This window comes from Spectribacter hydrogenoxidans (genome assembly GCF_031846275.1).
In the GTDB taxonomy this organism is placed as follows: Bacteria; Pseudomonadota; Gammaproteobacteria; order Nevskiales; family Salinisphaeraceae; genus Spectribacter; species Spectribacter hydrogenoxidans.
In genome coordinates, this window is record NZ_JAVRIB010000006.1 from 165,066 (window position 1) to 212,875 (window position 47,810).

Annotated in this window: 48 protein-coding genes (1 of these 48 only partly in view); 33 read left to right on the plus strand and 15 right to left on the minus strand. The window is 63.1% G+C overall.

Translation table 11 applies throughout. The features are described 5' to 3' along the window. The 5 genes from RM532_RS07620 to RM532_RS07640 all read left to right on the plus strand — a co-directional run. Window positions 1-666 carry the end of a protein adenylyltransferase SelO gene (locus RM532_RS07620; RefSeq protein ID WP_311652642.1) on the plus strand. It extends 813 nt beyond the left edge of the window, so only the last 666 of its 1,479 coding nucleotides appear in the window; its start codon lies beyond the left edge, outside the window; the stop codon is at window positions 664-666. 78 nt (window positions 667-744) lie between these two features. Continuing rightward, on the plus strand, window positions 745-1,248 hold the full coding sequence (locus tag RM532_RS07625; RefSeq protein ID WP_311652643.1) for a sigma-70 family RNA polymerase sigma factor: 504 nt from the start codon (window positions 745-747) through the stop codon (window positions 1,246-1,248). Continuing rightward, window positions 1,245-1,934 (plus strand): DUF3379 family protein, encoded by a 690-nt coding sequence (locus RM532_RS07630; RefSeq protein WP_311652644.1) that lies wholly within the window; start codon window positions 1,245-1,247, stop codon window positions 1,932-1,934. Before RM532_RS07625 ends, RM532_RS07630 begins: the two co-directional genes overlap by 4 nt. A gap of 380 nt (window positions 1,935-2,314) precedes the next feature. Next, entirely contained in the window at window positions 2,315-3,697 is a 1,383-nt protein-coding gene (locus tag RM532_RS07635; RefSeq protein WP_311652645.1) for a GntP family permease, read from the plus strand. Between the two features lie 112 nt (window positions 3,698-3,809). After that, window positions 3,810-4,079: an Lpp/OprI family alanine-zipper lipoprotein gene (locus tag RM532_RS07640; RefSeq protein WP_311652646.1), complete on the plus strand. Its 270-nt coding sequence runs from the start codon at window positions 3,810-3,812 to the stop codon at window positions 4,077-4,079. Between the two features lie 76 nt (window positions 4,080-4,155). Here the strand turns inward: RM532_RS07640 and RM532_RS07645 are convergent, their stop codons facing one another. From RM532_RS07645 to RM532_RS07655, 3 genes are all read right to left on the minus strand, one after another. Beyond that, a complete protein-coding gene (locus tag RM532_RS07645; protein WP_311652647.1) occupies window positions 4,156-5,085 on the minus strand; it encodes a L,D-transpeptidase family protein in 930 nt (309 codons plus the stop codon). A gap of 110 nt (window positions 5,086-5,195) precedes the next feature. After that, entirely contained in the window at window positions 5,196-5,846 is a 651-nt protein-coding gene (pdxH, locus tag RM532_RS07650; RefSeq protein ID WP_311652648.1) for a pyridoxamine 5'-phosphate oxidase, read from the minus strand. Continuing rightward, on the minus strand, window positions 5,843-6,058 hold the full coding sequence (locus tag RM532_RS07655) for a dodecin (protein ID WP_311652649.1): 216 nt from the start codon (window positions 6,056-6,058) through the stop codon (window positions 5,843-5,845). The genes pdxH and RM532_RS07655 overlap by 4 nt, the downstream gene beginning before the upstream one ends. Window positions 6,059-6,215: 157 nt before the next feature. On the opposite strand from RM532_RS07655, the gene RM532_RS07660 reads away from it, so the two are divergent. The 3 genes from RM532_RS07660 to RM532_RS07670 all read left to right on the plus strand — a co-directional run bounded on the left by RM532_RS07660 (window position 6,216) and on the right by RM532_RS07670 (window position 8,123). Beyond that, window positions 6,216-7,202: a YhdH/YhfP family quinone oxidoreductase gene (locus tag RM532_RS07660; RefSeq protein ID WP_311652650.1), complete on the plus strand. Its 987-nt coding sequence runs from the start codon at window positions 6,216-6,218 to the stop codon at window positions 7,200-7,202. Then, window positions 7,195-7,614, plus strand: a complete 420-nt coding sequence (locus RM532_RS07665; RefSeq protein WP_311652652.1) for an HIT domain-containing protein — start codon at window positions 7,195-7,197, stop codon at window positions 7,612-7,614. Before RM532_RS07660 ends, RM532_RS07665 begins: the two co-directional genes overlap by 8 nt. Window positions 7,615-7,679: 65 nt before the next feature. After that, window positions 7,680-8,123 (plus strand): hypothetical protein, encoded by a 444-nt coding sequence (locus RM532_RS07670; protein WP_311652653.1) that lies wholly within the window; start codon window positions 7,680-7,682, stop codon window positions 8,121-8,123. 88 nt (window positions 8,124-8,211) lie between these two features. Here RM532_RS07670 and RM532_RS07675 read toward each other — a convergent pair whose 3' ends face one another. The 7 genes from RM532_RS07675 to RM532_RS07705 form a co-directional block, all read right to left on the minus strand. Beyond that, a complete protein-coding gene (locus tag RM532_RS07675; protein ID WP_311652655.1) occupies window positions 8,212-10,488 on the minus strand; it encodes a N,N-dimethylformamidase beta subunit family domain-containing protein in 2,277 nt (758 codons plus the stop codon). A 22-nt stretch (window positions 10,489-10,510) separates the two neighbouring features. Next, window positions 10,511-10,861 carry a N,N-dimethylformamidase alpha subunit family protein gene (locus RM532_RS07680; protein ID WP_311652656.1) on the minus strand — a complete coding sequence of 117 codons (351 nt, stop codon included), beginning with the start codon at window positions 10,859-10,861 and terminating at the stop codon, window positions 10,511-10,513. Between the two features lie 458 nt (window positions 10,862-11,319). Next, window positions 11,320-12,186: a carotenoid biosynthesis protein gene (locus tag RM532_RS07685; RefSeq protein ID WP_311652657.1), complete on the minus strand. Its 867-nt coding sequence runs from the start codon at window positions 12,184-12,186 to the stop codon at window positions 11,320-11,322. Window positions 12,187-12,195: 9 nt separating this feature from the next. Next, a complete protein-coding gene (locus RM532_RS07690; protein ID WP_311652658.1) occupies window positions 12,196-12,366 on the minus strand; it encodes a hypothetical protein in 171 nt (56 codons plus the stop codon). A gap of 151 nt (window positions 12,367-12,517) precedes the next feature. Next, window positions 12,518-13,045 carry a hypothetical protein gene (locus RM532_RS07695; RefSeq protein WP_311652659.1) on the minus strand — a complete coding sequence of 176 codons (528 nt, stop codon included), beginning with the start codon at window positions 13,043-13,045 and terminating at the stop codon, window positions 12,518-12,520. 81 nt (window positions 13,046-13,126) lie between these two features. Continuing rightward, entirely contained in the window at window positions 13,127-13,996 is an 870-nt protein-coding gene (locus RM532_RS07700; RefSeq protein WP_311652660.1) for an ImmA/IrrE family metallo-endopeptidase, read from the minus strand. Continuing rightward, on the minus strand, window positions 13,983-14,369 hold the full coding sequence (locus RM532_RS07705; RefSeq protein ID WP_311652661.1) for a helix-turn-helix domain-containing protein: 387 nt from the start codon (window positions 14,367-14,369) through the stop codon (window positions 13,983-13,985). Before RM532_RS07705 ends, RM532_RS07700 begins: the two co-directional genes overlap by 14 nt. 166 nt (window positions 14,370-14,535) lie before the next feature. Between RM532_RS07705 and RM532_RS07710 the strand changes: the two genes are divergently transcribed. Genes RM532_RS07710 through RM532_RS07720 form a run of 3 tightly spaced genes read left to right on the plus strand, consistent with a single transcriptional unit; the run spans window position 14,536 to window position 17,298 of the window. Then, window positions 14,536-15,786 carry a nucleotidyltransferase domain-containing protein gene (locus RM532_RS07710; RefSeq protein ID WP_311652662.1) on the plus strand — a complete coding sequence of 417 codons (1,251 nt, stop codon included), beginning with the start codon at window positions 14,536-14,538 and terminating at the stop codon, window positions 15,784-15,786. Then, window positions 15,774-16,265: a type II CBASS E2 protein gene (locus RM532_RS07715; RefSeq protein WP_311652663.1), complete on the plus strand. Its 492-nt coding sequence runs from the start codon at window positions 15,774-15,776 to the stop codon at window positions 16,263-16,265. The genes RM532_RS07710 and RM532_RS07715 overlap by 13 nt, the downstream gene beginning before the upstream one ends. Further along, a complete protein-coding gene (locus RM532_RS07720) occupies window positions 16,258-17,298 on the plus strand; it encodes a CBASS cGAMP-activated phospholipase (protein WP_311652664.1) in 1,041 nt (346 codons plus the stop codon). Before RM532_RS07715 ends, RM532_RS07720 begins: the two co-directional genes overlap by 8 nt. Before the next feature lie 112 nt (window positions 17,299-17,410). On the opposite strand, the gene RM532_RS07725 is transcribed toward RM532_RS07720, so the two are convergent. Further along, window positions 17,411-18,964: an MmgE/PrpD family protein gene (locus tag RM532_RS07725; protein WP_311652665.1), complete on the minus strand. Its 1,554-nt coding sequence runs from the start codon at window positions 18,962-18,964 to the stop codon at window positions 17,411-17,413. Window positions 18,965-19,228: 264 nt separating this feature from the next. On the opposite strand from RM532_RS07725, the gene RM532_RS07730 reads away from it, so the two are divergent. The 22 genes from RM532_RS07730 (at window position 19,229) to glmS (ending at window position 41,645) form a co-directional block, all read left to right on the plus strand. Continuing rightward, a complete protein-coding gene (locus RM532_RS07730) occupies window positions 19,229-21,961 on the plus strand; it encodes a DNA methyltransferase (RefSeq protein ID WP_311652666.1) in 2,733 nt (910 codons plus the stop codon). A gap of 2 nt (window positions 21,962-21,963) precedes the next feature. Then, window positions 21,964-22,257, plus strand: a complete 294-nt coding sequence (locus RM532_RS07735) for a hypothetical protein (RefSeq protein WP_311652667.1) — start codon at window positions 21,964-21,966, stop codon at window positions 22,255-22,257. Between the two features lie 166 nt (window positions 22,258-22,423). After that, complete coding sequence (locus RM532_RS07740) at window positions 22,424-22,909, plus strand: mobile mystery protein A (protein WP_311652668.1); 486 nt, start codon at window positions 22,424-22,426, stop codon at window positions 22,907-22,909. Then, window positions 22,902-23,489: a mobile mystery protein B gene (locus RM532_RS07745; RefSeq protein ID WP_311652669.1), complete on the plus strand. Its 588-nt coding sequence runs from the start codon at window positions 22,902-22,904 to the stop codon at window positions 23,487-23,489. The genes RM532_RS07740 and RM532_RS07745 overlap by 8 nt, the downstream gene beginning before the upstream one ends. A gap of 94 nt (window positions 23,490-23,583) precedes the next feature. Next, entirely contained in the window at window positions 23,584-23,796 is a 213-nt protein-coding gene (locus RM532_RS07750; RefSeq protein ID WP_311652670.1) for a hypothetical protein, read from the plus strand. 129 nt (window positions 23,797-23,925) lie between these two features. Then, complete coding sequence (locus RM532_RS07755) at window positions 23,926-25,416, plus strand: flavin-containing monooxygenase (protein WP_311652671.1); 1,491 nt, start codon at window positions 23,926-23,928, stop codon at window positions 25,414-25,416. 137 nt (window positions 25,417-25,553) lie between these two features. Then, a complete protein-coding gene (locus tag RM532_RS07760; protein WP_349255284.1) occupies window positions 25,554-27,245 on the plus strand; it encodes a glutamine--tRNA ligase/YqeY domain fusion protein in 1,692 nt (563 codons plus the stop codon). 31 nt (window positions 27,246-27,276) lie between these two features. Further along, complete coding sequence (locus RM532_RS07765) at window positions 27,277-28,518, plus strand: YncE family protein (RefSeq protein WP_311652673.1); 1,242 nt, start codon at window positions 27,277-27,279, stop codon at window positions 28,516-28,518. A gap of 13 nt (window positions 28,519-28,531) precedes the next feature. Further along, window positions 28,532-29,200 (plus strand): 16S rRNA (guanine(527)-N(7))-methyltransferase RsmG, encoded by a 669-nt coding sequence (gene rsmG / locus RM532_RS07770; RefSeq protein ID WP_311652674.1) that lies wholly within the window; start codon window positions 28,532-28,534, stop codon window positions 29,198-29,200. 72 nt (window positions 29,201-29,272) lie between these two features. Further along, on the plus strand, window positions 29,273-30,043 hold the full coding sequence (locus RM532_RS07775; protein WP_311652675.1) for a ParA family protein: 771 nt from the start codon (window positions 29,273-29,275) through the stop codon (window positions 30,041-30,043). 74 nt (window positions 30,044-30,117) lie between these two features. Then, complete coding sequence (locus RM532_RS07780) at window positions 30,118-30,975, plus strand: ParB/RepB/Spo0J family partition protein (RefSeq protein ID WP_311652676.1); 858 nt, start codon at window positions 30,118-30,120, stop codon at window positions 30,973-30,975. 150 nt (window positions 30,976-31,125) lie between these two features. After that, window positions 31,126-31,491: an ATP synthase subunit I gene (locus RM532_RS07785; protein ID WP_311652677.1), complete on the plus strand. Its 366-nt coding sequence runs from the start codon at window positions 31,126-31,128 to the stop codon at window positions 31,489-31,491. 57 nt (window positions 31,492-31,548) lie between these two features. Then, window positions 31,549-32,394 (plus strand): F0F1 ATP synthase subunit A, encoded by an 846-nt coding sequence (gene atpB / locus RM532_RS07790; RefSeq protein WP_311652678.1) that lies wholly within the window; start codon window positions 31,549-31,551, stop codon window positions 32,392-32,394. 77 nt (window positions 32,395-32,471) lie between these two features. Then, complete coding sequence (atpE, locus tag RM532_RS07795) at window positions 32,472-32,726, plus strand: F0F1 ATP synthase subunit C (RefSeq protein ID WP_311652679.1); 255 nt, start codon at window positions 32,472-32,474, stop codon at window positions 32,724-32,726. A 67-nt stretch (window positions 32,727-32,793) separates the two neighbouring features. Then, window positions 32,794-33,267 (plus strand): F0F1 ATP synthase subunit B, encoded by a 474-nt coding sequence (locus tag RM532_RS07800; RefSeq protein WP_311652680.1) that lies wholly within the window; start codon window positions 32,794-32,796, stop codon window positions 33,265-33,267. After that, a complete protein-coding gene (locus RM532_RS07805; RefSeq protein ID WP_311652681.1) occupies window positions 33,267-33,803 on the plus strand; it encodes a F0F1 ATP synthase subunit delta in 537 nt (178 codons plus the stop codon). Before RM532_RS07800 ends, RM532_RS07805 begins: the two co-directional genes overlap by 1 nt. A 64-nt stretch (window positions 33,804-33,867) precedes the next feature. Continuing rightward, on the plus strand, window positions 33,868-35,409 hold the full coding sequence (gene atpA, locus RM532_RS07810; protein WP_311652682.1) for a F0F1 ATP synthase subunit alpha: 1,542 nt from the start codon (window positions 33,868-33,870) through the stop codon (window positions 35,407-35,409). Between the two features lie 29 nt (window positions 35,410-35,438). Further along, window positions 35,439-36,299, plus strand: a complete 861-nt coding sequence (atpG, locus tag RM532_RS07815) for a F0F1 ATP synthase subunit gamma (protein WP_311652683.1) — start codon at window positions 35,439-35,441, stop codon at window positions 36,297-36,299. A gap of 62 nt (window positions 36,300-36,361) precedes the next feature. Continuing rightward, a complete protein-coding gene (atpD, locus tag RM532_RS07820; RefSeq protein ID WP_311652684.1) occupies window positions 36,362-37,765 on the plus strand; it encodes a F0F1 ATP synthase subunit beta in 1,404 nt (467 codons plus the stop codon). A 140-nt stretch (window positions 37,766-37,905) separates the two neighbouring features. Continuing rightward, the gene (locus RM532_RS07825; RefSeq protein WP_423246886.1) at window positions 37,906-38,265 is read left to right on the plus strand and encodes a F0F1 ATP synthase subunit epsilon; all 360 of its coding nucleotides are present in this window, start codon (window positions 37,906-37,908) and stop codon (window positions 38,263-38,265) included. A 101-nt stretch (window positions 38,266-38,366) separates the two neighbouring features. After that, window positions 38,367-39,728 carry a bifunctional UDP-N-acetylglucosamine diphosphorylase/glucosamine-1-phosphate N-acetyltransferase GlmU gene (gene glmU / locus RM532_RS07830; RefSeq protein WP_311652686.1) on the plus strand — a complete coding sequence of 454 codons (1,362 nt, stop codon included), beginning with the start codon at window positions 38,367-38,369 and terminating at the stop codon, window positions 39,726-39,728. Window positions 39,729-39,809: 81 nt separating this feature from the next. Next, window positions 39,810-41,645: a glutamine--fructose-6-phosphate transaminase (isomerizing) gene (glmS, locus tag RM532_RS07835; RefSeq protein WP_311652688.1), complete on the plus strand. Its 1,836-nt coding sequence runs from the start codon at window positions 39,810-39,812 to the stop codon at window positions 41,643-41,645. 346 nt (window positions 41,646-41,991) lie between these two features. Here glmS and RM532_RS07840 read toward each other — a convergent pair whose 3' ends face one another. The 4 genes from RM532_RS07840 to RM532_RS16030 form a co-directional block, all read right to left on the minus strand. Further along, window positions 41,992-43,314, minus strand: coding sequence for an AAA family ATPase (locus RM532_RS07840; RefSeq protein ID WP_311652689.1), 1,323 nt, complete (start codon window positions 43,312-43,314; stop codon window positions 41,992-41,994). Beyond that, window positions 43,311-44,804 (minus strand): hypothetical protein, encoded by a 1,494-nt coding sequence (locus tag RM532_RS07845; protein WP_311652690.1) that lies wholly within the window; start codon window positions 44,802-44,804, stop codon window positions 43,311-43,313. Before RM532_RS07845 ends, RM532_RS07840 begins: the two co-directional genes overlap by 4 nt. Before the next feature lie 491 nt (window positions 44,805-45,295). Next, window positions 45,296-46,069, minus strand: a complete 774-nt coding sequence (locus tag RM532_RS07850; RefSeq protein WP_311652691.1) for a hypothetical protein — start codon at window positions 46,067-46,069, stop codon at window positions 45,296-45,298. A 694-nt stretch (window positions 46,070-46,763) separates the two neighbouring features. Then, entirely contained in the window at window positions 46,764-47,702 is a 939-nt protein-coding gene (locus RM532_RS16030) for a TniQ family protein (RefSeq protein ID WP_423246884.1), read from the minus strand. Window positions 47,703-47,810 lie beyond the last annotated feature (108 nt).

Here is a 47,810-nt window from a genome sequence, read left to right on the forward strand (position 1 = left end):
GGCTTCATGGACGATTATCAACCGGACGCCGTGTTCAATCATACGGACGAGACCAGGCGCTATGCCTTCGACCGCCAGCCCGACGTCGCGCTGTGGAACCTGGGCTGTTTTGTGCAGGCCATCCTGCCGCTGCTGTCGGACGATCCGGATATCGCCATCGGCCTCGGGCAGGATCTGCTCAAGGCCTATCGGCCTGCTTTCGACGCTGCTTACAGTCGCCGGATGGCGGCAAAGCTGGGCCTGCCGGATACCCCGGCCACCGCCGATCTGCGCGATCGGCTGCTGGCACTGATGGCTGGGGATCATGCCGACTTTACCCGCAGCTTCCGGGGGCTCTGCTCGGCGGCGGCCGGGGACGAGGCCGCGTGGCTGGCAGCCTTCACCCGGCCGGACGAAGCCGCGGCCTGGCTGCGGGACTGGCGTGCGGCCTGGCCGGTGTCCGCGACAACGATGGCCGAGCGCCTGGCGGAGGCCAATCCCCGTTACGTCCTGCGCAACTATCTGGCCGAGCAGGCGATTCTCGCGGCGCAGGCGGGTGACCATGCCGAGATCGAACGGCTGCAGCGTTTGCTGACCCGCCCCTTCGATGAGCAGCCGGCCATGGCCGACTACGCACAGCGGCCACCGGCCTGGGCCGCCGATCTGGCGCTGAGCTGTACTGCCTGAATCGCCCCGTCGCAATGGAACCCGCCGGGTCACGGTCTAATGCATCGAATCGATGACACGGGTGGCCGCCGGGCGGACATGAGCAGCAAGCAACATCAGTTCGACGCGATGACGGCGGCGGTGGCTGACGATCTGTTCCGCTACGCCGTGTGGCTGTGCCGGGACCGCGATCTGGCCCAGGACCTGGTGCAGGAAACCCTGCTGCGGGCCTGGCGCTTCATGGACAAGCTGCGGGACTCCGGCGCCGTCAAGGCCTGGCTACTCACCACCCTGCGGCGGGAACATGCCCGGTTGTACGAGCGCAAACGCCTGGACCGGGTCGACATGGACCTGTCCTTCATCGAGGACGAATCCGGGCGTGACCCGTTTGCGGACGCTGAACGGCGGGAGCTGCAGCGGCGTATTGCCGCGCTGCCGGAGGACTATCGCGAGCCGCTGGCCATGCAGGTGATCCTGGGCTGCAAGGTGGCCGAGATCGCCGAGGCCATGGCCTTGAGCGAAAGCGCCGTGATGACCCGGCTGTTCCGCGCGCGCAAGCAACTTATGGACGGCACCGACCGGGCCGTGGAGAGTGTGCAATGAATTGCCTGGATTTCCGCCGGGCCTGTCAGGCAGACCCGCAGCATCTGACCGCCGAGCAGCAGGCGCATCGTCTGCAGTGCGCCGCCTGCAACCGTTTCGCGGCCGAGCAGCTGGATTTCGATCGGCGTCTGGCCTCGGCCCTGCGGGTACCCGCGCCCGAGGGCCTGACCCAGCGGGTGATCTTCGAACGCAGCCTGCGTGGCCGCCGCCGGCGCACCGGCTGGCTGGCGGTGGCGGCGTCGGTGCTGGTCGTGGTCGGTGCGACGGCGGCACTTCTGGTACCGCCGTCGGATTCGGATATCAGGAACTTCACCGCGCACATGACGGCCCATCCCGTGGATCAGGTGCCGCTGGCGGAACCCGATGGCATGGCGCTGCAGCGGGTGGCGGCTGATCTGGCGCTGCCGGCGGTATCGGATTTGTCCGCCATTGTCCGGGCCCAGCTGTGCGTGGTGGACGGGCATCGCGGTGCCCATCTGATCGTGGACTCGGGCGAAGCCCCGGTCACCGCGTTCGTCATGCCCGGCATGACCGCCGAGCAGCTGTCCGGCCTGGCAGCGGTGCCCGGTCTGTCCAGCCAGGTGGTGAGCACCCGTGACGGGCTGATCCTGCTGTTCTGCCCGGATCAGCGCCGGTTGGCCGAACTGGGCGAGCGCATGCGCCGGCAGCTGGGCTGGCGGGTCTAAGGACTCTTTGATTCATTCCCCGCAACCTGTGTTTGCGTCCCAGACCGCGTCACAACAAGGCGCCCGGCAGGTCCCACGGCCAAGTCGGGTAACGCGGGTGTGACGTGGTCTGGACCAAACCCTTCGGGCCGGGCCTTTGCGCGCGTCTGGACGGCGTCATTCGTCGCTTATTTGCAATCAGCAAACCGCACTCCTCATTCCTTGCCAGCCACGCGCAAAGACTCCGGCACAGGTCTCGGCGAATAAATCAGAGAGTCCCGCTTCTCCGCAACGCCCTAATTCCCATGGGTGCGTCCCGCGCCCGCCCCGGTTAACCTTGGGCGCTTCGGCCGGCCGCGTGGCGGTCCGGACCGCTTCGTGGTTACTGTCGGGGAGAATGCATGCTGGGGGTCGTGGGAATCCTGATCTCGCTGGGACTGCTGATGTTCCTGGCGTACCGCGGTGTATCGGTGATTCTGCTGGCACCGGTGCTGGCGCTGGTGGCCTGCCTGTTCCAGGCTGACGGGGTGCCGCTGCTGGCCACCTACACCCAGGTGTTCATGCCGGCCATGGGCGACTTCGCCGCCCGCTACTTCCCGATCTTTCTGCTCGGCGCCATCTTCGGCAAGCTGATGCAGGACTCCGGCTGTGCGCGGTCGATTGCCCTGCAGTTCCGCGACTGGTTGGGCGAGCGCCACGCGGTGCTGTCGATCGTGCTGGCCTGCGGGCTGCTGGAATACGGCGGCGTATCGGCCTTCGTGGTGGCATTCTCGGTCTATCCGCTGGCCGCGGCCCTGTTCCGGGAGCTGGACATTCCCAAGCGGCTGCTTGGCGGCACACTGGCGCTGGGGGCCTTCACCTTCGCCATGACGGCGTTGCCGGGCACGGCACAGATCCATAACGTGATTCCCATGTCGTATTTCGGCACCACCGCGTTTGCCGCGCCGGTGCTGGGTCTGACAGCGGCCACGATGATGGTGGGCGGGGGCGTGCTGTGGCTGAACCTGCGGCTGCGGGCGGCACGCCGGGCCGGCGAGGGTTACGGCACCGGCCATACCCGTGAGCCGGAAGCCATCGACGGCGAGGTGCCGGGCTTCTGGACTGCCCTGCTGCCCATTATCGCCGTGATCGGCATCAATCTGATCATGGTCCGCTACGTGATGCCCGGCTGGGATACCAGCTATCTGGGCACGGATGCCTACGGCAACACCGATTTCGAATCCGTGCGCGGCCTTTGGGGCATCATCCCGGCGCTGCTGGTGGCCGGCCTGCTGGTGGCGGCGGTGCATTTCCGCTCGCGGGCGCGGCTCAACCGGACGCTGACCGACGGGGCAATGGGCTCCCTGCTGCCGATGTTCAATACCGCCAGTGAGGTGGGTTACGGCACGACCATCGCCACGCTCGCCGCGTTTGCCGTGGTCAAGGAGTCGGTGCTCAACATCTCCCCGGGCAACCCGCTGATTTCCGAGATGGTGGCGGTAAACGTACTGGCGGGTATTACCGGGTCGGCGTCGGGCGGCCTCGGGATTGCCCTGTCCGCGTTGGGCGAGACCTACAACGAACTGGCGGCGACCCTGGGCGTGAATCCCGAGTACATGCATCGTATCGCCTCGATGTCCTCGGGCGGATTCGATTCGCTGCCGCACAACGGCGCGGTCATCACCCTGCTGACCATCTGTGGCCTGACCCATCGGCAGGCCTATCCGGACATCGCGATTGTGTCGCTGCTGATTCCGTTTCTGGTGACCGCTACCTGTGTCGCCGCGCTGAGTCTGATTTTGTAATACCGAGGTCTTGTTTCTCGTTGCGGCCCGGATATGCTAATTTGTCAGCGCTTTGTGTCGGGATACGAGGGCCCGGTAGACCCAAGGCAATTCCCAATCAGGAGAAACGATTATGACGGGTAAGTGGATCAAGGTTGCAGCTCTGGCGGCGCTGGTCGCCGGTGCAGCAGGTTGCTCGAACAGCGAGCTCGAGGCCCAGGTCGAAGAAGCGATGCGCACGGCAGAAGCTGCGCAGAGCACGGCTAACGCCGCTCAGAGTTCGGCTGATTCGGCCCAGCAGACTGCTGATCGTGCGATGAGCGCGGCGCAGGAAAGCAAGTCCTGCTGCCAGGCTAACTCGAAGCGCATCGAGCGCATGTTCGAGGCCTCTCAGCGCAAGTAATCGGAACGGCTGATCCGATTCGTCAAAGCCCCGCTCCGGCGGGGCTTTTTCGTTGATATCGGGAATGGCGGCGTCGTCAGTCCCTGGCGGTCAGCTGGGTGCCCCCGATGGCAGCGGGGATGCCGTGCTGCCGTGTCCCCATCGACTCGGCCAGTTCCCAATCGATTGGCGTGTCCGGCCGGTTCCGGGTGGCGTTGATGACGGACTGGACCAGCGGTGTGTAGCTGTCCACCCGGTTCTTGCCGTCGGCATCGGGCGGATGTGCCTCGAGATAGAGTTCGCCCGCGTGCCAGCCCGTCTTGTAGGGCTGGTTGACGATGGTTACCGGGGTGCCGGGGTCAACCATGGAATAAAGCGCGGCGATGTCTTCCGGGTACAGGCGGATACAGCCGTGGGAGACGCGCAGCCCGATGCCCGCCGGCTTGTTGGTGCCGTGCAGCAGGTAGGCGGGAAAGCCCAGATAAAGCGCATGCCGGCCCAGCGGGTTGTCCGGCCCGGGCGGCACCACGCGGGGCAGGGGGTCACCGGCCTCGGCGTGTTCCTCGCGGATGGATTCGGGCGGCGTCCAGGTCGGGTCTGCCGCGGTCCGGGTGATGGTGGTGCGGCCCAGCGGCGTGTCCCAGCCCTCGCGGCCGATACCCAGCGGGTAGGTGATGACCTTGCCTTCGTACTGGCTGCCCGCCGGCGGAAAGTAGTAGAGCCGCATCTCGGCGATGTTGAGCACCAGCCCGCGGCGGTCAGCGTCGGGCAGGATGTATCGCGTGGGCAGGGTCACCGGCGTGCCGGCGCCGGGCAGCCAAGGGTCGACGTCCGGATTGGCCAGGCGTAATTCGCGATAGCCGATGTTGTGACGGCGGGCCAGCGCCACGAACGTATCCGCTTCCCGGGCCTCGACGGTGATGGTCTTGCCGATGAGGTCGCTGTTGTCCGACGGCGCCGGGTAGACGGCGGCCTGGGCGGCGGTGGATGCCAGCAGGGTGGTGATCAGCAACCAGAATCGACGCATCGACAACATTCCCGCGTACAGCCCGGTTCTAGCGATGGGCATGGAAAGGTGGACACAAAAAAAGGCCGGCATTTCAGCCGACCCCCTCGTGATCGCCATAATACCAGTAATCAGGGGGCCAGGCGCTGCAACCGCCAGCGCTGGTCGCTGCGCCGATAGACCAGTCGATCGTGCAACCGATTGCGCCGGCCCTGCCAGAACTCGATGGCCCGGGGGCTCAGATTGTAGCCGCCCCAGTGTGCGGGCCGCGGCACCGGGCCGTTGTCGCCGAACCGCTCCGCCGTCTGTTCATAGGCGCGCTCCAGGGTCTGCCGGTCGGCAATGACGCGGCTCTGGGGTGAGGCATGGGCACCGATGCGGCTGCCGCGGGGGCGCGAAGCGAAGTAGCTGTCGGAATCGGCGGGCGGGATGGGGACGATCTCGCCCTCGATGCGCACCTGGCGTTCCAGCCGGTCCCACCAGAACACCAGCGCTGCGTGCGGGTTGGCGTTGATTTCCCGCCCCTTGCGGCTGTCGTAGTTGGTGTAGAAGCGAAAACCCTGGTCGTCGAACCCCTTAAGCAGCACCGTCCGGGCGGAGGGCTTGCCCAGTGGATCGGCGGTGGCCAACGTCATGGCGGTGGGATCGAACAGATCGGCCGCACGGGCCTGCTCGAACCAGGCGGCAAACAGTGCCATGGGGTCCGCGGGGACCCGGTCTTCGGTGAGATCGTCCTGATCGAGTTCGGCATGCCAGCCGCTTTCACCGGGGTTGTCGCTCACTCGACGGTTTCCATGGTGAAGCCGAGCCTGACGGTTACCTGCCAGTGGGCGACGACACCGTCCTCAACATGCCCGCGGGTGTCGGTGACCTCGAACCAGCGGATGTGGCGCAGGCTCTGGGCGGCCTCGTGCACGGCGTTCTCGATTGCTTCCTGAATGCTGTTCGGCGAGGAACCGACGAGTTCGGTGATCTTGTAGACGTGTCCAGTCATGGCAGCCACTCCGTGGTTGTCGGCATGGGGTTTTCAGCCTAGGGCTTGAGCGGTTGCTTGCGCAACGCCTTGCCGGCTGGCGTTATGGACCCGGATGGGCGGGTCGAACCGGCCGGTGGCCATGCTAGCCTAGCCCGCTTTCCAGCGGGAGACAGTCATGCGTGCACTCAGAATCGACCGGACCGACGACGGCACTCGCGCGGCGCTGCAGGATGTCAGCGTTGACGAGCTTACCGAGGGTAACGTTGTCATTCGTTCCCATTACTCGAGCATCAACTACAAGGATGCGCTGGCGGTGACCGGCAAGGGCAAGATCCTGCACCGTTATCCGCTCAACGGCGGCATTGACGTCGCCGGAGTGGTGGAGCAGTCCGGGGACGACCGTTTCAAGCCCGGCGACGAAGTGGTCGTCACCGGCTATTTCCTGAGCGAAAAGCGCGATGGCGGTTTCGCCGAGCAGGTGCGGGTGCCGGGCGACTGCGTGGTGCCGCGCCCGGACGGCCTCACGCTGTTCGAGACCATGGCGCTGGGCACCGCCGGCTTCACCGCGGGCTACGCTGTGCGCCGGTTGCTGGAAAACCACCAGACGCCGGACATGGGCCCGATCGCCGTGACCGGCGCCACCGGCGGCGTCGGGTCATTCGCGATCAGCCTGCTGGCGGCCCGGGGGTTCGAGGTCAAGGCGGTCACCCGCAAGACCGGCTCGGCCGGCGATTATCTGCGCGGGCTGGGCGCGGCCGAGGTGATTTCGCCCGACGACATCCCCGAAGATGGCAAGCCCATGTCGAAACCCGGCTGGGGCGGGGGCGTGGACAGTGTCGGTGGTGAACTGCTTGCGCGGCTGATCAAGCAGGTGGTGCCCTACGGCAATGTGGCCGCCATCGGCCTGGCTGGCGGGGTCAAGCTGGAAACCACCGTGCTGCCGTTCATCCTGCGCGGCGTGGGGCTCCAGGGCATTCACTCGGTGGAATGCCCGATGGACCGGCGGCTGGCGATCTGGGCCGACCTGGCCGGCGAGCACAAGCCCGTAAAGCTGGACGAGATCGTCAGCCAGATCGTCACCCTCAATCAGGTGGCCGACGCCTGCGAGGCGATCATCGCCGGCGAGATCACCGGCCGCACCGTCGTCGACCTGCGTGGCTGATACCGACGGCTTCGCACTGCACCCGCGGCTGGCGTCGGATACCACGCCAGTCGTGGAGCTGGCGCTGTCGCGGGTGTTGCTGATGGACGATGCCCGGTTTCCCTGGCTGATCCTGGTGCCGATGCGCCCCGATCTGCGTGAAATCTACGATCTGTCCGCCGGGGATCAGGCGACTCTGTGGCAGGAAGTCAGCCGGGTAGGGGAGATGCTGATGCGGGAAACCGGGGGCGACAAGCTGAATGTTGCCGCCCTCGGCAATCAGGTGCCGCAACTGCATGTGCACGTCATCGCGCGGCGCACCGATGACCCAGCCTGGCCCGGGCCGGTTTGGGGTGCAGGGCAGGCCGAGGCTCGTGACCAGCGGGTGCGTGATGCGATTGTTCGGTCATTGCGGGAGGCGATTGAATCCTGATGCCGAGTCCGGGCCATGTTTCCGACAGCGATCAGCAATAATCAGAATCACAAATGGAGGCGTCGATGACCGCCGAACAACTCGCCATCCTCTCTGCCGGCGTGTTCTTCACCACCGGGCTGCTAACCGGTATCTGGAAGTGGCGGGCCATCATGGCCAGCCCGAATGCCGAAGCGCCGTATTACGTCAACGTCGCCCATCGCGCGGCGTTGCTGTACAGCTTTGCTGCGCTGCTGCTGGCGTTCTTCGCGGCGCGCAGCGTGTGGCCGGAGCTCTGGAATCTGGCCGGAGTGATCGGCAACGTGGTGTTCTATGCCGCAGCCATCCTGATGTACTGCATTCACGGGTTCCTGCGGGATACGGACAACCAGCTGGCTCGGCCACATCGCCTTGGCAAGAGGGAAATGCCGGCCTGGCAAATGACCCTGTTCATGACGTTGCTGGCAGTAGGCGAGGTCGGGGGCTTTCTGATCCTTTTCACCGGCGTGCTCGCGGCCTGGTGGGGTTGAATTGCAGCCCGCCGGGCGAGCGGAAACCCGGCAGCTGGGTCATCGTGCCGATTGCCCGCTCGGTCCCGGCGCGCGCCGCCGTGGTGGTTCAACCGTCGCCCGGTAGCGGATCGTCCGCGGCGAAGGCGTCGACCACGTTCTGCATGATGCGGGCGCAGTCGTTGTCACCCATGTTCCAGGGCAACGCCTGGCCGAAGGCGATGGAGCCGGTCGCGAACACCGCGCCCTCGTTGCGGGTTTTGAACAGCACCATGTCCGCCCGCACCTGGAAGTCCTGCGTGCCACCCAGGCCGGGAAAGTTGAACATGACCTCTTCGGAGACGTGCGGATAGTTGTCCGAATGTCCTTCGGAGGCGGCGAGCAGCCACGCGCCGGGCGGGGTACCCAGACCAAGGTCGTAGCGGTCGAGCTCCAGACCGGCTGCGCCGCCCAGCGCCAGGCCGTTGTCACCGAAGACCTCGCCGTCCACGCCGTCAAGAACCCAGGACACCGCGGGATCCTCCGCATCCGGCAGCTTGCGGTAGGCACTGGACTCGTCCATGCCCTCGCTGGCGAAGCCTACGCCCACGGTCTTTTGGGGGCTGCGGCCGCGGTTGCGCCAGATACCGCTTTTTTCCCCGGTGGTGGCCAGGTAATGCTCGCCGGCGGCCGCCTGCCAGGCACGCGACCCGGAATCGAGCTTGCGCACCTCCATGCACCATGGTTCGTCGTCGCGAAAGCCCACCACCCAGTAGTAACCGTTGGCGCCGGTGTAGATGACGCGACCCCCGTGGGCGAGATACTCCTCATGGGCGTCGAGCATGCGCTCCGAGTAGTACTCCGAGTGGGTGCCGTTGATGACGACGTTGTAGGGCTCGATGGCGGCGAGGCCGTCGCGGTGCAGGTCCTCGTCCGTGATGACGTCGTAGTCGTGGCCGCTTTGCTCGAGCCACCAGACGATCGACAGATCGGCCGGGAACTGCCACGGCACGCCGGTGGCGGCCATCCGGTGCTTGGGCCGCAACCCCATGATCGGGCGGCGATAGGAGGTGTAGCACACGCCCTGGCCGTCGTTGTGGTGGTCGTAGGTGGAGCGCCCCCACTCCGGGTGGGTGCCCAGCAGGTAATCGTAGTCCGTCAGCATGAGGGTGTGGCCGGTGATGGCCTGGACCTCCGGCGCGTCCAGCACGAAGTGCTCGTTGGCGTAGGCCAGGTAGCTGGCCGTGGGCATGAGCATGGCGACCTTGGCGCTCGGCTCGGCCGGTCGCACGAAGAACACGATGTGGTCCTCGGTGCCCCCGCCGCGCAGCCGCGCGGCGTAAACCCCGCTGGCCAGGCCCTTCGGCACCGTCCAGCTGAATGCGGGCCGCCAGCGGCAGTCGACGATGGCGTCGTCGTTGAAATAGATCCCGCCGTACTGCTCGGGCGCCAGTCGGAAGCAGTCGTCCTTGCCGCGCCAGTTGTAGCCGGTCATGGCGCGCACGGGGCGGTTGACCCCGATGCCGTGCAGCGCGTGCGGCCCGACGTCGTGCACAATGTCGCCGATGCCGTCCGCGGTGTAACCAGCGGCGGTGTCCCAGCGGGCCAGCACGCCAGAGCGCGGCGGCTCGCGCCCACCCGAGAGATCGTCCAGCACAGCACCCTCCATGGCCCCCGCCTGCACGCCGCAACGATCTATCTTGCCGTTGTACAAGCCGGTCACGCGGCGCCCGAGGTTATCATCGGCGGTCTCGTAGCCGGCGAGCAGCAAGTCGCCGTCGTGGGCGGCCGGGTGTACGCTCAACTCGCCGGCCGCGCGATCGTCGTCGTCGAGGCGCAGCGCCGGGCCGAGCAAGCTGTTGTAGGCGTTGACCACGGGGGTCTGGTAAAGGGTGACCCGGCGGGAATCGGCTTCGTAGGTTGCCGCCACGAAGTACCAGAGGCGCGCGCGCAGGGGCTTGGTGGTGGCGACTGCGGCCTCGCGGCGGCCGTCGCCGGCCCAGAAGGTCAGCCGCCCCGCGTCGTCCAGGCCGAGGGCGTAGCCGCGGGTGGTGGCGTCGTCGTACTTGGCGATGATGGCTTGGCGGCCCTTGTTCGGCGTGGTCGGCCACACAAAGGCGTGCAGGGTGAAATCGCCCGTGGGGTTGAGCCGGCCGTCGGAGTCCGCCACGCGCACGAAACTGCCCGCCTGGACGGCCTGGTACGACAAGGCCACGCGGCCGTTGCAGTCGGCATCCACCTCGCGCTCCTGGAAGCCAGGGCCCTCCGGATGCTCGTCGCCGTGGAGTAGGCGAACGATTTGCACCTTCGCTTGCTCCACCCCCTCGGCGCTGGCCATGAAGCGTAGGCTCTCGCCCGGCCGCACCGTTATGCGGTCGCAATATCCGGTGATGTAAGGCTTGATCATGATCGCTTCCCGTCCGCGGGTGTCACTGGGCCCGCAAGGTTTCGACGTGCTTGAGGAACACGGCGTGGTAGGCCTCGTTCTCGTCCGTATACACGGTGTCATCGATGGGCTGCGGCGGCTCGCCCGGCGTCACCGGCAGCGCGATGACCTGGAACTCGCGGCACGGCTTGCGTACGTACAACCCAAAACGCGGTGGTCGCCGGAAGTAGTTAAGCACCCGCTCGAGCGCGTCGCTGTGCTGGCCCAGTGGCTGGCGCCGGTGCTCCTCGATCAGGTCGTCGTCGATCAGGTCTTTCACCTGCTCACGCAGGCGCGCGTCAAAGCGATGCAGTACCAGCAGCTGGCGATCGGCAGGCAGTTTGGTCGCGGCCATAGGCCCTCCTCTGCGTGAGAACGCGCCATGTAGCTTGCGATACCTCGGGGCGGGACGCCACAGGTCCAAATGCATGACCCGCACGCTGCAGCTGGCGCTTCGTCGAGTATAGGAAGAACAAACGCCCGTTCCTGAGTAGTAGATCGTGGTCTGTCGCGGGGGCTGTTTCATTCACGGGGTTTGTCCGCTTGTTTTGTGGCGTCGAGGTGCTCTGGCTGCTGCGTGGCGGTTACGAATTGACGGTCTGGCGGGCAGAATATGGGCTGGCGCCGGCGCTGGTAGGAGCCGGCGTGTAGCGAGTTAGCAGCCGTGAGTCGAGTTCAGCCAAGTTTTGGGTGAAACGCGAGAACCCCGGGGACCGTAACCATAACCCTGACTACCATGCCAGGAGGAGTCGCCAGGCTTGGCCTGCGGCTGCGCGCACCGGCGGGGTCGGGAGCCCAATTTTTCGGCAGCCCCTAGGGGTCTCGGCGCGCGGCCACGAAAAGGCTTGTGACCGCGATGAAGATCAGCGTGAACAGGCTCACCACCGTGGTGCCCTCGAAGATGTCGCCGGTGCGCCACGTGGTGCCGGAGGGGTCGGTGACCTCGGCGTCCGGCAGCAGTACGAGGTTGAGCGGATACTGCAGACCCATCACCCCGAGCTGGATCGCGGGCAGGGCCCACCACAGCCGGTCCTGCCCGGTGCGCACCATCCCCGGCCGCCGTGCCGGCAGCAGGGCGAAGAGTTGGAAGGCGATGTAGGTGGTGATCATCCAGCCGATGAAGTTGGACAGGGGCACGCCGAAGTAGCCGCCGCCATCCTTCCATATCCAGTTGCGCGCCACCGTGCCGCCGATGGGGTCGATGCAGGCGTCCCAGGCGGTGGTGATGAACATCGCTACTACCGGCGTGGCGAACAGCGCCAGCGCGCCCCGGTCGCGGTCCGGTTCCCCCAGCAGCAGGTTGGCCAGCGCCCAGCCCAGGTAGCCCGCGCTGAAGTAGGCGAAGCCGACGATCACCGGCACGTAGAACAGCTTCGGCCCCATGGCCGGGGTGTGCTCGAAATTGCCGAAGGGCAGGCCCGTGGCGATGCTCAGGTTCTCCGTCAGGTTCACGACCACGAACATGATTGCCAGGAAGGCGAGCATGGCCGGCAGGCCGTAGCGCTCGCTGCCGTGCACCAGGCCGAACAGGCTGAGCGACAAGAGTTGGACGTAGTAGGCCTGCGAGCCGATCCCCGGATAGAACAGGCCGGCGAGCAGCGCCACGAACCAGACGCCGGTCAGGGCCAGGCACAGGGCCCGCGCGCCGGGTGGCGCGCGGTGGGTGAGCGTTTCTGACATGGGGCGGACTCATCGCATTGTTGTCATACGATCTGCCCATCTTGCCCCGGAGGCGAGCGTACGTGCTACCGGCACCGTGTCCCGCCGCAGGATGCGCAGCACGTTCATCCGCTCGGGCAGCGCCAGTCTGCGCAGCGGCTGGTTCGCCAGCAGGCGGTTGTGCAGCTTGACGGCGCGCACGTCCTGGCCCGCCTCGGGACGGAGGCGCTGGCAGGGCCACGCACTCGCTCTCAATGTCGGAGCCCCCGGCTGGCGGCACTGCGGCGTGGTGCGAGTCATGGTTCGCCTGGAGCAGTCCGGCGGGCGAACCGCCGGCGCGAGTCAAAGGCGCTTAGTAAATCCCGCGCGTTTCCGGCGTCTCCAGGCGGCCAGCATCCACGATCAGGTTGATGGTTGCCAGTTCCTCGCCCGAGAGGGAATCCATGCCGTTGACCGCCTCGATGAAGCGCGCGCGCTCGGCGTCGCTCACGAGGTCGGCGGTGTAATCCGCCAGCTTGGCTTCGTAATCCGGGCGCTGCCAGGGGGTGTCGCCGCCGGGGTGGGCGTTGGCGCGGGTCTTCTCGTCCGCCACCTCGGAGCCGTCGGCCAGCGTCACGATCATGCGGCCGCCATAGGCCTGCACGTTCGGGTCCTGGTCGTGGTAGAGGTCCTCCCAGCGCTGGTCGAACTGCGTCTCGATGCGGGCCATCAGCTTGCGCAGCTCGTCCTTCTCGGCCTGGGTCATCTGATAGGCGCGGTCCTTGTGGAACTCGCCGGTCTGGATGCAGCGCGCAATGGCGAACATGATGCTGTGATCCAGCGTGCCGCGGGGTGAATCCGGGTCGATCTTCTGCGGATCCTGCGCATCGGTGCCGATCACGTGGTGGGTGTAGTGCTAAAGGACCCCGATCCCTCTAACTTTTTAACTCTTTCAGTCTTTTCCCTACCATCCGACTAATTTTTAAGGCTTTCGCTTGGACTTTCCAGGCCACGGTAGGTGGCCATCCAACTCCGGCAACAGATCATCATCGTCTTTGCCCTGTCGAATGACTCCTGAACGCGTTTCCTCGGCGTCTTCACACCAAATTAGCGTCAGGGTTTGATCGTATTTATCCAGATGAATGGCCGCTTCGAAAAATTCACCATCCAGATTGATACGTTCGAACCAATCGTCGATCTCAAGTATTGCTGGCTCCGTTTCTTGCTGCCCGGCCCGTGCTCTGAACGAGGCCGAATCTTCAGGTATCGATGTTCGAGGCGTTATCCATCCGTTGGCATCCCGCAGTCGTGGAGACCGGGATGCGTAGCGCACCTTGCCCGCCTCCGAAAAAACAAATGCACATGGCAACGGCGCCACGGCAGCGAGCCTTGATCCCGTAGCCGACAAAGTAGCTTCGAAATCGGCAGCCAGGCTTTGAATGGCGGAAAAGCCGAATTCGATCTGTTCAACCTGCGGCTTAAACAGCGTGTACGGGAGCAGCAATTCCGCCGCAAACAAGTCGCAGTGCCGCTCGCCCTCTGGCTTGCCTCTGAAACTCCATACTGGGGCGGTTTTATGCTCTGACGGCAGCTGCAGAATGTAATGTCCTAATTCGTGACAGGCCGTAAATCGTTGCCGCTCATTCGAGTCATTGGCATTGACCACGACAATCAATTTGTCATTGGCTACGAGGCTATATCCTGCCTCATCCGCTCCGAGATCAGAGTCCGTTTTAAGGCGCCCACCAACGTGAGTGATATAGCCGTCCACCGAGCAGGGAACGGTATTCTGACCAATTTCTCGGATGAATTGGCGCGCTCTTAGAACAACTTGTAGCTCATCCATCGTCATCACTAAGAATAAGCCTGACTTTCCTAATCAAGGATTCAGGATCCGGCCTGCCGGTTCCTCTGAAGGCAACGCTGGCCGCAGTTCGATATTCATCCGGTGCAACATCATCGTTCTCGAGAACGTATTGGGCCAGTGCTGGATCGGAATCGGGCGCTTGAACGGCAACAAGCAAAATTTGCTTCTCGCGCTCGCTCACGTTCAGTGCGACAGCCAAGCGCTCAAGCAGCCTGAGAGACGGCGTGTGTTTGTCGCCGCGCTCCAATCGATGAATGTATGCGTGATCGACATCGATCTGCCTGCCCAATTCGCGGAGGGATAACCCTTTCCTGTCGCGGAAAAATCGAATAATGAGACCGAGTGCGGTGTCTGCCATGAACTATCTACTTTGTGTTGTGGAACTTATCTGGTAAACTGGTGTCTAGATATGCATACACCCCTATGGGCTTGCTCGGGTAACGAGCTATTTTTTGGCAACGACTGTTGTCTGAGTATACATACTATCAAGTTATTCACAAGTATTTGGAAAAGGGACGAAAAACATGGAACGACAAATACCAAGGGATCCGTTAGGCGCGGCCGCCCCGTTGCACGAAATTCTTCTGGCGGAAACCGCCATACAGATCGAGTTGCCACCAAGCCTGCACCGGCTCGCCGTTCAGCGTTACGAGGCTGTCGCCGAGCATATTGAGCGGGGAGGCAGCCCTTTAAAAGATCGGGTGACCGTCTTTTACCCGCAGGGCTCGATGGCGATCAAGGCGACCATTCGCTCTCGTCGTGATGATGGCGCCTACGATCTGGACATTGTGGCAGAACTGCTGTTGCTGGCCGGCACCCCACCACAGGCAGTGCTAGATCTACTTTTCGAAGCCATACGCGGCGAAAAAGGTTCACGCTACCACGATAACGTAGAGCGACAGACGCGATGTGTGACCGTCCGTTACAACGACGGAATGCATCTGGATATTACGCCTACGATTCTTCTCGATGAGGGCGATCCACGCCGCTCCTGGCTTTTCCATGCCAAGCCGCGCACTCCGACATCAACACACAACAGATTTGAAACCAATAGCTTTGCTTTCGCGGACTGGTTCAATGAACGAGCGCCAGTCGATATGCAGTTCCGCGAATCGTATGGGCGAAGGGCTTTAGCCAGGGACCAGTTACTGGTCGAGGCAAAGGCGGAATCCGAACCAGTCCCTGACCATTCCACCGAGGAAGGCGGCAAGTCCGCCCTCGTCGTCGCGCTGCAACTCCTTAAGCGCAATCGCAATCACGTTTTCAAGGACCGGGGCTGTCGCATGCCGCCGTCTGTTTTTCTCAGCTCATGCGCCGGCAAGACCGCCAGCCCCGGCAAAACGATAGGCGCTCATCTCGAGGCCATCGCGTGGCATGTGCTTCAAAAGCTGCTTAGCTGCCAAAACGCGGGGAAGCTGGTTCATGAAACGAATCCACGATGTGGAAATGATTGCTTCACCGACAGGTGGCCGGAAACCCTCTCCGCACAAAAGCAATACATCCAGGATTTACGCCTTTTTCTCGAGCAACTTGATGAGTTGAAAGCGCCCGGCAGCCTGAAAGATAAGCAGGAACTGCTTGCCAAGATGTTCGGTGAGCAGCCTACTCGGTCTGCCGTCGAAAAGTATGCCGCAGAGCTGGGAAACACTGTACGAAGTGGAAAAGGTGCAGTCAGACGCTCAGGCAAGGTGATTCCGGCTACCGCTACGGGATCTGCGGCCAGCCAGGGGCGGGCTACCCCCAAGCATACGTTCTATGGCGGATGGGTGAAGTGAAGTCGCTTCGAGAGCAGATCGAGGCCATGCGCGTCAGATGGCCCGATTTTCGGCCGTATTGCGCTCCCAACAACGAAGTGAGTTGGCGAGGCACTGTTGTTCCCCAGCAACAGCCGTACGAATTGCTCGTGCATTACGGCTTGCCGCGCCCCCGAACGCTGATCGAGATGATCCGGGCCGGATACGGATGGCTTCCGTTTCTGAACGAGATGCACCGCCTCTTTCCGATGGTCAGGGTTATAAATCCGCCCCTTCAGCCGAATCCCGATGCTGAGGAAGAAGCGCCATTGCCGCACGTATACATGTACGATCTTGCGCCACAGCTTTCGCCCCTCTGCCTGTTTGATCCGGCACGCGGCGAGTGGTCTCACGACTGTTTGATAGCGGAAACAACCCTGCTCTGGGCCTGTGAATGGTTGGCCTGTTACGAGGTTTGGCAAGTTACAGGCCGGTGGGTTGGCGGAGGACGGCATGATTGATTCAAGTCAGGATCGCCGCAACGTTCTGCGCCGGTCAGCGGGGACTATTTGGCACCAAAGGGTTCAGCAGCCCTGGCCAGAAGATCGACCATTCAGAATATTGTCGATAGACGGTGGCGGGATTCGTGGAATATATCCCGCGAAATTCCTGGCGGAAATCGAAAGGAGGCATCAAGCGGAAGGGAGTATCGGGCGGTACTTCGACCTCATAACTGGCACTTCGACAGGGGGCATCATTGCCCTGGGACTTGGATATGGCCTGTCCGCGGGAGATATTTCGCAGCTGTATCTGGATGAAGGCGACAAGATATTTCCGGTCGACTCATTTCCTGTCCGTGTTTTGCGGAGCGCAAAGCAATGGGTTCGGTCGGCTTACGGCTCCGGCCCACTGAACGAGCAGTTAGAAAATATCTTCGGCGGGGCGCTTTTAGGCGACACCAAAACCCGACTGTGCATACCCGCGTTTGAAGGCGTCCATGCCGAACCCTGGGTTTATAAAACTCCCCATCACCCGGACTACGAAAATGATCAACACGAGCTGTTGGTCAACGTGGCCTTGGCGACATCGGCGGCGCCCACCTTTCTGCCAGCTTTGCAAAACAATGGCTACACCATGGTGGATGGGGGCTTGCTGGCCAACAACCCGATAATGGTAGGCGCAATCGATGCATTGGCGTGTTACCAATTGAGTCGCCGACAGGTTCAGGTATTGAGTATTGGATGCGGTGGCTCGGGATTTCGCGTGTCCCACAAAATGCGTCGCGGCGGATTGTGGCAATGGAAAAAAGCCATCTCTGCGTCAATAGACGCAGTGTCCCACAATATTCTCGGACAGGCGCGCTTGCTATTGGGCGCTGATAACATACTTCGTGTGGATTTGCCGGATTCGATAAAGCCGATCGGGCTGAGCGATTTTCAACGGGCTAGAAACGAACTGCCGCAAATAGCCGAAATGAAGGCTGTCGATCTATTTCCAGAAGTCGCCGAAAGGTTTCTCGTCAGCCCGACCAACTACAAACCAATAACCATTTGAGAACAAGAACAACAAGGGACGGACCCCAATTTTTATGGGAGAGTGGCTCACGCGGCCATTGTCGCGAGTGCCGGCACGGGCCGGCCGGGAGCCGGCCCGTGCGCCACGAGCTTTAGTAAATACCGCGCGTTTCCGGCGCCTCCAGGCGGCCGGCATCCACGACCAGATTGATGGTGGCCAGCGAATCACCCGACAGCGAATCCATGGCGTTGACCGCCTCGATGAAGCGCGCGCGCTCGGCGTCGCTCACGAGGTCGGCGGTGTAATCCGCCAGCTTGGCTTCGTAATCCGGGCGCTGCCAGGGGGTGTCGCCGCCGGGGTGGGCGTTGGCGCGGGTCTTCTCGTCCGCCACCTCGGAGCCGTCGGCCAGCGTCACGATCATGCGGCCGCCATAGGCCTGCACGTTCGGGTCCTGGTCGTGGTAGAGGTCCTCCCAGCGCTGGTCGAACTGCGTCTCGATGCGGGCCATCAGCTTGCGCAGCTCGTCCTTCTCGGCCTGGGTCATCTGATAGGCGCGGTCCTTGTGGAACTCGCCGGTCTGGATGCAGCGCGCAATGGCGAACATGATGCTGTGATCCAGCGTGCCGCGGGGTGAATCCGGGTCGATCTTCTGCGGATCGTTCGCATCGGTGCCGATCACATGGTGGGTGTGATGGCTGGTTTCCAGCACGATCTTCTCGATCTGATCGAGGTCCACGCCGTCGCCCTTCTTCGGCAGTTGATCGCGCAGCTGCAGCGCCAGGTCGATGATCGCCTGACCCTGATATTCGAACGCGTGCTGCTTGGGATAGGTCTTCATGATGTTGCGCAGCGCATCGACGCCCGGCTCGGCCAGTTCCACCTTGTAAACGGCGTTCTCATCGTCCCGGCCATTGAGGAACCGGCGGATGATGCTGTCGACACCTTCGTAGACCGGGTTCGGCCCCTTGAGCCCGTGCAGGGCGTGGTTGACGGCCTTGATGGAAATTTCCGCCGAGAAGCCGGGCACGAATTCCTTCTGCGCACCGATGTCACCCTTGCGGGACTGGCGCGAGGAAATCGCGTTGTGCACGGCAAAGTTGATCGCGTGGTAGGCCTGTTCGGTGGTCAGCCCGAGCATCGACGAGATGCCGGCCGCGGTGCCCGCAGCGATGTGGGTCATGTGGTCGACCTTGTGCTTGTGCAGACAGATGCCGGTGCCGTCACCGGTGCCCACCAGCGCCACGTGCACCTCGTAGGCCACCACGATGCCGCGCAGGATGTCGGCGCCGGTCACGCCCAGATGCTGGCCGACCGCAATGATCGGGGAGATGTTGTCGTCCGGGTGGGAGTATTCCGCCGCCAGATAGCAGTCGTCGTTGTCCAGAAAGCGCACTCCCACCGCGTTGGCGAACGCCGCGGGCAGCGGCGCGAAGTGATCCTCCAGGCCCCAGATCGTGGCCTTGCCCGTGCCCTTGGAAGCCAGCGCGTCGGCGCGCGCCACCTTGACCGCCGTTTCGTTCGCCGCACCCAGGGCAATCGCGGCGTTGTCGATGATCCGGTTCTTGGCCATCGCCACGGCTTCTTCGTCCTGCGGGGCGTCTTTCGCCCGGGTGGCCAACTCGGCCAGCTTCCAGGCCAGTTGCTGTTCGCGGGCGAGCTCGCCGCTGGCTTTTTCGGCCTGAACCGTGTGGATCGTGGCGGTCATGCAAATAATTCCTCTGGTTGATCGGGTTACACGCTGGAGATGTCCTCAACGGGGGCGCGATATTAAACGATCGCCGGCTCGAATATAAGGACAGGCAAAGGATGCCGTCACAGGGCGTGCCTGTGCTGGTGACACTGCTACGATTGCGCGATAGCGCCTAAATGGAACGAAATGCCGTTGTTCAGCCGCCGGCGAGGGTTCCCGCGTAGCGGGATCGCCGGCAAGCGGATTCGGCGGCGGATTTCGTCGACTCCTGGATAGCCGATGCCCCTGAGCTGGAACGAAATCCGCGACCGCGCCACCACCTTCGCCCACGACTGGGCGGACGAGTTCTATGAACGCGGCGAAGCCCAGACCTTCTGGAACGAATTCTTCCAGGTCTTCGGCGTAGATCGGCGGCGCGTGGCTACATTCGAAAAGCATGTCCGGAAACTGGGTGACAAGGCCGGATTCATCGACTGCTTCTGGCCCGGCACCCTGATCGCCGAGCACAAATCCCTGGGCAAGGACCTGGACTCCGCCTTCCTGCAAGCCCTGGACTACTTCGCCGAACTCAAGGACCGCGACCTGCCCCGCTACGTGGTGGTCTCGGATTTCGCCACCATCCGCCTGCACGACCTCGAAGACAATACCGACCACGAGTTCGCGCTCAAGGAACTGCCCGGGCAGATCAAGCGCTTCGGCTTCATCGCCGGCTACAAGCCGCAGGTGCTGCGCGCCGAGGACCCGGTCAACGTCAAGGCCGCCGAGCGCATGGGCCGGTTGCACGACGCCCTCAAGGCCAGCGGCTACGACGGCCACAAGCTGGAAATGCTGCTGGTGCGCCTGCTGTTCTGCCTGTTCGCGGAAGACACCGGCATCTTCCAGCCGGCCCAGGCCTTCCGGCTGTGGCTGGAGGAACGCACGGCCGAGGACGGCAGCGACCTGGGGGCGGCACTCACCCACGCCTTCCAGGTGCTCAACACCGCGCACGACAAGCGATCCGGTTCGCTGGACGAGCAGCTTGCCGCCTTTCCCTATGTCAACGGCCGCCTGTTCGAGGAAACCCTGCCCATCGCCGCCTTCGATTCGGCCATGCGCGACGCCCTGCTCGAAGCCTGTGCGCTGGACTGGAGCCAGATCAGCCCGGCGGTATTCGGCGCCATGTTCCAGTCGATCATGGATGCCGACGCCCGCAGGAATCTGGGCGCCCATTACACCAGCGAACAGAACATCGAAAAGCTGATCAAGCCGCTGTTCCTGGACGAGCTGCGGGCCGAGTTCGAGCGGGTGAAGAACAACCGTAACAAGCTGTTCGAGTTCCACAAGAAGCTGCGCACCCTCACCTTCCTGGACCCGGCCTGCGGCTGCGGCAACTTCCTGGTGGTCACCTACCGCCACCTGCGGGAACTGGAACTGGACGTGTTGCGTGCCGCCGCCAGCGGCTCCGGCCAGCTGTCGCTGGACGTGCACGGCCTGATCAACATCGACGTGGACCAGTTCTACGGCATCGAGATCGAGGAATTTCCGGCCCGCATTGCCGAGGTCGCCCTGTGGCTGACCGACCACCAGATGAACGTCAAGGTAGGCGAGGAATTCGGCATGTACTCCGCCCGCATTCCGCTGACCTCCACCCCGCATATTCACCACGGCAATGCGTTGCGGATGGACTGGGAAGCGGTGGTGCCGAAGGAAAGGCTGGACTACATCCTCGGGAATCCGCCGTTCATCGGTGCCAAGTTCATGAGCAAGGCGCATCGGCAGGAATTGTCGGACGTGTCCGGCGAAACCCGAAATGTCGGTTTGCTCGACTACGTGACCGGTTGGTACTTCAAAGCGGCCGATCTGATCCAGGGCACTGCCATTCGCTGTGCCTTCGTATCGACCAACTCGATCAGCCAGGGCGAGCAGCCCGGGCTGCTGTGGCCGCCGCTGTTCGCCCGGGGCCTAAAGATCGACTTCGCCCACACCACGTTCCGCTGGAACAACGAGGCCCGCGGCAAGGCCGCCGTGCACTGCGTCATTGTCGGATTCGGGATCGGCGACCAGCCCGGCAAGGTGATCTACGAATACGATGACATCGCCGGCCCGCCGCAGGCCCGCGACGCGACGAACGTCAACCCCTATCTCGCCGATGCGCCGGATGTCTGCCTGCCGCGGCGCCGCTCACCGATCTGCGATGTCCCGGCAATCGGCATCGGTAATAAGCCCATCGACGGCGGGCACTATCTGTTCACGCCCGAGGAGAAGGCCGCGTTTCTGGCACGCGAGCCGGCGGCCGCGGTGTATTTCAAGCGCTGGATCGGTTCGCGCGAATTCCTGCAGGGCATCGAGCGCTGGTGCCTGTGGCTGGGCGACTGCTCGCCGTCGGAACTGACCAGCCTGCCGGCCTGCCGCGAGCGCATCCGGGCCGTGCGCGAATCCCGGCTTGCCAGCAAGAGTGCGCCTACCCGCCGGCTGGCGGATACGCCTACGCGGTTTCATGTGGAGTTTCTGCCGGAGGATGATTTTCTGGCCGTACCCAAGGTGTCTTCCGAGCGCCGTCCGATCATCCCGGTCGGCTTTTTCAGTCCGGAGACTATGGTCAGCGACCTCGTATTTACGATCCCCGATGCTGGGCCTTACGAGTTTGGTGTCATCAGCTCAAACATGCACATGGCCTGGGTCCGCTACACCTGCGGTCGTCTGGAGAGTCGCTACCGCTACTCCAAGGACATCGTCTACAACAACTTCCCCTGGCCCCGGAACGTCTCTGACAGGAAGCGCGAGGCGGTGGAAACCGCCGCCCAGGGCGTGCTCGACGCCCGCCAGCAGTTTCCGGACGCGACCCTGGCCGATCTCTACGATCCGCTGACCATGCCGCCGGCCCTGCTCAAGGCCCACCGCGCGCTGGACCGGGCGGTGGATGCCGCCTACAGCAAGCGGAGATTCAAGGGCGACGCCGACCGGGTGGCATTCCTGTTCGAGGAATACGCAAAGCTCACCAGTCTGCCGTCGGCGGACAGGGCACGGTCCTAGCCATGTGTCTCGAGCCCGAGTTCTTCGAGGCGCGGGCGCGCTACATCGAACGGTGTGTCGCCCACGGTGAGCAGACGCTGGAGGATTGGCTCGAAACCACCGGATGGATGCATGACGATCTGGTGCAGGCGGGTCTGCTCGCGCCGAGAGAGATCGCCAGCACGGCCGACCTGATCGACCACCGGCTGACCGCGGCCGGGCGCCGCTATCTACGGTCGCCGCGCGGCTACGAGGTGCTGCTGGTCCGGGCAGGGAGGGCGCAGCGGCTCGGCAGCCGTCTGGCGTCATCGCAGTAATCGGATGATTGGCCGTTGCGCCTGGCTCAGGGGTTGGTGGACAGGATGCGCGTTTGGTTTGACGCCGAGATGGCTGGATTAAGTTCTCTTATATGAGAGCTTTCTGTGTTATTTGTTGTCCGATATGAGAACATTGTAGCCGTGATGTTCTCGAAAGGAAGAACAAATGACGGACAGCATGAAGACACTCGAACGCGAACAGACCCGGCGGCAGGTCAACGAGGCCGTTGCGGCGGCACGTCTGCGCGTGCCCCGGCAGGGCTGGATTCGTACCGTGCGTACCGCGCTCGGCATGTCCGGCGCCGCACTCAGCCGCCGCGTCGGCGGCGGGCGCACCTGGGCGGCCAACATGCAGCGTTACGAGCGCGAGGAGCGGGCCACGCTGAGATCCATGCGCGAGGCGGCGGCGGCCCTGGGCTGCCGGTTCGTCTACGCCATCGTGCCGCCGGACGGTGAAGCCGTAGAAGACCTGATCGAAGCCCAGGCCGGGCGGCGGGCGCGGCAGATCGTGCGCGACGCCTCCGTCCACATGGCGCTGGAGGCCCAGCAGCTCGGCGCGGCCGACACCGCGGCGGAGATCGAACGGCTGAAGAAACAGCTGCTGGCCGAGATGCCGCGTGATTTCTGGGACCCGGCTGACGGCGATGAATGAGCCCTACGGCGCGACGCCGCTCGATCCCGACGAGACCCGGGGGCTGCGCTTCGGGCATATCGAGACCCGCACCGAGCTGGACCGGATGGAGCAGGCGAACATCCAGGACGGGATGGTCTGGCTCGGTCGCCAGCGCAATCCGGATGTACTCAGCGAGGCCTTCGTCCGCGAGTTGCACCGGCGGCTGTTCGGCCAGGTCTGGTTGTGGGCGGGCAGGTTTCGGTGCAACGAGAAGAACATCGGAGTGGCACCGGAGCAGGTCGCCGTCGAGCTTCGCAAGCTGCTGGGCGACTGCCGATTCTGGGTCGACAACAACACCTGGCGGCCCATCGAACTGGCGTTGCGGTTTCACCATCGCCTGGTCTGGATTCATCCGTTCCCGAACGACAACGGCCGCCATGCCCGGATTCTGGCCGACGCGCTGTTGGTGCACGAACTCGGCGTGCGCCCGATTGCCTGGGGCGGCAACGGGTTGCTGGCTGATAGCGAACACCGCAATGCGTATATCGAGTCGCTGAGGGCGGCGGATGCCGGGAACTTCGGTCCGCTGCTGCGGCTATTCGGGGACGGCGCGGGGTGATCCGCTTCCGGAACTGCGCCCCGTAGCGCGCATGCCTGGATCCGGGTGCGGTAGGCTGGCAGTTCATTTCCAGGTCAAACGGGAGCCTTGCCTGATGCGCTCATTCATTGCGTTACTCATGGGGATGTTTCTTCTGGCCGCCTGCTCGCAGGGCGGTGACGAGGCCTCGTCGGGTGGCGGCAGCGCCGCTTCGGAGGAAGGTGACTCCACCAGCCTCAGCATCGATACGGAAGATGGCGGGGTGTCCTACGAGAACAAGGACGGCGGGGGCGATACCTCGATCTCGATCGATACCGACGAGGAGTAGTCGGCCGTTGAGTGCCGCCGGCCGGATGGATCGGCCGGCGGCATGACGCAGGGTAACCGGCAAGATGTGTTTCCTGATGAGGCGGATGATGGTAATGTGCGGATCTGGTTAACCGTACGGTAAGCAGTCATGGCCAACCCGCATGTGGACGTTCTGATCATTGGCGCCGGTGTCTCCGGCATCGGCACCGCCTGTCACCTGCAGCGCGGCTGCCCGGACAAGAGCTTCGCGATTCTGGAGCGCCGCGACGACATCGGCGGCACCTGGGACCTGTTCCGCTATCCCGGCATTCGCTCGGATTCGGACATGTACACCTTCGGTTTCGATTTCCGTCCCTGGAAGGAGCCGAAGATCCTGGCCGACGGTTCGTCGATCAAGAGTTATGTGCAGGCGACGGCGGATGAATACGACGTGCACCGCCACATCAATTTCGGCCTGAAGGTCGAATCCGCCGAATGGTCCAGCGCCGATGCCTGCTGGACGGTCACCGCAGTGCGCGAGGCCACCGGCGAAACCGAGACCTTCACCGGCAGCTTCCTCATGGGCGCCACCGGGTACTACCGTTACGATGAAGGCCACAAGCCGGACTTCCCGGACGAGGACAAGTTCAAGGGCACGATCATCCATCCCCAGCACTGGCCGGAGGATCTGGATTACGCCGGCAAGAAGGTAGTGGTGATCGGCAGCGGGGCCACGGCGGTGACGCTGGTGCCGGCGATGGCCGGTACCGCTGAAAAGGTGACCATGCTGCAGCGCTCGCCCGGCTACATCATTTCGCTGCCGGCCATGGACAAGATTTCCGAAGCCCTCTACAAGGTGTTGCCGGATAATCTGGTCTACCGCATGACCCGGGCGCGCAACGTCGCCATGCAGAGGGTGATCTACAACACTTCGCAGCGTTTTCCCGGCTTCATGAAATGGTTGCTGCAGCGGGGTGCGCGCCGGGCGCTGGGGCCGGATTTCGACATGCGCCATTTCGAGCCCGACTACAACCCCTGGGACGAGCGCATGTGCGCGGTGCCCAGCGGCGACCTGTTCAAGGCGCTGCGCAGCGGCGAGGCCGATATCGTGACCGATCACATCGAACGGTTCACCGAAACCGGCATTCGCCTGCAGTCGGGTGAGGAACTGGAAGCTGACATCATCATCTCGGCCACCGGTCTGGACGTGCGCCTGCTCGGCGACTTGGATCTGACCGTGGACGGCGAGCCCGTGGACATCTCCGAGCGCGTGCTCTACAAGGCCACCATGCTGGAAGGCGTGCCCAACGCCGCCATCATCTTCGGCTACATCAATGCCTCGTGGACGCTCAAGGTGGACATCGTGGGCCAGTACCTGTGCCGGCTGCTCAAGCACATGGACGAGCAGGGCGTGGACATTGCCGTGCCACGCGATCACGAGGACTGCCGCGAACAGAGCTCGGCCCTGGACGCGCTGCAGTCCGGCTACATCCAGCGCGTTGCCCACAAGCTGCCGCGTCAGGGCAGCAAGGCGCCGTGGCGCATGACCCAGGATTACAAGACCGACCGCCCGATTCTCTGCAAGGAGCCGATCGACGACGGTTACCTGGAATTCGAGCGGGCAGGGGATCACCAGGTGAAGGCGTCGCGCGCCGCCTGATCGGGGTTTTACGGGCCGGGATGGTGACGATCACCGGTTGCGCCGGTTATCGGGGGCACGGGCGGCGTCTATAATGCGACGCTGATTTATCGAGCGTTGGCCGATGCGGCCCGCCCCAGCCCTGCGTGACTGATTCCATGACCGACGCCGCGCCCGAGAAGAAGGCCGCCAACAACTTCCTGCGCAACCTGATTGCCGAGCAGATCGCGGCCGGCGAGCACACGGGCGACGTGGTGACCCGGTTTCCGCCGGAGCCCAACGGCTATCTGCATATCGGCCACGCCAAGTCGATCTGGCTGAATTTCGGTCTGGCCGAGGAATTCGGCGGCCGCTGTCACCTGCGCTTCGATGACACCAATCCGGGCGCCGAGAACCCCGAGTACGTCGAGGCCATCCAGGAAGACGTGCAGTGGCTGGGCTACGACTGGGCCGGCCACGTCCGCTATGCCTCGGATTACTTCGACCAGCTTTACGGCTACGCCGAACATCTGATCGAGGCCGGGCTGGCCTACGTGGATGACCAGTCGGCCGAACAGGCCAGCGCCAGCCGGGGCACGCTTACCGAGCCCGGCGTTAACAGCCCGTTTCGCGACCGCAGCGTCGAGGACAATCTCGACCGCTTCCGGCGCATGCGGGCCGGCGAATTCGAGGACGGCGCCTGCGTGCTGCGGGCGAAGATCGACATGGCGGCCGGCAACATGAATCTGCGTGATCCGGTGCTGTATCGCATCCGCCGGGCCACCCATCACCAGACCGGCGATGCCTGGTGCATCTATCCCTCCTACGACTTCGCGCACGGCCAGTCCGACGCCATCGAGGGGGTGACCCATTCCATCTGCACGCTGGAGTTCGAGGACCACCGCCCGCTCTATGACTGGCTGATCGAGCGGCTGCCGGTGCCTTCGCGGCCGCGCCAGTATGAATTCAGCCGGCTGAACATCAACTACACCGTCACCAGCAAGCGCCGTCTCAAGCTGCTGGTGGACGAGGGTTTCGTCGACGGCTGGGATGACCCGCGCATGCCCACGCTCTGCGGCATCCGCCGGCGCGGCTACACGCCAGCGTCGATCCGGCGCTTCTGCGAAATGGTCGGGGTGTCGCGTGCCGATGGCGTGGTGGACATGGCCATGCTGGAACACGCCCTGCGCGACGACCTCAACGACAACGCGCCCCGGGCCATGTGCGTGATCGAGCCGCTGAAGGTGGTGATCACCAACTATCCGGACGACGGCGTCGAGATGCTGGCCGCGCCCGGGCATCCGCAGCTCGACGGGTTTGCCGAACGCCAGCTGCCCTTCACCCGGGAAGTCTGGATCGAGCGCGAGGATTTCCGCGAGGAAGCCAACAAGAAGTACAAGCGGCTGGTGCTGGGCAAGAAGGTGCGGCTGCGCAACGGTTATGTGCTGACCGCCGACGAGGCGATCAAGGACGCGGACGGCCGCATCACCGAAGTGCGCTGCACCTATGATCCGGATTCGCTGGGCAGCGACCCGGCCGACGGGGTCAAGCCCAGGGGCGTGATCCACTGGGTTTCGGCCAGCCACGGCCGGCGGGCAACCGTGCGGCTTTACGACCGGCTGTTCTCGCATGAAACGCCGGGGCGGGGTGATGTGGATTTCCGCGACCAGCTCAACCCGGAATCGCTCACCACTCACCAGGATTGCTGGATCGAGCCGGCGGCGGCCGATGCGGCGCCGGAGGCCATGTTCCAGTTCGAGCGCGTGGGCTATTTCGTGGCCGATCGCCACGACCACACACCGGACGCGCCGGTGTTCAACCGCAGTGTGGCGCTGCGTGACACCTGGGCCAAGATCGAGGCGGCCGGTTGATCAGCGGGAACGCCGTCGGGGGAGGCAGATCATGCATCGATTGGTATTGGTTCTGAAACACATCGTCCGCTCGGGTCTGTTGGCCGGGGCCATGCTGGTCGCGGGAAGCGCGACCGCGGCCGAACTACGGGACGTGGTGATTGCCGGCAACAACTGGGATGGCACCGCCACCGTGTTCGATCCGGACACTTTCGAGGTGATCACGGAGATCAACGTGGTGCCCGACCGCGAACAGCGGATGGAAGAAATTCGCGGCAACCCCTGGCGCTGGGTGCAGTTCCAGTTCATCCGCCATGTGATCGGCGAAGGCAACGATCAGCTGGTGGACGACATGTTCACCTCCAATGACGGTCGGCACCTGTTTGTCTCGCGGCCGAGTTTCGCCGATGTCGTGGCCATCGAGGTGGCCAGCGGCGAGATCGCCTGGCGTACGCCGGTGGCGGGCGCCCGGTCGGATCACGCCGCGATCTCCCCGGACGGCAGGACGTTCCTGGTGTCGGCCTCCATGGCCAACCGGGTGCACGCCATCGATACCGAAACCGGCGAGATCACGGGCGGCTTCGATTCCGGCGACCAGCCGCATGAAAACGCCTATTCCGAGGATGGCGAGCGCATCTACCACGCCAGCATCGGCAAGGTGTTCGTGCCCACCACCGCCGGCTGGCTGGACTGGCTCAAGGGCGACCGCTGGTTCCAGGTGGTGGATGCCGACACTTTCGAGGTGATCAAGCGGGTGGACATGGGCGAGAAGCTGGCCGAGTTCGGCATGCCCTGGGTGGATTCGGCGGTGCGGCCCATGGCCGTGCACCCCGACGAGCGTTTCGTCTACATGCAGATTTCGTTTCTGCATGGCTTTGTGGAATACGACCTGACCGAGGATCGCGTTACCCGGGTGGCCAAGCTGCCCGTGCCGGCGGAAACCGAGGCCATGTCCACCTGGGATTACCAGCTGAACTCCGCGCATCACGGGCTGGCGATGAATCCGGCCGGAACCAGACTGTGCGTGGCCGGCACCATGGACGGGTACGCCGCCATCGTGGACCGCGAGACCCTGGAGCCGACCATCATCGAACTGGCCGAGCATCCGCTCGACGCCAAGCCCTACTGGGCCACGGAGAGCGCCGACGGCGAACACTGCTACGTGTCAGTGAGTCAGCAGGACCGGGTATCGATCATCTCGTTCGAGTCCGCCGAGGAAGTTGCCAGCGTGCCGGTCGGCGATCACCCCCAGCGCGTGCGTACCGGCCGGCTGCGGCTGGAGGCCGCGCCGTGATGGCAGCCCGCTGATGGCCACCGCCCACCGTGCCGGCGCAAGTGTGGACTGGCAGACCTGTCTGGATTCACTCACCCGAGGCGCCCGGGCGCTGAAGGTGCGTACCTCGCCCGAGTCGCGCCAGGCGATGATCGATTACCTCAAGCATCTGGAATCCTGGAACCGCACCTACAACCTCACCGCCGTGCGCCAGCCGGCGGACATGGTGGTGCGGCACCTGCTGGACAGTCTGGCGGTGGTGCCTTATCTGGCCGGCCAGCGGTTGGCCGATGTGGGCACCGGGCCTGGCCTGCCGGGAATCCCGATTGCGCTGGCCCGGCCCGCCAAGGCAGTCACGCTGGTGGAGTCCAACCGCAAGAAGGCGGCGTTTCTGCGCCATGTGGTGCGGGCGCTGGGGCTGGACAATGTCGAGGTCATCCAGCAAAGAGTGGAAAGCTGGCACCCGCCGGCGGCCTTCGATACGGTCATCTGCCGCGCGTTTGCGGCCGCGCCCCTGGCCCTGTCCAGCCTGGGCCACTTGTGCGGGCCCGCCGGTCAGGTGTTGTTGATGAAGGGGCGCGATCCGGCGCCGGAACTCGAGGAACTGCCCGACGGTTTCCGGGTGGCCGCCACCCATGAACTGACCGTGCCGGGCCTGGATGCAATCCGCCATGTGGTGGTGGTCGAGCCGGGGCTGCTGTAACCGCGTCTGGTATCGCCCCCGCCGGGGCTTTATTCTTGGCCGCCTGTTTCCACTGGCTTTGTTGTTGCTTGTATGCGCATTCTCGCCGTTGCCAACCAGAAGGGAGGCGTGGGCAAGACCACCACGTCCATCAATCTGGCCGCGTGTCTGGCGGAAGCCGGGCAGCGCGTGCTGTTGGTGGACATGGACGCCCAGGGCAACGCCACCATGGGTGTGGGCCTGACGCGCGCCGATCTGACCGTGACCGCCTGTGACGTGCTGCTGGGCGAACAGCGCTTGGCCGATGTGATGCGCCCGGTGCTCGACGGGCGCCTGAGCCTGTTGCCGGCCAACGGGGACATGACCGCGGCCGAAGTGGGGCTGCGCAAGCGCCGTAATGGCGAACTGGCCCTGCGTGAAGCACTGGCCGACAGCGCTCCGGCATTCGATTACGTGATCATCGATTGCCCGCCGGCGCTGTCGATGCTCACGGTCAACGCGCTGTCCGCCTGCAACGGCCTGCTGATCCCCATGCAGTGCGAGTACTATGCGCTGGAGGGCCTGTCGGCGCTGCTGGATACGGTGGACAAGGTGCGCGCGGTGATCAATTCCGATCTGGCCATCGCCGGCCTGCTGCGCACCATGTACGATCCGCGCAACCGGCTGTCCGGCGAAGTCTCCGACCAGTTGCTGACCCACTTCAGCGGGCAGGTGTACGACACCATTATCCCGCGCAACGTGCGCCTGGCCGAAGCGCCCAGCCACGGGCTGCCGGCCATTGATTACGACGCCAGTGCCAGCGGCGCGCGGGCCTACCGGGCGCTGGCGCTGGAAGTGCTGGGGCGGTCCGATCGTGCCGCCTAGCATGAGCGGCATCGTGCCAATGCTTGCTGTGGGCGACGTCCCGCGGCCGGCCTCACCTGTCGACGGAGCCAATCATGGCCGCTAGAAAACGCGGACTGGGACGCGGGCTCGATGCCCTGCTGAGCGGCGATTTCGAACCGGATGCCGCCGCCGCGGTCGATGCCGGGGAGCTGCACGAACTGGGTCTGGACGAACTTCACCCCGGGCGGTTCCAGCCGCGGGTGGACATGGACGATGCCGCGCTGGAATCGCTGGCCCAGTCGATTCGCACCCAGGGGGTGCTGCAGCCGCTGGTGGTCCGCCCGGATGGGCAGGGCTACGAGATCGTGGCCGGGGAACGCCGCTGGCGGGCCGCACGCCTGGCGGGGCGCGAAACGGTGCCGGCCGTGGTGCGGGTGGTGGCCGACGAGGTGGCCATGGCCGCCGCCCTGATCGAGAACATTCAGCGTGAGGATCTCAATCCGCTGGAGGAATCGGCCGCGCTGGCCCGGCTGATCCGGGAGTGCGGCATGACCCATGCGCAGTGCGCCGAGGCGGTGGGCCGTTCCCGGGCATCGGTATCCAATCTGCTGCGCCTGAACGAACTCGACGAGGGCGTCCAGCGGATGCTGCGCGAGGGCCGGCTGGAAATGGGTCACGGCCGGGCCCTGCTCGGGGCCGCCACTGACGATCAACTGACGCTGGCGCAGCAGGTGGTGGCCCGTGGTCTGACCGTGCGCCAGACCGAGGCCCTGGTTCAGGCGCAGGGCAAGCCGGACCGGCGCCGGCTCAAACCCGCCAAGTCTGCGGCCACGCAGCGGCTGGAACAGGAACTCGGTGAGCGGCTGGGCACCCGGGTGGCCATTCGGCCGGGCCGGGCCGGACGGGGTCAGCTAGTGATCGATTACGCCGATGATGGATTGCTGAAAACTCTGGTCGAGCGGCTCAAGTAGGGCTGGCACGGTCTTTTCCCATCCGTCCGCTGGCGTAATTGACCCGCCAGGGGGACTTCTTTATAGTCTCGCGTCCGCCGCGTGGGGCATGGGGCTGACCCATGTGCCGACGGTTGTCAGGCAATGCGTTGGTCCGGATATATGAAGCGCTTGCGTCTGCGCGGCATGCGTCTCGCTCTGGGGGTTTTCGCCGCACAAACGGTGGTGGGTTCGACCGCCGCCCTTGGCTGGCAGATGACCCGCGGCGGGTGGAGTGGATGGGCGGCACTTTACGGTGCTGCCGTGGCCGTAGCGCCCGGGCTGTTTTTTGCCTGGAGCACGTTACAGCATCCGGCCGATGCCGACCCGAAACGGGTGGTGCGGTCGCTGTACATCGGTGAAGCCGGCAAGCTGGCGCTGACCATCAGCCTGTTCACGGGCGGGGTGATCTGGTTCGGCGCGGAATTTCTCGCCTTGCTGAGCACCTACGCGATCTGCCTGGCATGTTACTGGCTCGCCATGGCGGTGAATCGCTGAACAGGACCGAAGCCGTCACGTTCGCGTGACAGTCGATAACTGGACGGGAAGACAACGATGGCAACTGCCGAAAACGGGGACGGAAACGCGGTCGGCACCTATATCGGTCATCACCTGACCAACCTCAAGTTCGATCTGACGAGCATGCAGTTCGATTCCCATGCGGAAGGTTTCTGGGTGCTGCACGTCGACAGCCTGTTCTTTGCCATCGCCCTGGGCGGCCTGTTCCTGTGGCTGTTCCGGGCCGCGGCGCGCCGCGCCACCGCCGCCGAACCGGGCGGCCTGCAGAATTTCGTGGAAATGGTGGTCGATTTCACCGACACCCAGGTTCGCGACATCTTCCACGGCGACAGCAAGCTGGTTGCGCCCCTGGCCCTGACGATATTCGTCTGGGTCTTTCTGATGAATTTCATGGACCTGGTGCCGGTCGACCTGCTGCCGGTGATGGCGACCGGGGTCGGCATCGAGTATCTCAAGGTGGTGCCCACCACCGACCCGAACATCACGTTCGGCATGTCGCTGACCGTATTCGCCCTGGCGATCTTCTATTCGATCAAGATCAAGGGTGGCTGGGGCTATGTGAAGGAATTCCTGACCCATCCGTTCGGCTGGTGGCTGGCGCCGTTCAATCTCATGCTCAAGCTGGTCGAGGAGATCGCCAAGCCGATTTCGCTGTCGCTGCGACTGTTCGGCAATCTCTACGCCGGCGAGTTGATCTTCATTCTGATCGCATTGTTCACCCTGGGTGCGGGCGCGGAACTAATGACCGCGCCGCTGTTCGCCCTGCAGGTGGCCCTGGGCAGCGCCTGGGCGATCTTCCACATTCTGATCATTACGCTGCAGGCATTCATCTTCGGCATGCTCACGATCGTGTATCTGAGCATGGCGCACGAACATCACTAGCATTTTGGTTGGTTGCCGGCTGACCGGGTCGGCAACTGTTACGGGCCTCGTTAGACCCTTATTTCAGGAGGAAAGTCATGGAGATTGTTGTTGGTTTGACCGCGGTGGCCGTGGGTCTGCTGATCGGGTTCGGTGCCATGGGCACCGCGATCGGGTTCGGCCTGCTGGGCGGCAAGTTCCTGGAGGGCATTGCCCGCCAGCCGGAAATGGCCCCGATGCTGACCGGCCGCATGTTCCTGATCGCCGGCCTGCTCGACGCCGTGGCCATGATCGGTGTGGGTATCGCGCTGTTCTTCACCTTCGCCAACCCGTTCCTGGCCTCCGTATCGTAAGCGCGATCGATTTGTCATCCGGCATGCGGTATCGCAGCCGCACGCGATTCACTAGAGGGAGTCGGGCATGAGCATCAATGCCACCCTGCTGGGCCAGATGATCGTCTTCGGGGTCCTGGTCTGGTTCACGATGAAGTACATCTGGCCGCCGCTCATGAATGCCATGCGCGAACGTCAGAAGCGCATCAGCGACGGCCTGGCGGCTGCCGAGCGTGGCGCCCGCGAGCTCGAGGAGGCCACCGACAAGGCCGAGGCGACGCTCAAGGAAGCGCGGGAACAGGCGCAGGAAGTGCTGTCCAATGCGCAGAAGCAGGCCAATGAGAACGTCGAGCGTTCGCGCGACGAGGCCCGCGCGGAAGGCGAGCGTCTCAAGCAGGCGGCCCGTGACGAAATCGACCAGGCCGTGGCTCACGCCAAGGACGAACTGCGGCGCGAGGTGGGTTCGCTGGCGGTGGTGGGTGCCGAGCGCATCCTCAAGCGCGAGATCGATGCCAAGGCCCACAACGACATCATCGACGATCTCGTGGCAGGCATTAAGTAATGGCTGAAATCCGGACACTGGCGCGACCCTACGCGGATGCGGTCTTCGAGCTGGCCAGCAAGGCCGGGCGTCTGGCCGATTGGGGTGAGGCGCTGCAGGCGCTGGCCACCATCGTGGCCCATCCCGACGTGTCGCGCCTGGTGGGCAATCCGCGGGTCGACGACGATCAGCTGGCCAACGCCATCATCGGCATCGCGGGCGACCGTCTCGACGACGCCGGGCGCAACTTCGTGCGGCTGCTGTCGGAAAAGGGGCGGCTGACGCTGCTGCCCGCGATTGCCGAGCAGTTCGCGGCATTGCGCGCCGCCGCCGAGAATAGCGTGGAGGTCACCGTCACCGCGGCCGCCGAGATTTCCGAATCGCAGCAGCAGGCGCTGACGAAGGCGCTGGAACAGCGCCTGTCGCGGCAGGTCAGCCTGACGGCCGAAACCGATGCCGAACTCATCGGGGGCGCCGTGATTCGAGCCGGCGATCTGGTGATCGACGGTTCGCTGCGTGCCCAGCTGGCACGTCTGGAACAGTCGCTGGCTCACTAACTTAAACACTGAAGGATCGCGCGGGCCGGTGGCCCGCGTCAGCGAACCAACGAGGACACCCGGTATGCAACTCAATCCGTCCGAAATCTCAGACCTGATCCGCCAGCGGATCAACGATTTCGAGTCCGTCACGGAAGCCCGCAATGTGGGCACCGTGGTCAGTCTGGCCGACGGCATCGCCCGCATTCACGGGTTGGCCGACGCGCTGCAGGGGGAAATGCTCGAATTTCCCGGCGGCACCTACGGCCTGGCACTGAACCTGGAGCGCGACTCGGTCGGCGCCGTGCTGATGGGCGAGTACAAGCACATCTCCGAGGGCGATACGGTCAAGACCACCGGTCGCATTCTCGAGGTGCCGGTGGGCGAAGGCCTGCTGGGCCGCGTGGTCGACCCGCTGGGCAGTCCCATCGACGGCAAGGGCGAGATCGAGTCGGAAGGCACGCAGCCGATCGAGAAGGTGGCACCGGGTGTTATTGCCCGCCAGTCGGTGGATCAGCCGGTGCAGACCGGCCTCAAGTCGATCGACGCGATGATCCCGATCGGCCGCGGCCAGCGTGAGCTGATCATCGGCGACCGCCAGACCGGCAAGACCGCGATCGCGATCGACGCGATCATCAATCAGAAGAATTCCGGCATCAAGTGCATCTACGTGGCGATCGGGCAGAAGAATTCGTCCATTGCCCAGGTGGTGCGCAAGCTCGAGGAACACGGCGCCATGGACCACACCATCGTGGTGGCGGCCGGTGCTTCGATTCCGCCGGCCCTGCAGTACATCGCACCCTATTCCGGCTGTGCCATGGGTGAGTACTTCCGGGACAAGGGCGAGGATGCCCTGATCATCTACGACGATCTGTCCAAGCAGGCCGTGGCCTATCGTCAGGTATCGCTGCTGCTGCGCCGCCCGCCGGGCCGTGAGGCCTACCCGGGCGACGTGTTCTATCTGCATTCCCGGCTGCTGGAGCGCGCCGCGCGCATCAACGCCGATTACGTCGAGGAGATCACCGGGGGCAAGGTCAAGGGCAAGACCGGTTCGCTGACGGCGCTGCCGATCATCGAGACCCAGGCCGGCGACGTGTCGGCGTTCGTGCCCACCAACGTGATTTCCATCACCGACGGCCAGATCTATCTGGAAACCGACATGTTCAACTCCGGCATCCGCCCGGCGGTGAACGCGGGTCTGTCGGTGTCGCGTGTGGGCGGTTCAGCCCAGACCAAGATCATCAAGAAGCTGGGTGGCGGCATTCGTCTGGCGCTCGCCCAGTACCGCGAGCTGGCGGCCTTCGCCCAGTTCGCCTCCGATCTGGACGAGGCGACCCGCAAGCAGCTGGAGCATGGCGAGCGCGTGACCGAGCTGATGAAGCAGGCGCAGTACAAGCCTTACTCGGTGTCGCTGATGGCGGTGTCGCTGTTTGCCGCGGAGAAGGGTTTCCTCGAGGACGTCGTCACCGAGAAGGTGGTGGATTTCGAAACCGCGCTGCACACGTACATGCAGTCGGAGCAGCAGGCCCTGCTCGACAAGATCGACGAGACCGGTGATTACACCGACGAGATCCAGTCCGAACTGCACGCTGCCGTCACCTCGTTCAAGAGCAGCCACACGTGGTAAATCCAGTCACCGGTAAGCAGGGATAAGCCATGGCAGGTGCCAAGGAAGTCAAGGGCAAGATCCGAAGCGTCGAGAACACGCAGAAGATCACCAAGGCAATGGAGATGGTCGCCGCGTCCAAGATGCGGCGGGCGCAGGAGAGGGTGGAAGCCGCCCGGCCATACGCCGAGAAGATTCGCCGCACCATCGGGCATCTGGCGCGTGCCAACCCCGACTATCAGCATCCGTTCATGACGGAGCGCGAGATCAAGCGGGTGGGCTTCATCGTGATTTCCACCGACCGCGGTCTGTGCGGCGGCCTGAACATCAATCTGTTCCGGCACGTGCTTGGTCAGATGCGGGGCTGGCAGGACAAGGGCGTCGAGGTGGACATCGCGGTGGTCGGCCGCAAGGCGATCAGCTTCTTCCGGCGGATCGGCTCGATCGAGGCGGAAACGTCCAACCTGGGTGACAACCCGCACCTGGAGGACATGCTCGGCACGATCAAGGTCATGCTCGATGCCTACCGCGACGGCGAGATCGACCGGATCTTCGTCCAGAGCAACGACTTCGTGAACACCATGACCCAGCGGCCGGAAGGCCGGCAATTGCTGCCGATCGAACCGGTGTCTGACGAGGAACTGCCGGACTACTGGGATTACATCTACGAGCCCGAGGCCAGCGAACTGCTTGGCGACATTCTCACCCGCTATGTGGAGGCGCAGGTCTACCAGGGCGTGGTCGAGAACGTGGCCTGCGAGATGGCCGCCCGGATGGTGGCGATGAAGTCCGCCAGCGACAACGCCGGCGAGATCATCGACCAGCTGGAATTGCAGTACAACAAGGCCCGCCAGGCCGCGATCACGCAGGAACTGTCGGAGATCGTGGCTGGTGCCGCGGCGGTCTCCTGATTACCCGCCCGGAATCCGAAATACGAGTTGAGAAGCGCTTCTTAAGCCTGAGGACATAAGACATGAGTGACGGCAAGACCGGAAAGGTCGTACAGATCATCGGTGCGGTGGTGGACGTGGAATTCGACCGCGATTCGCTGCCCAGCATTCATGACGCAATCATCATCGATGCCAGCAATCTGGTGCTGGAAGTCCAGCAGCAGATGGGCGACGGCGTTGTCCGCTGCATTGCCATGGGCGTCACCGACGGTCTGGCGCGCGGCGCCGAGGCCCGTAATACCGGCAAGCCGATTTCGGTGCCGGTGGGTCAGGCCACGCTCGGCCGCATCATGGATGTGCTGGGCGAGCCGATCGACAACCAGGGTGCCATCGGCACCGACGAACGGTCTCCGATCCACCGCACTGCCCCGACCTACGAAGAGCAGGCCGGCGGTCAGGAACTGCTGGAAACGGGCATCAAGGTCATCGACCTGCTGTGCCCGTTCGCGAAGGGCGGCAAGGTCGGCCTGTTCGGCGGTGCCGGCGTGGGCAAGACCGTCAACATGATGGAGCTGATCCGTAACATCGCGGCCGAGCACGCCGGCTACTCGGTGTTCGCCGGCGTGGGCGAGCGCACCCGTGAAGGCAACGACTTCTACCACGAGATGCAGGAGTCGAAGGTGCTGGACAAGGTGGCGCTGGTCTACGGCCAGATGAACGAGCCGCCGGGCAACCGTCTGCGCGTGGCCCTGACCGGCCTGACCATGGCCGAGTTCTTCCGCGATGAAGGCCGCGACGTGCTGCTGTTCATCGACAACATCTACCGTTACACCCTGGCCGGCACCGAGGTGTCCGCACTGCTGGGCCGCATGCCGTCGGCGGTGGGCTACCAGCCGACCCTGGCCGAGGAGATGGGCCTGCTGCAGGAGCGCATCACCTCCACGACCACCGGTTCGATCACCTCGATCCAGGCCGTGTACGTGCCGGCGGACGACCTCACCGACCCCTCGCCGGCCACCACCTTCGCGCATCTGGATGCCACCGTGGTGCTGGCCCGCTCGATTGCCGAGCTGGGCATCTACCCGGCGGTGGATCCGCTCGACTCGACTTCGCGCCAGCTCGACCCGAACGTGATCGGCAACGAGCACTACGATTGCGCCCGTGCGGTGCAGCAGACGCTGCAGCGTTACAAGGAACTGCGTGACATCATCGCGATTCTGGGCATGGACGAGCTGTCGGAAGAGGACAAGCTGGCTGTGTCCCGCGCTCGCAAGATCCAGCGCTACCTGTCGCAGCCGTTCTTCGTGGCCGAGGTATTCACCGGTACCGAAGGCAAGTACGTGCCGCTGGCCGAGACCATTCGCGGTTTCCGCGGCATCGTCGATGGCGAGTATGATCATCTGCCCGAGCAGGCCTTCTACATGGTCGGCACCATCGACGAAGCCGTCGCCAAGGGCGAGGAGATGAACAAGAAGGAGGCCGCCTAGGCGGCCCCGGCCGCGGGCTGACGCCCCCGGCTCCATCGACGTACGACGTACCAGCATCGGGACATACCGTGGCAGAGAACACGAATCTGAAAGTCGATATCGTCAGCGCCGAAGGCCAGATCCATTCGGGCGGCGCCCGTATGGTCTATGCGCCGGCCGAGATGGGCGAGGTCGGCATCGCGCCGCGCCATGCCCCGTTGCTGACGCGTCTCAAGGCCGGCCCGGTGCGGGTCGAGGACGAGGAAGGCAATACCACGCACTACTTCGTCTCCGGCGGCATTCTCGAAGTGCAGCCGCATCTGGTGACGGTCCTGGCTGACACCGCCGAGCGTGCCAAGGATATCGACGAGGCCGCCGCGGAGGCGGCCAAGCGGCGTGCCGAAGAAGCGCTGTCGCAGGCGCATGACAAGGTTGATCTCGCCCGCGCCCAGGCGGAACTAGCCGAAGCTGCGGCCCGGCTGCATGCGGTCAAGCAGCTGCGGGGCACCGCCCGCGGTTGATCCGCAAGTTCGACACGTGATCCGGCCCCGGCCTCTCGGGGCAGACTGCCCGCGGTTTTGACAGAATAGGGGTGTCCACCACCTCCCGGAGTTCGCCGCCCATGGCCCTGCACATCGTGGTTCTCGCTGCCGGCCAGGGGACGCGCATGCGTTCGGCGCTGCCCAAGGTGCTGCAGCCTCTGGGCGACCGCCCCCTGCTGACGCATGTGGTGGAAACCGCGCAACAGCTTGCACCGGCCCGCATCCACGTGGTCTATGGACATGGCGCCGAGCAGGTGCAGTCCGCACTGGGCTATCTGGATGTAGCCTGGGTGCACCAGGCCGAGCAACTGGGCACCGGTCACGCCGTGGCCCGGGCAATTGGCGACATTCCCGACGACGCGCGCGTGCTCGTCCTGTACGGCGATGTGCCCCTGATCCGTGCCGAGACTCTGCAGACCCTGACCGAGGCCGGGGGTGCCGATGCACTATCCCTGCTCACCGTGATCCTGGATGACCCGACCGGCTACGGCCGCATCATCCGGGACGACGGTAATCGCGTGGTCGGCATCGTGGAACACCGGGACGCCACGGCCGATCAGCGTCATATCCGGGAAATCAACACCGGTCTGTTGTGCGCCCCGGCCGCCCGATTGCGGGACTGGCTGGCCCGGATCAATGATCAGAACACCCAGGGTGAGTATTACCTCACCGACATCGTGGCGCTGGCGGCGGCGGACGATGTCCGCATCGTGGCTGGCCAGGGCGGCTCCGCCGAGGAAGTCCAGGGCATCAACGACCGGCAGGATCTGGCCCTGGCCGAACGGCTTCTGCAGCGGCGCCAGGCGGCGGCCGTGATGGCCCAGGGCGTGACGCTGCGAGATCCACAGCGCTTCGACTTGCGCGGTCATCTGACCGCCGGCCGGGACTGCGTGATCGACATCGACGTGGTGATCGAAGGCGACGTGGTGCTGGGCGAAGGCGTTCACATCGGCCCCTACACCACCATCCGCAACAGCCGGATTGGCGATGGCTGCACCGTCCACTCGCATTCGGTGATCGAACACGCCCGGGTCGGCAAGCGCTGCCAGATCGGGCCGTTCGCCCGCCTGCGCCCGGATACCGAACTGGCCGAGCGGGCCAGGGTGGGCAATTTCGTCGAGACCAAGAATGTCCGAGTGGGTGCCGGGAGCAAGATCAACCATCTCAGCTATGTCGGCGATGCGGATCTGGGCATTGACGTAAACGTGGGTGCCGGGGTGATTACCTGCAACTACGATGGCGCCGCCAAGCACCGCACGGTGATCGGCGACGGCGCCTTCATCGGCTCCGATTGCCAGCTGGTGGCGCCGGTGGAAGTGGCCGCGGGTGCGACCATTGGCGCCGGGTCAACCATTACCAAGGATGCGCCGGCTGGAAAGCTTACTGTTTCCCGAGCCCGGCAGGTAACGGTGCCGGGCTGGAAGCGACCCGAGAAAGGTTAGTTTCGTGTTTCGTGTTTCAGGTTTCGGATTGCTGCTGAGGCAGCAGCTGCCGTTGGGTGCCAATAGCGGGGTGATCGCAATATGTGCGGCATAGTCGGCGCGGCCGCTCGTCGCGATGTCGTTCCTGTCCTGATCGAGGGGCTTCGGCGTCTAGAGTACCGTGGTTACGACTCTGCCGGACTGGCCGTGATCGACGAGCATTCCCGGCTGGTGAGTGCCCGGGCGGTTGGCAAGGTGGCGGCCCTGGCTGATCGGCTCGATGCCGAGCCATTCGCCGGCCAGGTCGGCGCGGCCCATACGCGTTGGGCCACCCACGGCGGGGTGTCCGAGGCCAACGCTCACCCGCAACGATCCGGTGACAACGTGGCGGTGGTGCACAACGGCATCATCGAGAACTACGAAAGCCTGCGCGAGGTCCTCGAGGGCAAGGGCTACGGGTTCCACTCGCAGACCGATACCGAGGTGATTGCCCATCTCATCGATAGCCATCTACAGACCGGTCTGGGTCTGCGCGAGGCGGTGCGCACATCGCTGGGTGAACTCGATGGTGCCTACGCCATCGTCGCGGTGACTCCGGACGAGCCGACTCGCCTGGTCGCTGCCCGCCGTGGCTCGCCGCTGGTACTAGGCGTCGGCAACGGGGAACATTTCGTGGCTTCCGATGCTGCCGCCCTGCTGCCGGTGACGCGGCATTTCGTGTTTCTCGAAGAGGGCGATCTGGTCGACCTGACTGCGGACTCGGCCGAGGTGATCGATCTTCAGGGCACAACCGTGACGCGTCCGGTGGTGGAGTCTTCGCTGTCTGCGGACGCCGCAGACAAGGGTGGGTACCGCCACTACATGCTCAAGGAGATCTTCGAACAGCCCAAGGCACTGGGCGACACGCTGTCAGAACGCTTCGCCCACGGCCGCCCGCTGGAGGCCGTGCTCGGTCCCGATGCCGCCGAACTGCTGCCGCAGGTGCGCGGGGTACATATCGTGGCCTGCGGGACCAGCTACCACGCCGGTCTGGTGGCACGTTACTACCTGGAGCAGGGCGGCGGCGTGCCCTGCACCGTGGAGGTGGCCAGCGAGTACCGCTATCGTGACCCGGTGGTACCGCCGGGGACGCTGTTCCTGGCGATCTCCCAGTCCGGTGAAACCGCCGATACCTTAGCCGCCTTGCGGTTTGCCCGCGGCAGCGGTTACGTCGCCACGGCCGCGATCTGCAACGTGCCGGAATCCTCGCTGGTGCGCGAATCCGACCTGGTCCTGATGACCCGGGCGGGGCCCGAGATCGGCGTGGCTTCGACCAAGGCCTTCACCACCCAACTGGCGGCACTGGGGCTGTTCGGCATGCTCGTTGCCCGCCACAACCGGCTGGATGCGCGCATGGAGAAGCTCTACGCCCGCCAGCTGCTGCATGTGCCGGCGCAGGTGGAAAAGACCCTGCAGCTGGAATCGGCCATGATCAAATGGGCCGAGTGGTTCGCCGACAAGCATCATGCGCTGTTCCTCGGGCGCGGGCCCAGCTTTCCGGTGGCGCTGGAAGGCGCTCTCAAGCTCAAGGAAATTTCCTATATCCACGCCGAGGCCTACCCAGCCGGCGAGCTCAAGCACGGTCCGCTGGCGTTGGTGGACGCGGACATGCCGGTGGTGGCGGTGGCGCCCAACAACCGGCTGATCGAAAAGCTCAAGTCCAACCTGCAGGAGGTCCGGGCCCGCGGTGGGCAGCTTTTCGTGCTGGCCGATCCTGACACCGGCATCCGCTCTGAGCCGGGCATCGAGGTGGTGACCATGCCTGAACATATCGAGGCCCTGCAGGCGCCGCTTGTTTACACGGTGCCGTTACAGCTGCTGGCCTATCACGTCGCAGTTGCCCGGGGCACCGACGTCGACCAGCCCCGTAATCTGGCGAAATCGGTAACGGTGGAATGACGCTAGCTGATTTCCCGATGTGTTGTAGTTAGACAATAATGTCCGTCGATAGACAATATAGTCTGTCCGAATAAATCTTCAATAAGAGTTTGATATTAAAAAAAAGACGACCCGAAATATGGCTCGTTTAAAGCCTGTCGATAATTATTGTGCAATAGTAGACGCGCCACTCTATATATGGCCATGCTCGCTGCGCAAAATTCGCGGCGCATGCCGAACAAAAGACCCGCGCCCCTCCGCGGCTGCCGCCAACCGCAATATCTCGCATTGAGATTGACGGTTTCAAACATGAGGCGGCCGAGAATCGTTAGCCGGGCATCTGAAGTGCCGTCCAGTTATCCCTATGCTATTGACGTGCCTTAAATTCCCGTAAATTATTCAGTAAGTCGTCATCACTTTCCTGGCGCCTAAGTGACTTCTTCGGTGCTTTTCGGGATTGCTCAACTGCTTTTCTTTCGGCGACTGTCAGGGATGACATTTGCACCGCTTCGGCATTTTTTTGATTCTCGTTGTCAATTGTTGCCGCCCTCGCGTTAGGCGGTGTTTTTTGTGCTGACTTGATTGGCGGATTCAGGTCCGGATGCCGAGTAATATCTTGGCCGTCGATAGCCTGCCCTGCCAAGAGTTGGATATCTTCACGCATGACTGAGAAAGAGTTGCTCTTAAAGGCTTCCTTGATGTCGTGCAGCTTGACTGCCGATTGGTCATGGCTGCGTGCTTTTTGATAGGCAGTGATCATCAAACGCCGCAACATGCGAGGTAGACCACCACTTAGATGCCAGAGATCGCTGGCATCCCGGGCGGCATCGATGCGAAATACCTCTGGAGCGATTGCACAATAGCTCTCGATGAGGCCTTGCCAGTCAGCCGAGTCAATGTCCTCTCGCTCCAATAGGTACACGTGATTTAGCAGACGCTGTCGGTCTTCTTGATTGCGTTTCTGAAGTTGCCGAACCAGGCTGTAGTTTGCCGCGTATACAAGCGGGCATCCTATTCCTCTTAGCGCTAATAGAAACTTTGTGGATAAGGTATTCGCGTTGGCGCTATGGCTTAGATACTGAAACTCATCGACCGTGAGCAACAGCACGCCGTTACGATAAGCAGCCCGCTCGATGAAATGTTGAAGGCGTTCGGCGGTGCGAGGCGCGAGGTTCGCTTGGCCTGACTGTCTCGCGAGCTCAGTGAGGATTGATTTCAGTGTGGGACTTGCGGAAATCAGCAGATGCCAGGCGTTCTGGAATGGGAAGGGCGAGTGATGATCATCGACCTCTATGTCGGATTGCGGCGGCAGAATCCTGCCGCATGCTGCCAGCAGTTTGCTTTTGCCGGTCCCAGCCAAACCCGTAAGGCATAACGGCTCCGCTGAACCTTTTGGCGGTTCTCCGCTATAGAGGGCGCGGATAAATTCTTGCTTGTTTGTATATCGAGTAGCGGCACCACGCCGGACCATCGCCAGAATTGTTTCAAGAAGACTAACGGCTTGTTCCGAAGCATAGAAACTCTGCTCGAACGCACGCTCTAGCTGGGCTATAGCAACGTCAGCGGGAGATTTGGTTAGGTCGCGTAGAGGCTTCGGAATAACAGTGGCGCGTTCGTAAAGGTACTTTCGTGTGTCGCAGTACGTAAGATGCTCAACCCATGGATTATCGGAGTCGCCGCAACTGCTCACGAAAAATCTCCATCGGCCCTTGTTTTGGATCGATGGTTGCCAAGCCGAGCCGCCCCCGCTCGTCGTGATGATCGGTCAAATTCATTTCCGGTCTGTTCAAGAAAATGTTGTTTAGCGTAGGCGCGCGCCGCTTGACGCTGGTCGCGTTGTGCCGTTTGGCTTGCCCTCGTCCTCTCAGCATGGTGCTGTAGTTCGGTCAGGGAAAGGTAGAGTTGACTATCACTGTCTGCGAACGGCAATTGCGCGTCGAGTTGGATCAGTCCCACTGTCGATTCGACCCATACATGCCGCACGCACATGGGTAAAATGTACCCCGTGACGGATGCCACACCATCTCGCCGCAGGTGTTTTTGTACGTCGAAGTCCGGCGAGCCAAACCGAAAATGCTCAAGGGTGACCCCCCGGCGAGTGATAGAAAAGTTCTTCCGCTGCAGGAACCGCCGCACGGCCGCCTCGAATGAGATCCGTCCAGCGGCGGTACGACCACGAGTTTCCATATAATGCCAAATGGAGATCGGTGTTGCGGCAACATTCGCGGCTAACATTTCAGGTGTCATCCGGCCTGACGCATCGCTCTCATAATTATGGGCGATAGCTCGCATCACCTCCTGCGCCGCCATCTGTACCGGCCCCAGGTTGCTGACCATGTGAGATGGAGCCTCCCGATCTTGCGACGTACGTGGATGGTGGGACTCAACGAGTGACTTGCTTTGGCCAGAATAAGCGGTTGCCAATTCTCGAATGGGGGCGGGGTCACCCACTTGCTGAGTGGCGCCCGAGCCGCGATCGGTGATGCTGACCTGGATCAGGCCTGGACTCGGGGTCTCGAATTCCCCTGGGTCTAAACCGAAGAGCCCCGAGTAGCGCCGCAGTCCAATCGCGGCGGCGAATTCTGCGCTACGGTAGGCTTCAGCGCGTTCGGCGCCCTCAGAGAATCCGACGCCGATATGGCAGCCGCTCAGGCTGTCAATTAGCCGCACCGTTACGATGCGCGGTAGCGGCGATTTGTCGAGTCCTATGGGATGTGCACTGCTCCAATCGCCGTCTGCTTCAACACGCTCCATGAGATTAGCGGTGTGCTCGGTAAACCGGCCGCGTGATGCGGCGGTTTTATTGCGTACATACTCTTTGCCACGTTTATCGATGCGGATCTGTTCGCTGCCGATGCCTTTGAATAATTCGTACTGGTATTGCCGAAAAGTAGGATAAGGGCGGCCCTGTGGATGGTAATAGAAAAAAAACCCCTCGCTGTTCTTGGTGGGCTTGCATCCCCAGGTAAGTTTGAGCGCGTCCTCATATATGCTTTTTAAGCTTTTCCCGAGCTGGCGGTGACGTTTATAGCTATCACGGATTAGCTGTTTATCGCCCGCAGTAAGTCGTGGGGCTACAACTCTCCCTGTCAATTTGGCTCGGCGGCCTAATGGTGTATCCGTCTTGCAATGCTCTCGTTCCCACCGGCCGATACGATGCGTGGTAGGGAGCAATGCCATTTGGTTGCAACCGAAAACTAGGTAAGTCACAAAATGTAAGATGTATCTCTGACCGTTAGTACGGGCCTGCCCTGCTAGGTCAAGCAGAACTTTTGTAGGGTCATCGGCGTTCAGTATGTGAGTGGAATCGTCGATGGCAGGCTGAATCTGTATTAGTCTCTGATGTATGCAGCGACGATCGTGGTCTGTCAGTTGCTGGGTACGGACCTGAAATGATCTCGCGCCACCCTCAAGCAGCCATGGCGGTGCTTCGAGCTGGTGTGTTCGGACACTGATTCGTTCGCTGAGTAGTCCGGATTCGAACATATCCTGATCTACCGACATTATGTAGGCGAGACCCGGCGCACCGCGGACTTTGCGTGAAACGTTCCTGGTGACAAGCCAAGCCAGTAGCACCCGGGCGCGGCTGGATTGGTGGCTTAGCAAATAATATGTTTGGTTGACTGCAAGCGGCCCGTGGCCGTGCGGCGCAACAAGCTGAGTACCGATATTCACGCGTCAGGCCCTCGGAACCAAGATGCGTAGATGTCCAGAATGTCGGTTCTTTCGGCAATCATCGGGCGATCAAATAGAATGCGCTCCGTTAGTTCGAGGCGGAGCTGGCGCCGCCAAACTCCCGTATACATTGCGGTTCGAAATTGATAATGGGTGAGTCCTAGTGTCAGGCTAAATTCCGACCAGATATCTAAAGGCGTCTGCATAGTCCCGATAGCGGCGCGTAGACGCCTAATGACTTTCTCTTGGATTTCCGATGGCAAAGAAATTTCGCAGGCGGCGACAAATCCGTCGGTCAAATTCGCCGTCAGCACAGGGGGAATATCGGTACCGGCAATCTCTTTCGTTGGGATGTCAGCCGACGCGTAGTTAGCGGCCTCGATACAGTTTCGGGCAGCAGTCTTAGTAATGCCTGAATAGGGACTCGAAGAGGTGTAGGGCGTGGGGCGATGCTTGAAGTTTGCACGCTGAGATTTGATGTTCCAGTTGATGCAATAATCTGGAACCCCAGGCCTTTCTATGAAGAGCAGCAGGTCCCCCACCAGTGGGTGTGGTGCGCGACGCGACGTACCGTCGCGGGCCTCGTAAGTTAGTTTCGGGTGATACTCCAGGTAGCCGAGTTGCTGGGCGGCGTTCCATGTGCCTGTGAGTCGGGGGTAGATATATCCATGACCGCGCGCCGGGTGGCCATGTAGTGGATGCGGCGTGGGGGCGGGGTCAAGTAGCCGCTGCTCATGTAAATCAAAGACCCGTGGGTGATACAGCGCCAATAAACAGGCGGATCGCTCAGCGAGGGAAAGCAGGTGGATCTCTCGCCCTAGGCGATTGCGAGGACAGAGGATGGATGGTCGCGATATGCGTGGGGCCTCGCGGCGGTTCGCGAAAATCGCTGGCCGATACTGCGATCCCCATCGGGGTTGATTGGCAGGTTGGCGTTTGTACCAGAGGGCTACGCGCTTGGCTGCGCTTCTATACGTGTGGACCATATATGGACCTCAATGCTGTTGAGTGTCGACGGGTGTAACTGGGCAGTTAACGCTGCCCGTGGCGGGGTGATGCGCACACAATCCCGTGACGGCTCTTGACATTGAGCGTCGAGTATCAGAAGGTGGAGACGTTCCGGGCGAACAAGGAACATCTCTAAAGCCCATGGCCCCTGCGAAGGCCATGGGCTTTTGCGTTTTTACCCCGCTTGGGTATGGCTATCCGCTGGTCATTCTGGCGTGCTCCTACGTTATATTCTTCGAGCTCTCGATGGCGTTGAGCCTCGAGTCTAGGCGCATGCGAGGTGGTCAATAACGCATACGCTCTGCCAAAAGATACCGGAGCGTGGAGGCCCTGAACAGAGAGATTATAAAAAAAGCGAGGGAGCAGAAGAATTACGTCTAGAATAATTATTTATTATATATATTATAAGTAATAATCGGGCTAGAAAAGCTCCTAATTGTGAGAGTTGGTGAGAATTCAAGTCCGCTCGTATGCTCGTACATGACATGGGGCGGCTTGTGGCAGTCGCGCCGCTGATACCTCTGCGCGCGTCGCAATGGTCGTAAACGTGCGGAGTGCTTCGTCGGCATCTTCCGATAGCAATAGTGCTATCAATATTACGTAAGGAAGTGCGTGCCTTCGAAAGGGCATCGACAGCACCTTGTCTAAATATGCCCATGTCCGTTTATCACTCATTCGCGCCAGTATTATCAGAATGGCGCTTGCGTCGGATCGGATAGACCAGCGAGCACTTAGTCGCCGTTCTGGGTCTGTTGCGGATTGGGGGGATATTTCAAAGCCATTGAGCCTCGCGCGCCTTGCAATGCGCATCGCCGCGATGAAGGGATGCGGTCGTTCGGGCACAGCACTTAGGTCCTCAGCGATGCGCGCGTATTGCATTTCGATTACGTCTGCGGATTGAGGTGGCGATGCTGGCCGCGCTAGTAAAGGCGGAAAGTCATTCCAGGGACTGAGGTCTGTAGAGAGCAGCCTGATGCCATGGGTGGTGCAGGCAGTTACTCCGGGTAATTGGTGCCGTCTGCGCCAGTAGGAGAAACCGAACCACTGCAAATCTTCCTCGGCGCAACTGGGGCAGCTGCGGTAGCCGCCAATTGGTGCTCGAGATTTGGGCGGTATATGTATAGGAACGGGCACAGCCGGCGAGCCGCAATCGCCCCCGAAGCCTCGAAAAAGTGGCTCGACCGTGTGATGAGCGATAAGCGTCTGCCTCCGAGTAGTTGTGGCTCGGGATATAGCGCGCACAACGTCATCCGGACTGATAGTGGCGTTGCCTGTAAGGAGGGTGCGCAGCCATATCTGCGATGAGCAGTAGTTGATGCGGGCGGATCGGCCTACGCACCCCATTATCAGTTCGCCGGGTCTCGGCAGCGCGACCGCCAATCGCGGGGCTTTCATCTTGCTGGATCATCCGGACGAGTCAAAGCCGCAAGCCCCCGAAGTACGTTAACTAAGGCGGTGGCTTCGTAAGCTTCCCCGTCAAGCGGACAGTTCAAAAGTAGAGTT

Bases quoted from the DNA above. Each gene is read 5' to 3' on its own strand.
- RM532_RS16030 (WP_423246884.1), bottom strand. From the start codon at position 47,702: ATGAAAGCCCCGCGATTGGCGGTCGCGCTGCCGAGACCCGGCGAACTG.
- RM532_RS07845 (WP_311652690.1), bottom strand. From the start codon at position 44,804: ATGGCATTGCTCCCTACCACGCATCGTATCGGCCGGTGGGAACGAGAG.
- RM532_RS07675 (WP_311652655.1), bottom strand. From the start codon at position 10,488: ATGATCAAGCCTTACATCACCGGATATTGCGACCGCATAACGGTGCGG.
- RM532_RS07700 (WP_311652660.1), bottom strand. From the start codon at position 13,996: ATGACGATGGATGAGCTACAAGTTGTTCTAAGAGCGCGCCAATTCATC.
- RM532_RS07660 (WP_311652650.1), top strand. From the start codon at position 6,216: ATGCGTGCACTCAGAATCGACCGGACCGACGACGGCACTCGCGCGGCG.
- RM532_RS07780 (WP_311652676.1), top strand. From the start codon at position 30,118: ATGGCCGCTAGAAAACGCGGACTGGGACGCGGGCTCGATGCCCTGCTG.
- RM532_RS07760 (WP_349255284.1), top strand. From the start codon at position 25,554: ATGACCGACGCCGCGCCCGAGAAGAAGGCCGCCAACAACTTCCTGCGC.
- RM532_RS07745 (WP_311652669.1), top strand. From the start codon at position 22,902: ATGAATGAGCCCTACGGCGCGACGCCGCTCGATCCCGACGAGACCCGG.
- RM532_RS07805 (WP_311652681.1), top strand. From the start codon at position 33,267: ATGGCTGAAATCCGGACACTGGCGCGACCCTACGCGGATGCGGTCTTC.
- RM532_RS07715 (WP_311652663.1), top strand. From the start codon at position 15,774: ATGGGTGAAGTGAAGTCGCTTCGAGAGCAGATCGAGGCCATGCGCGTC.
- RM532_RS07685 (WP_311652657.1), bottom strand. From the start codon at position 12,186: ATGTCAGAAACGCTCACCCACCGCGCGCCACCCGGCGCGCGGGCCCTG.
- RM532_RS07740 (WP_311652668.1), top strand. From the start codon at position 22,424: ATGACGGACAGCATGAAGACACTCGAACGCGAACAGACCCGGCGGCAG.
- RM532_RS07825 (WP_423246886.1), top strand. From the start codon at position 37,906: ATGGTCTATGCGCCGGCCGAGATGGGCGAGGTCGGCATCGCGCCGCGC.
- rsmG (WP_311652674.1), top strand. From the start codon at position 28,532: ATGGCCACCGCCCACCGTGCCGGCGCAAGTGTGGACTGGCAGACCTGT.
- atpA (WP_311652682.1), top strand. From the start codon at position 33,868: ATGCAACTCAATCCGTCCGAAATCTCAGACCTGATCCGCCAGCGGATC.
- RM532_RS07765 (WP_311652673.1), top strand. From the start codon at position 27,277: ATGCATCGATTGGTATTGGTTCTGAAACACATCGTCCGCTCGGGTCTG.
- RM532_RS07705 (WP_311652661.1), bottom strand. From the start codon at position 14,369: ATGGCAGACACCGCACTCGGTCTCATTATTCGATTTTTCCGCGACAGG.
- RM532_RS07730 (WP_311652666.1), top strand. From the start codon at position 19,229: ATGCCCCTGAGCTGGAACGAAATCCGCGACCGCGCCACCACCTTCGCC.
- glmS (WP_311652688.1), top strand. From the start codon at position 39,810: ATGTGCGGCATAGTCGGCGCGGCCGCTCGTCGCGATGTCGTTCCTGTC.
- RM532_RS07670 (WP_311652653.1), top strand. From the start codon at position 7,680: ATGACCGCCGAACAACTCGCCATCCTCTCTGCCGGCGTGTTCTTCACC.
- RM532_RS07720 (WP_311652664.1), top strand. From the start codon at position 16,258: ATGATTGATTCAAGTCAGGATCGCCGCAACGTTCTGCGCCGGTCAGCG.
- RM532_RS07775 (WP_311652675.1), top strand. From the start codon at position 29,273: ATGCGCATTCTCGCCGTTGCCAACCAGAAGGGAGGCGTGGGCAAGACC.
- RM532_RS07725 (WP_311652665.1), bottom strand. From the start codon at position 18,964: ATGACCGCCACGATCCACACGGTTCAGGCCGAAAAAGCCAGCGGCGAG.
- RM532_RS07630 (WP_311652644.1), top strand. From the start codon at position 1,245: ATGAATTGCCTGGATTTCCGCCGGGCCTGTCAGGCAGACCCGCAGCAT.
- RM532_RS07640 (WP_311652646.1), top strand. From the start codon at position 3,810: ATGACGGGTAAGTGGATCAAGGTTGCAGCTCTGGCGGCGCTGGTCGCC.
- RM532_RS07680 (WP_311652656.1), bottom strand. From the start codon at position 10,861: ATGGCCGCGACCAAACTGCCTGCCGATCGCCAGCTGCTGGTACTGCAT.
- atpD (WP_311652684.1), top strand. From the start codon at position 36,362: ATGAGTGACGGCAAGACCGGAAAGGTCGTACAGATCATCGGTGCGGTG.
- RM532_RS07735 (WP_311652667.1), top strand. From the start codon at position 21,964: ATGTGTCTCGAGCCCGAGTTCTTCGAGGCGCGGGCGCGCTACATCGAA.
- glmU (WP_311652686.1), top strand. From the start codon at position 38,367: ATGGCCCTGCACATCGTGGTTCTCGCTGCCGGCCAGGGGACGCGCATG.
- RM532_RS07655 (WP_311652649.1), bottom strand. From the start codon at position 6,058: ATGACTGGACACGTCTACAAGATCACCGAACTCGTCGGTTCCTCGCCG.
- RM532_RS07625 (WP_311652643.1), top strand. From the start codon at position 745: ATGAGCAGCAAGCAACATCAGTTCGACGCGATGACGGCGGCGGTGGCT.
- RM532_RS07635 (WP_311652645.1), top strand. From the start codon at position 2,315: ATGCTGGGGGTCGTGGGAATCCTGATCTCGCTGGGACTGCTGATGTTC.
- RM532_RS07755 (WP_311652671.1), top strand. From the start codon at position 23,926: ATGGCCAACCCGCATGTGGACGTTCTGATCATTGGCGCCGGTGTCTCC.
- RM532_RS07645 (WP_311652647.1), bottom strand. From the start codon at position 5,085: ATGCGTCGATTCTGGTTGCTGATCACCACCCTGCTGGCATCCACCGCC.
- RM532_RS07800 (WP_311652680.1), top strand. From the start codon at position 32,794: ATGAGCATCAATGCCACCCTGCTGGGCCAGATGATCGTCTTCGGGGTC.
- atpE (WP_311652679.1), top strand. From the start codon at position 32,472: ATGGAGATTGTTGTTGGTTTGACCGCGGTGGCCGTGGGTCTGCTGATC.
- atpG (WP_311652683.1), top strand. From the start codon at position 35,439: ATGGCAGGTGCCAAGGAAGTCAAGGGCAAGATCCGAAGCGTCGAGAAC.
- RM532_RS07710 (WP_311652662.1), top strand. From the start codon at position 14,536: ATGGAACGACAAATACCAAGGGATCCGTTAGGCGCGGCCGCCCCGTTG.
- RM532_RS07750 (WP_311652670.1), top strand. From the start codon at position 23,584: ATGCGCTCATTCATTGCGTTACTCATGGGGATGTTTCTTCTGGCCGCC.
- atpB (WP_311652678.1), top strand. From the start codon at position 31,549: ATGGCAACTGCCGAAAACGGGGACGGAAACGCGGTCGGCACCTATATC.